Below are 57671 nucleotides of genomic sequence, written 5' to 3'. Positions count from 1 at the left end.
GAATCGGCGCCATCGGTGGTGGAGGCCGCCCTGGGATGCGCACTGCCGACGTCGCCGACTCGGCGGATTGCCCGGCCGATGCCGGAGCCGCTCGTCGCCTCGCCCGCCCTGCCGGCCGAGGAGCGTGTCGGGTCGGGTACCCCGTCAGCGCTCGAGCCGGTCGCCGAGGTGTCCGGCGCGCCGCGACCAGCTGCGCCGGACCAGCCGTCGGGGACCCCGGCGATCGACCTTTCCCCACCGCCCCCACCAGCTCCGATCCAGATACCGACCGAGTCGTCGATCGACGTACCCGATCCGGGTGTCGGGCCTGCTGGCGTTGACGGGTCCGATGGTGTTGACGGGCCTGCCGGTGTTGACGGGTCCGTACGGGCACCGGATGCCGCCCGGGTGGACTCACCCGTCACCACCGCGGTGCGGCTGGCCGACGCGGAGGAATCCGCCCCGGTGTCGGCGCCCCCCGTTATCCGGCTGCAACCCGTGGCGGGGGCGGACTCTGCGGCTTTGCTGCCCCGGCGCGGCATCGCCGAGGAACGGGCCTGGCTGCGTCGTTCGTTGAGCCGGGACTTCGACGTCATGGCCAGCTCGGTCTCGCGCATCATGTCGGAGCATCCCGGTATGAAGTCCGGTGGCGCCGGCACCCCGGACGACGTTCTCGTCGACTCCGTCGCGGCCCGGCTGTTTCTCGCTGCCCGGGGGGCGGGCGTCGACGCCGGCCTGCGTACCGGCGCGAACGGTCCGCACGTGCCGTTCGCCCGCTGCGCCGTCTCCGGGCTGTCCCGGTTGCCGTCCTTCCGCGGCAGCACCATCGCCCGGTTGAGCCCGCTCGCCGAGGAATGGGCGATGTACCGCGAGCGGAACATCGTCAGTGACTGGAGCTTCGTCACGATGCTGACCGCGCCCTGCGCCGGGCAGAACGGCGACACCGATTTGCTGATCTGGTCGATGACCGCCCGCCGTACCGCGTTGTTGGAGCCGGAGGGCGACGACCACGTCGACGACCGGGTCGTCTTCCTGCCCGGCAGCCACTTCAGGATTCTTGAGCTGAGGGAGCCGGGTGGGGGGCATCGCGGCAGCATCCTGCTGCGTGAGCTCGGTACCAACGAGGTCGACGAGAACGGCCGCGTCGACCCGAACCGGATGTCGCTCGACGAACTTGCCGTCACGTCGATGCGCCGCAGCCTCGAGCGATGGAACAGCACCGACGGCCGCAGACGAGTCGGCCAGGCGTCGACCGGTCGCTTCGGCACCCTGCCCGGTCTCCTGCGGCCACCGTCCGAAGAGGGGAGGTGACCTGGCGATGAGTCGACAGGTCCTGACGGTCGGGGGCAGCCGGCCCGGCGCGCTCCCGACGATCGGCGCGGCTATTGCCCGCGCCGAGCCGGGTGCCACCATCATGGTGCACGCCGGGCGGTACGTCGAGAAGCTGGTCGTCGGCAACCGGATCACGATCGTCGCCGAACAGGGCGGCCGGGTCGAGGTCGCGGTGGAGGAGGGTAGCGTTCTCGCGATCCATGGTGAAGGGGCCCATCTACGCGGCATCTCACTGTCGAGCGGCGACCCCAAGCTGGCTGCGGTCGACGTCTACTCCGGAGAGGCGGCGTTGGACGACTGCCGTATCGACGGAGCTGCCTGGGTGACCCTGCTGGCCCGGCTGGAAGGTTCGCTGGCGCTTCGCCACTGCGAGATCACCTCCGCCGCAGGGGCCGGGATCGTGGTCACCTCGCCGCGCCCCAGCACGGTCGAGGACACCGTGGTCCGGGACGTTGCCACCTCCGGCATCGTGGTCAGCGACCAGGGTTCGGTGACCCTGCGCCGTTGCCGTGCGGAGCGCACGGGGGCGAACAGCGTCTGTGTCAACGGCGACGGACGGATCATCGTCGAGCGGTTCGACATCGTCGGGGCCGGAAAACCCGCGCTGGTTGTGGAGCAGCGGGGCCAGGCTCGGATCAGCGGACTCCGCGTCGAGCGGAGCAGCAACGTCGACGTTTTCATCCGCGGCGAGGTCGACGTGCTCGTCACCCACTCCCATTTCACCGGCGCGGCCCTGCAGGCCGTGCACATAGCCGGTGGCGCCGCACCGAGGTTCGAGCACTGTTCGTTCGGCCCGGCGGGACGAAGCGCCGCGCATGTCACCGGCGAGGCCAGACCGGTGTTCAAGGACTGCATCTTCGCCGAGTCCCCGGTCGGCGTGACCGTCGAGTCGAACAGCGCACCGAGCTTCGAGACGATGACGGTGCGGGGCAGCAGCGAGCACGCCGTGGTCGTCGCGGACGGAGCGTCGATGACCGTGCGCCGGCTACGCGCCACCGTTGCCGCTGGCGTCGGACTGCTGGTGCGCGACGGAGCCGAGGTCAACGGCGTGGACCTTACGATCGACGCCAGCGGTGCCAACGCCCTCGAGCTTCGCGAGTCGGCTCGGGCGACGATCCGCGAGGCACGGTTCACCGGTACGGCGTCCAGCGCTGTGGCGGTCGGTTCCTCGTGCGTTCTCTCCCTGCAGTCGGCCGAGCTGCGTGGCGCGGGACTCCAAGTGACCGGCAGCGGGGATCTGCGGCTGCGCGACACCGAGCTGGTAGGCGCCAGCGGCGATGGTCTGTGGGTGGGTGCGGCCGGCACGGTGACCGCGAGCCAGGTCCGGGTGCGCGGTGCCCGTCGGGCGGGTATCCGGCTCGAACGCGGCTCTGAAGGCAGCTTCACTGATTGCGAGGTGCTGGGCAGCGGTGCGGCCGGGATCGAGGTGGAGACCGCCGACCCGGTGTCGATCACCCGGTGTGTGGTTCGGGGCAGCGGCGACGAGGATCTCCGCCGGGTCGCCGATGCGCAGGTGGCCGTGATGTCGCTGACCACGGACGGGGCGGCCAGGGACATGGCTGGCGTCTCGCCGTCGGCGCCCCCAGCCGGGAACGCCGCCGAGCGGTCGGCCGACCCGGCCGGGCAGGAGCCGGCGATGGCGGGAGAGCTGAGCGGACCGCTCCGCGAGCTCAACGGGTTGATCGGCCTGCGCGGGGTGAAGCAGGAGGTCAACGCGCTGATCAATCTGATCCGGATGGCGCAGGTCCGGCAACAGATGGGCCTGCCGATGCCGCCGATGAGTCGGCATCTGGTCTTCGCCGGCCCACCCGGCACCGGCAAGACCACGGTCGCCCGACTCTACGGTTCGGTCCTGGCGGAGCTGGGCATCCTCGCCAAGGGGCACATGATCGAGGCGGCCAGGGCGGATCTGGTCGGCCAGTACATCGGCTCGACGGCGATCAAGACCACCGAGCTGGTGACCAAGGCGATCGGCGGAGTGCTCTTCATCGACGAGGCGTACACCTTGTCGGCCGGCTCCGGCGGCTCCGGCCCGGACTTCGGCCAGGAGGCCATCGACGCTCTGATGAAGATCATGGAGGACCACCGTGACGACTTGGTGGTGATCGTCGCGGGGTACTCGGAACTCATGGAGAGCTTCCTCGCCTCGAACCCTGGGCTCGCCTCCCGGTTCACCCGGACGATCGAGTTCCCGAACTACTCGGTCGAGGAACTGGTCACCATCACCTCGAACCTGTGCCGCAAGCACTACTACGAACTGACCGACGACGCGATCGACGCCCTGACAACGTACTTCGAGCGGGTGCCGAGGAACGCCACGTTCGGCAACGGCCGAGTCGCCCGCAAACTCTTCGAGGCGATGATCAACAATCAGGCGTCCCGGCTCGCCATGACGCCGCCGACGAAGGACACCGAACTCAACCGGCTGGTCGCCGACGACCTCGCCGCCGAGCTGCAACTGTTGGAGGAGCTGCCGGTCGAGCAGCGCGAGCCGGCCGACGCGAGCAGCGACCCGGCCGGTGCCGTCGACAGATCACAGACCTGGCGGCGGATCTGCGGGCTGGTCGGCGCCTCCGAGGTCCGCGACGCGGTCGGTGCGACCCTGCTGCGTCTCTGCGAACTGCGCAACCGTCGCCGGGCACCGGGGCGGCACGGCAACGTCCTGCTCGCCGGCCCGTCCGGCAGCGGTCGCGGCGAGATCGCCCGCCACTACGCCGCCGGGCTGTCCGAGTTGGGTCTGGTACCGGTCGGACACCTGGTACGGGTGTCCACCGCCGACCAGCTGGCACCGCAATGGCCCGGACAGGCGATGAGTCTGGCTCAGGCCGCGCTGCACGACGCCGCCGGGGGCACGCTGGTGGTCGACTATTTCGACGACGGCCAGGAGACCGTCGAGTCGCTGGTCGCGCAGCTGCGGTCCAGCCTCGGCGACCCCGTGGTGGTCCTGCTCGGTGAACCGTCGGCGCTAGCCCGCCTCGGCGCGGCGCTGCCCGGCCTCGCCGACGTGTTCGGTGAACGGTGGACGATCCCCGAGTACGACGTCGCCGAACTCGCCGAGATCGTCGTACGGCACCTCGTGCGACACGGACACCACGTCCCCGAGGACGTACGGGCCGCGCTGACCGGGCTCGTCGAACGACTTCCGGACCGTACGGTCCACGCCGCCCACCAGCTCTCGCGAGCACTGACCCGGGCCACCGGGTCCCGTACCCTCGCGCTGGCCGACCTGCACGGACTGGCCGCCCGCCACCACCCGGACGCCCTGAGCGCCCGCCGTTCCGGCGGCCTCGCGGCGGTCGGCTGAGAGGAGTCATCATGTCGGAACCGCAGCAGCAGCGGCCCACCCTCGAGGACATGGTCGCGGCGGGCCGGGCGTTCGAGCAGCGGATGCGCGCCGCGCAGGCCGAGCTCGGGCAGGCCCTCGTGACCGGTCGTTCCGTCGACGGCACGGTCGTGGTGCTGGCCAGCGGCCTCGGCCAGGTCAAAGCGGTCCGGGTCAGCCCAGCGGTCTTCGACAGGCGTGACCTGACCGGTCTGCAGGATGCGATCGTCCAGTCGATCAGGGCCGCCGGAGCGAACGCCGCCGCGCTCGCGGGGGAAAAGATGGGCGCGATCGAGATCAACGTGCACTGACCGGGTGGGGCCTTGCCGGCCCGCCGGTCCCGATCATCGCAGCCGGCTGGTCGCCGCGCGCTGCGAGGAAGAGGCAGCCGAGTGGACGTCGTTGGCTCTCTGCGCGGGCAGCCGTCGGTCACGGTCTTCCGGCACACCGTCGGAAACGCTCTGGTTCTGCATGCCCGGGAACGGATCAGTTCGTCGGCTCGGGCGGTGGCGATGGCAATCGCCGACGATCCCGACAACGAGATCGTCGTCCTCGACCTGCACGACGATCTTCCGGTGGGAATCTGGAAGTCGGTGGCCGCGACGCTGCGGTGGCGTCGACGCGGTATCCGGCTCGTGGTCTGCGGCACGAACCAGGACACCGCCGCTCTCGCCGCCCAGTGGCTTTGCGACCGGCTGCGCCGTACGGTCGTCACCCCGCACGGGCGTGTGTTCCGGGGGTCGGACGGTACCCTTTTCGCCCATTCGGGGCAGGCCAGCGGTTGGGTGCGCTACCGACCCGGACGTCCACCGATGAGGCAGTCAAAGCGGTATCCCGCCCCGCCCTGGGACGACGGTGCCGCCGAGTTCTCGACGACCAGCGCGGTCGGCGCGGCCGAGCCCATCCCCGCCGGGGTGTGGCTTCGGGACACCCGGGACGCGCTCGTGGTCAGCGAGCGCTGGCGATGGCTGGTCGCCTCGGTGCCCTGTCAGCGGCAGGCGATGACAGTGGTCCTGGGCTGTCCCGGCACGCCGCCCCTGGCCCTCGACGACATTGCCCGCTTCTGGCGCGGGCTCGCGCCCACGCACCGACCGTACGCGCGGTTCGTCCAGTACGGCCCGGTCCAGGTCCCCGTCGGCGAGTCGATCGGCCAACGGCTGGCCGACCTGCTGGAGACACCGGTCGCGTGCTTCACCGGCATACCTGTGGGCCGACCGGAACGGCGTCAGATGCACACCGTGACCCGGGACGGCCGGCTCGGTTGGCGACTGCTCGTCCACGAACTCGGCTACCGTCCACGGAGCCGACCGGCCGGGCCGGCCGCGCCGGCGCGCATCATGTACCACGAGGCGCCAGCACTGCTCGGCACCCCCGTCGGTCCCCGCACGTTCCGGTACGCGGACGACGCGGTCGTGGAGGTCGTCCAGTCCGGGCTCTGGGTCCGCGCCACCGACGAGCCACGGCACGCCGGCCGGATCCGTGCCCGCCCAGCCGACCCGGCGAGCCACGCCCTGATCGTCGACGACGCCGATCCGTCCCGGGTCGCCCGCCTACGCGAACTCGCCGAGGACCTGGCCGCCCGGCTGGATCCGGCCACCCGCGCCCGCAGTGCGCTTCAACTCGCCTCGGCCGTAGCGGTGAGCGGGCGCGGCCCCTCCGCCGCCGTGGTCGATGAGGACGGGCTCACCTACCGCTTCACCACGGCGGATCTCGCCTTGAACGAGACCGAAACCGCTGCACTACCGGTCGAGACGACCGCTCCGACGACCCTCGGTGCCACCCTGCTCGGTTCCGGGTCGGCTCGTCCGGCCGGTGGACGGCTGAGTCCGACCGCCCCGGCCAGCGGCCGGACCGCGCCGGAGCCGGCGGGTGCGGCGGGTGCGGCGGGTGCGGCGGGGCCGATGGTCGCCCGCAACAGCCCGCGACCCGCCGCCAGCGGTGCTGCGGGCGGCGAGCCGGGCGTCACCGTCGACACGCCGCTCTGGACCCAGACCAGCTCCGGCGATGCTCCCACCCGGACCATCGTCGCGGCACCCGTGCTCCGCCTGCCACCCCCGGTTCCCGTCGAATCCGCCGCCGACGGCAGTTCCCTGGCGGCCACGGAAGCGGCACCCACGGAGGCGCGACCAGGCGGTGGCACCGCTGGTGCGCCGCCTGGGCCGGGTGATAGCGGTGCGGCGCCGTCCGGGATAGCCGGTACCGACGCTGTCGCGCCAATCGGGACGGCCACCCTCGCCCGGCCCGCCGTGCTCTTCCAGACACCCCCGGCGCCGCAGGCATCGGGCCTGCCCACCTCGCGTGGCCTCGACGTCGAGCGGACCTGGCTCCGCGAACGCTTCGGCCCGCAGTTCGACGCCGCCGCCAGCACGGTCGCCCGGATCTTGTCCGAACACCCCCGGCTGCACCCGTACGACGACGCGCTGACCGACGCGGTCGCCGTTCGTCTGTATCTGTCCGGGTACGGGATTGACGTGGATGACGCCCTGCGGAAGGGAGACAGTGGCGGGGCGGTCTCGTTCGCACGCTGCGTCGCCGCTGGAGTCAGCCGGTTGCCGTCGCACCGGGGAGCGACCTGCGCCACGGCCACACTCACCGGGGACGCCTTCGCCGAGATACGGGCCAGGAGTGTGCTGACGAACTGGGCGTTCACGCACGCGTTGGTCGAGCCGCCGGTGTCCCTGCCCGGCGCGGTGGACGTGCTGGTCTGGTCGATGACGGCCCGCCGTACCCAACTGTTGGAGCCGGCGGACGACCAGCGGGTCGAGGCCCGGGTGCTCTTCCTGCCCGGCACCCGCTTCAAGGTGCTGGAGGCGACGGAGCCGATCGATGCCGAACCCGGCCGCGTACTGCTGCGGGAACTGTCTGCCGACGAGCCGACCCGCGGGCGCGGACCGTTCGACGATCTCGCGCTGAACTCCCTGTACCGCAGCGTCGAGCAGTGGGCGACCGCCGGTCGCCGGACACCTCTCGGCGCTGCGGGCACCCGGTTCGCCATCCTGCCGGGAACGATCTGATCCCGGCCAGATGATCCGATCAGGACGGTGCCCGGTCAGGTCGGCCGGGCAGCTGTGGGCGCACGGCGCGCGGCGAAGGCGCGCCGTGAGTCCACCTACGGCCGCCGCCCGACGCGGTGCAGGCCGCGGTTCGGCAGGATTGGCTGAATACCTGATATACCGGAGGTAGACGACATTGTCCGGTCGCGCACGGTCGCGACCAGGTTGAAAGAGGCGTTGTGGACACTGCGTACCGCGTGAGCCCGCTGAGCTCGACCGATCCCGAGCGGTTGGACAACTACCTGCTCGTCGGTCGACTCGGCGTGGGCGGAATGGGCGTCGTGTACCTTGCTGAGCGTGACGACGGCACCTACGTGGCGGTGAAGTTGATCCACGCCGCCCTCGCGTCCGATCTGGAATTCATCGGCCGGTTCCGCAGCGAAGTCGAACGGGCACGGCAGGTGCCTCCGTTCTGCACCGCGGAGTTCGTCGACGCCAACCTCGACCACGACCCGCCGTACCTGGTCGTCGAATACGTCGACGGGCCGAGCCTGGAGGAAGTGGTCCTCGAGCGCGGGCCGATGCAGGGCGGAGCCCTGCACTCGCTGGCGGTGGGGGTCGCGACCGCGCTGGCTGGCATCCACGGCGCTGGCGTCGTCCACCGCGACCTCAAACCGGACAACGTCCTGCTGCCGCCAGGCAGCCCCAAGGTGATCGACTTCGGCATCGCCCGGCCGGCCGACGCGACCAGCGCGCACACTCGACCGGACGTCATGGTCGGCACGGTGGCGTACATGGCACCCGAACGATTCTCCGGGGAACCGGGCACCCCGGTGACCGCTGCGGCGGACATCTTCGCGTGGGGCTGCGTGATCGCCTACGCCGGCACGGGACGTACACCGTTCCACGGCGACTCCCCATCCGCGACAGCGGGGCGCATCCTGACCCAGCCGCCGGACCTCGACGGGATACCCGCCTCGTTGCGGGAGCCGTTGTCACGCGCGCTGTCGAAGGAACCGGTCGACCGGCCGACAGCCCAGGAACTCATCGCCATGCTGCTGGACCGGTCGCTTGAACCGGAGCCACCGGCCGCCGGCGAGCGCGACACCGCGCCGGAAACCTCCCCGGTGCCGGCGCGCCGGCCGACCGGCCGCCGACGAGTGAGGGTCGGTGCGTTGGTAGCCGCGGCGGCGGTCGCGATGGCGGTGGCGGTGGCGAACTACGCGGCGGAAGGTACCGACGCCCGCCGGCAGACAGCTACCACACCACAGACCAGCCACGCGGCGCCCCCCGCCCCGGCCTCCGCAGCCAGCGGGGCCAGCGCGGCGGCGACGACAGGTGCCCCGTACCCCTCAGCCGTTTCCAGCCAACAGCCCGCGCCGCCCGACCGGACGCCCGACGCCCGGCCCCAGGGCGGCCAGGCCGCGGCCTCGGAGAAGCCACCGTCGACCGGCGCCGCCGTACCGGCCGCCGCGAACCCGACCGGCCGTAACCTGGCTCTCGGTCGACCGGTCAGCGCCTCCAGCGCCGAGGGCGCGGTGCAGGCGGCGGCCAACGCCGTCGACGGTGACCTCGCCACCCGGTGGGGCAGCGCCTTCAGCGACGTCCAGTGGTTGACGGTGGACCTGGGTGGCCAGTGGCAGATTCACGAGATCGTCCTCCGTTGGGAGAGGTCGTACGCCGTCAGCTACCGCGTCGAGGTGTCCCTCGACGGAGACAGCTGGACGACGGTGTACAGCACAGCCAGCGGCCAGGGCGGTGACGCCGTCATCGCTGCCGGAGGGACGCCCGGTCGTTTCGTCCGGATGTACGCGACCCGACGCTCCGGTGACTACGGCTACTCGTTGTATGAAGTGGAGGTACGCTGAACGGCCGCGTCACATCATGTCGAGCTGGCCGTCCGGGGCTCGTCCCGGGCTCGGCTCGACGCCGTACCCGGCGAGCCGGCGCTCGACACGACCAAGATCCCAGCGGGCACCCAGCGCTGTGTACAGCCGTACAGCCGCACCGCCGGTCGTCGCCGCTTCGTAGGGGCGCCGGTTCGCCGCCAGCAGCACGGCGGCGTCCTCCAGGCTCGCGGCCTGCTCCGTCACCAAGCCCAACTCGCCGTAGCGGCTCGCGGCGGCCAGGGCGGGCTCCGGATTGTTCGTGATCATCGCCCGGCAGCGTTCGGCGGCCCGGTGAGCCCGGGCCGGTCGCACCTCGCGGAGCGCCTCGTCGGCGCAGATCGCCGCCGCCCCCTCCGCGATGTCCCGACGGTCCAACTCCAGCGCGAGCCGGGTCAGCTCGGGCAGCCACTGGTGCCGCATCGCCAGCGACGCGTGGTCCGGCGACAATAGCGGACTCAGCATTCGTAGCGCCTCGTCCGGCCGGCCCTGCGTCTCGGCGACACATCCCCGGGCGACGAGTAGGAAACCACCGGTTGCTCGGTCAGCGGCGCCGGTGGTCAGGGCATCGGCCGCGTCGAGGTGGCCGGCGGCGAGCACCGCGTCGCCACGATGGGCAGCGATGAGCGCGGCTAGGCCGTGCAACAACGTGGCCGCCGATCGCGGGTCTCGCATGCCCAGCAAGGTGTAGCGAGGAACGTCGTCGGTGACCGCGCTGATCTCGGCCAGCGCGTCGTCCCAGCGACCTGTCCAGAAACGCAGCACCGCCGAGGCCGTGTGCAGGCCGGTGGGCAACCGGTGCCGGTAGGCGAAGAGACGACCCTCCCGCAGCGTCCGCTCGGCCTCCGGTAGTCGGTCCAGGTTGTGCAGGGTGAAGGCACGATTGTCGAGCAGGTCGAGATACAGCCCGCCGAAGGACGGATTGTCGCGCATGATGTCCAACGCCCGGTCGGCGAACTCCAGCGCCCGTTCGTGGTCACGGCGCACGGAGTTCGTCAGCCACCCGGTCTGCAGCGCCGCAGCCGCGTCGTACGGCCGCCCGGCGGCGAGCGCTGCGGCGTGCGCCGCCCCGGCTCGCCGATCGGCCTGGTGCAGGTCGTCCAGACCGCCCCTGCGAAGCTCGACCAGCAGCGCCCAGTGCCGGGTACGCCAGAACTCGGGCACCGTACGGTCGGACAGCGTCTTCCGGACGATGCCGATCGCCGACGACATACCACCCCGCCGGTGGACCATCGTGGCGAGGAGGTGACGCATCTCGGCGCGCTCCGCCGGATCGGTTGCCAGACCGGCCGCTTCCCGGGCCTCGTCGACCGGCCAGCGGTCCTCGGCGAACTCCAGCCGCACCAGAGCGATCAGCAGCGGCGTCCGGTGTATCGGGTCGGTGGCACCGGTGTCCAGTGCCCGCCGGATCAGCTCGCCGGCGAGTCGGGGAGCGCGGTGGGCCAGTTCGGCGCAGTGGTCGACCAGCCAGGACACCGTCCACTCGTCGGCCGCCGACGGCACCGCCGCGAGCTGTGCGGCCACCCGCGTCGCCGGACCCGCGCCCCGGCCCAGAACCTCGGCGATGTGTCGGTGCAGCATCGCCCGCGCCGGTGCCGGGATGCTGCCGTACAACACCCGACGCAGAGCGGAGTATCGGAAGGCCAGAGTCGTGTCGTCGCTGACGACGACGTTCGCGGCGATGGCCTCTTCCAGACTGGGGACAAGGTCGACCGCAGACTCCCCGCTCACCTCGGCCAGGTCGTCCACCGAGAAACGGGTACCGAGCATGGCGGCCGTCCGCAGGACGTCCTGAGCACGCGGTGACAGGAGATCAACCGAACTCCGTACCACGGCGAGCAGGGGCCGCGGCAGGTCGATGGGAGCGGAATCGGGGATGTCGGCCACCCCGTCGGCCACCTGGACCACACCCCGCCGGAGCAACGCGCTGGTCATCTCGCGGGCGTAGAAGGGATTACCGGCTGAGGTCGAGATCGCCTCGGCCAGGTTCGGCCCGAGCGGAGCACCCACCAGACGTACCGCGAGCTGCTCGACCACCCCGGGTGGTAGGGCATCCAGCCGGAGCACCTGCCCCCGCCGGGAGCCCACCGTGCGGCGCAGCCGGGCCAGGGCCGCACCGCCGGGCTCCAGCCGTGCCACGGCCACCAACAGCAACGGTAACCGTCGGGTGGCGGCGACCAATCGGTTCCAGAACGGCTCGCCGACCGAGTCGGCCGACTGGAGGTCGTCAACGACCAGCACGACGGGCGCGACGGCGCAGGCGGTGCGTACCTGCGCCAACACCCAATCGGACGAGACGGGGGCATCGTCGACGGCATTGTCGTCGTCGGCCACATCGAGGTGTGGTCCGTCGGGCCGGGCGGCCCGGAGGTGCCCGGTGGTCAGCGGCCGTAACGCCCGGGCCACCGCCTGCACCGGCGCATCCCGGTCCAGCTCCCGGATGCCGCCCCAGGCGACCTGACAGCCCCGATCGTCAAGATTGGCCGTCGCGGCTCTGACCAGCGCGGTCTTGCCCACGCCCGGTTCACCTTCGACCCAGAGCACGTCGCCCTGACCGTCGGCGAGCGCGTCGAACAGGGCCCGCAGCTGGTCGAGCTCGTCGGCTCGGCCGACGAGCGACCCCGCCTGGGTGTGGCCGATGGTAAACCCCGCCTGCGGTCCGGCCCCGGACGCTTCCACGAATCCCCACTGGGCGAGGCGAGGCGTCGACCAGGTCGGTGAGCGCGGCGCGACGGGCGACGCCGATCGAGAGGCCGCGGTCGCGTGGGATCGCCGCGTCCACACCGGGTCGTTCCGACGCATCGGAGCCGCCGGAGCGCGCCGCACCTGACCATACAGTCCGTTCAGGGCACTGCCCGGCTCGACTCCCAGCTCGGTACGGAGGATGTGCCGGGCTACCTGATAGGCCTCGATCGCTTCGGCCCGCCGGCCGCCGCGATGCAGAGCGAGCACCAGCAGTTCGTGCAGGGGTTCATGCAGCGGGTGGTCGCGAACCAGCCCGGTCAACTCGGCCAACACCCGGTCGTCGCGCAGCTCGATCAGCATCCGGGCACGCCGACCGATGGCGTCGAGCCGCTGCCGCACGAGTCGGACCCGCTCGAGGTCCAGCCGGTGACCGGTGAGCCCCTCGTACGGCTCGCCGTGCCACAGCGCCAACGCCTCGTCGAGGGCGGCCACGGCGGCGGCGAAATCCCCTGCCGAATGCCGCCGCGCCGACTCGGCACACGCCGCCGCGAACCGTTCACTGTCCAGATCCGCCCGGCGCAGAGCGAGCGCGTACCCCGCCGATCCGAGCGTCAGGGCGTCGCGCCCCAGACTGCGACGAAGACCGGACACATACGTGTAGACGTTGCCGGTCGCGGTCGTCGGCGGCGTCTCGTCCCAGACCGTGGCGACCAGCTCGTCCCGCCCGACCGCGCGTCCAGCGACGACGAGTGCCGCGAAGACCTGCCGCTGCCGGGTCGGTCCGAGGTGCAGTTCGTGTCCGCCGCGCCAGGCCCGGACCGGGCCGAGGACCGACACCCGCAGCCGGTCGTCCGGTGTTGTCTGCACGAACCCTCCATCGTGAGAGGTCAGAGGTTACCTCCGGTCGACCCGCCGGCGTCTGTCAGCTAGGGGAGTCCCCACCGTCGAGCGCCGTCGAGCGGGGGAGGTGCGGCTCGGTCGCCTGTCCCGGCAGGTGCGGACGTACCCGGGCGAGCAACACCCGTAGCCGGTGCATCCACTCCGGCGTGATCCGGCGTTCCCGCAACGCGGTGTGGGCAATCTCCGCAGCGGACTCGAACTCGCCCCGCCGTTCGTGGGTGTGCGCCGCAACCCAGTGCATCTCGCCACGCAGGTCCGGATCGGATGTCCGGGCGGCGACCCAGCCGGCCTCCGCCGTGGCGACCTGCTGCTGACGCAGCAGCATCCGGGCCAGCCAGGAGGTGAGACGCAGCCGCTGAGCCGGGTCGAGAGCATGCTGGGCGTGGGCCTGGCGCAACACGGCGATCGCAGTCGCCGGGGCACGGTCCACGAGCGCCTCGACGTTCTCGACCAGCCAGGCGCCCGCCCGGCCGACCAGCGGCACCTCACCGACGAGCAATTGCGCCACGACCTGCTCGACCGGCGCGCGGGCCGCGACGAGCCGCTCCGCGTAGGAGCGGTGCAGGGTGATCCGCAAGGCCACCGGGGTGGCCTCGTGCAGGGTCCGGGCCACGATTCGGTGCCGGAAGACGAGCCGGTCGCCCTCGACTGCGAGGACCTCGTCGGCCAGCGCCGGCGCGAGCGCCCGGTCGAGATCGTCGGGGGTACGGCCGGTGACCGCGCCGAGCTCGGCCGGGGTGGCGCCCGCTGGTTGGGCGCCGGGTGCCCGCAACTCGTACGCGCTCAGGAAGGCGATCGCCCGCAACGACCGCAGGGTCTCCTCGGTGAACGGGGCGAGATGTGCCTCGATCATGGCTGACAGCGCGACGGACGACGACGTGGCGGCGGTACCCGCAGCGAGTTGCCGCAGGTAGCCGGGGTGGCCACCGGCCTCGGCGAGGATCCATGCCAGCTGCTCGGCCTCGGGCGGTTGCGGTGCCGAGGCACGGACGACGGCGGTTGCCGCCGTGACGTCCAACGGTGTCAGCCGTACGACCTCGTCGACGGACGGCACGGTCCGGTCCGACGCACCGGGCCGGACCGTCGCCACCAACAGCAGCGGCAGCTCGGCGACGCGTCCGCTGAGCTCGGCCCACACCCGCAGCGTCACAGGATCGGCCCAGTGCAGGTCGTCGAGGACGAGCCCGAGTGGCGTCGCCCGCGCGGCCCGGCATACCAGGTCCACCACGTCGGCGACGGCCTGGGCGGGAACCTGGTCCGCGCTGGCGGGGAAACGGTCGATCAGGCGGCGGGCGGAGTCCTCGCCCAGCGCGGATTCAAGGCATTCGGCTAAGGTACCTAGTGGACTGGACTGGGTGACCTCGTCGCCGACCGCCCATCCGACACGGTAGTGCCCCGGTGCGGCAGCGGACATGGCCGTCGCGAGCAGTGCCGATTTGCCCAGACCAGGTGCGCCGCTGACCAGGACGCTGCGTCCGCGTCCCAGGGCCGCCTCCGCCGTGGCCCGGCGCAGGTTACACAGCTCGGCATCCCGGCCGACGAGGGCTGCCCCGCCGGACCTGGCTGTCGTCGCTGTTCCGTCAGCTGTCCCGGCGACGGGCCGCGAGCCGGCGGGCGCTCCGGCGTCCAGGCCCTGCCCCGGGCCGTGGCTGCTCGTTTGCCGTACGTCGGCCAGCATGACCCGAAGGTGCGCCCGGTCGGGGTACGCCTCGACGAGGCGTCGCAGGACTGCCGCCGCCTCCTCGCGCCGGCCTTGCCCGACCAACAGGGCGGCGTACCGTTCGGTGGTGGCGAACCGCAGTTCGGCCAGCCGCACCCGCTGGGCCTCGGCGAACGGCCCGGGTACCCCGGTCAGGGCGTCGCCGTGCCACAGGTCGAGCGCGGACTCCACAGCAGCCAACTCGGCGACGGTGTTCCCGTCGGCCCGATACCGCCGGGCCGCATCGCGCAGCGACTCGAAGCGGATCACGTCGACCGCCTCCGGCGGCAGATGCAACTGGTAGGTACCGCTGCCCGAGCTGAGAATCTGCCCACCGGACCACCGGCCCCGGTCCGGCTCCAGCATGTGCCGCAACGCCGAGACGTAGGTGTAGATGTTGCCGATCGCGCTGGCCGGTGCGTCTTCACCCCACAGTGCGGCGACGAGCTGATCCCGGGAAACGCGGTGCCCGGTCCGCAGGGCGAGTACGCACAGCACCGCCGCCCGCCGCGCCGACCCCAGGGGCAGGTCGGTCCCGTCGCGCTCGACCCGTACGGGGCCTAGCAGGTGAAGACGCACGTTCGTGTTTCCGATCGACACCGCTGCCCTCATCCACCGTTGCGAGGGACGGTCCCCGCCTCCGACGTGTCCGCTCCCGGCGTCGGTGACCCGGATCGGAGCAGCTCTGCCCCGCGGCATCCGGCCCGCCTGAGGGAACCACCCGGGTCAAGTCTGCCTCGCGGCGCCGTCGGCGTTCGGGCGGGGCTGCCGGTGGCGGACTCGGCGGGCGCTGTCCGTCGGTGGACCGGCGCCACGGACGGCAGTCCGGGCAGATCGCACCGGAGTCCGGGGCAGCCGCCCGTTCGGGGCCTTCCCCTGCCGCCGTCGCGTTGATGGACTCGACCGGTGCCGGCCCGTCCCCCTGCCACGCCGAACCCGTTCGTGGGTGAACTGCTGCTCATACTCGCCGGTGAAGGGCGGCTCGTGCTGGACCCGGCGCGGGCCGACGAGGCGATAGCCGGACTGGAACGCACCCTCTCCGAGGTTCGGGCGCGGCTTCGTCTCATCCGTATCTGGCAGCGTGCCCCTCTCGGACAGGTCGACGATCTCCCCGATGACGTGGCCCGAGATGTCGTCGAGGCCGTATTCGCCGATCAACTCGCGCCCGGTCGGTTGGAGCTCGCCGTAATCGAGATCCCCAAGTACATCGAGGCACTTCGCCGGGCTCGGGGGGAACCGCCGCCGACGGCGGCGGGCGACACCGCGTCCGCCTAGCTGAGCCGATTACGGCGAGTGAATCTTCACATCGACGCGTCTCGCTGTAGATCCGACTGGAGATTCTCTGAAGACGCGCCGCGCAGACTCCGTGCTGACCGACGACGACGGGAGGCAACGGTGGAATGTGTCAAGCTGATCCTGCAGGCATCCGAACCGCTCAGTCATGCGGGACTCGCCAGCTTCCTGCGCTGCTGCCCGGAGGTCGAGCTGCTACCGGCCGACGAGTGGGCCGGGGCACAGGTTCTCGTGTTCGGCTGCGAGCAGCTCACGGTGGACGTGGTGGCGATGCTGCGCCGCACGGCTGCGGCGACGCGTCTGCCGGTGGTTCTCGTGCTCCGCGAGATCACCGAAAGTGAGTTGCTGATAGCAGTGGAGTGCCGGGTGGTCTCTATCCTGCCCAGAGCGGCGGTCACCCGGGAGCGTCTGGTGAACAGTGTGCTGACGGCGGCCAACGGTGGCGGGGTCATGCCGTCGAACCTGGTCGGCGAACTGCTCAAGCACATCGAGCGACTGCAACGCGAGGTCCTCGCCCCGAACGGGCTCAACGCAGCTGGCCTGACGCCACGCGAGGTTGACGTGTTGCGGTTGATGGCTGACGGGCTCGACACCAACGAGATCGCCGGAAAGCTCTGTTACTCCGAGCGGACGGTCAAGAACGTGATCTACGGCGTCACGCACCGGCTCAAACTGCGGAACCGTTCGCACGCCGTCGCCTACGCGCTGCGGGCCGGGCTGATCTGAGTCCATGCGCCAGCGGTGGACACCGGCACGAGTGGACACGTCGTGGGACAGGGCGCGATGGCCGAGTTTGTTCACGGCGCTACGTTTCGGACTGCGACAGCCCGGAAGCCTGGGTACGCACGGTCGGCGTACCGGATCGCGGTGAGTTCCTGGCGTAAGGCGGTGAATCGGCTGCGTGCCCACCGACGCGACGTCAACGACCACCAGGTCGACGAGGTGTCCGCCCACCACATCGCGATCGTCGCCGCGTTGCGCCGGCTCGGTGTCGACCAGCGGCGGGCCGTCGTGCTGCACCACCTGGTCGGCCTGAGCGTCGCCGAGATCGCCGCGGAGACCGGCACCAGCCCGAACACGATCAAGACCTGGCTGGCCCGGGGCCGCAAGGCGCTGGCCGTGCACCTGACCACCAGCGGCGACGAAGGGCGGAGCCGTGCCGTCTGACGACCGATTCGACGAGACGCTACGCGACGTGGCCCGGCGGGCCGGGCAGACCGGCCGGCCCGATGGTGAGCGTGCCGTCAGGATCGCCGTCCGGCACCCCGACCGGATCACCGACTGGGGCGCCGACTGGGGCGCCGGCCTCCGTCGGGGACGATCCGCTGCTGCCGGGGACCGCTAGGTCGCGATCGTGCGTACCGACGCGTTCGAGCCGGCGGTGTCGCTGCTCGACGACGGCCCGCTGGGCGAGGTCGACGGGACCGAGGGCCGACGGCTGTTCGTCATCGAACCGGCCGGGGCAGAGACTCTTCGGATCCGCGCCGCCGAACCGAATCCGGACGACTCCGACGCATGCTGGCAGGTCAGAGCATCCGGAGCGGACCCGCTGACCGTTGTCGCGGCGGACTGCGTGCCATCTGAGCTGCGGCAGCGCTTCTCGATCGGCATCGTGGAACGGGCCGGTGGGGAACCGTCGTACGCGATCAGCAGCGCGTCGGCGTACCTGCAGCACTCCGCCACCCGGGGGGCTGATCCTCGAAGAGCTGGGCGACGCGACGCTCACGACGTACTTCCGGTTCGCCGACATTGGTCCTTCGCCGGGGCGACCCGCCCGGTTCGGCGGTGCCGACGGTACGGCTGACTGTCGTGCTTGTACATACCACTCCCGCCGTCGGGCTTCGTGGTCGAATACCGTCGAGTTGCCAAACGATTCGTTGGCATCCGATGGTCTGACGACAAGCCTTCCGGGTCAGGTGGTCGTGGTGAACACAAATTTTGCCGGTGCGACGGCGAAGTCCTTCGAGTTCGTCCACAAGAATCTCGACGGGTTCAAGATCAAGGAAAAAGTCGACTCGATGGGGATCAACGGTTACATCAACTACTGTGCTGGTCTGGCCGCCGGCGCCGGGCTCGACGGCGGCGTGACGCTGGCGCTGGGCATCCCCGCCGATCTTGCCAACACCATCGCCCAGCAGTTCCGGGCACCCTCGCGGTGATCTACCACCGGACCGGGCGGTACGTGGTCAGCTTCCCCGAGTCCATGAAGATCGCTCGACGCTGCTCGCGCTCGAGGACCAGATTTCAACGACGTTGCCGAGCGAACGGCGATCGGCGGTTGATCTCCGGTTGATCGGCGGGACGGCGGAATGTCGGCCGCCCCGCTGCGGTTGTTACCCGGTGCGTCCCGCTGGCGTACGCGTCGTTGTGATATCCGCACGCGGGGCGTTCCGCGCGGTCGGGAATGGGCGTCGCATCAGCCCTGACCGCCGTGCTGGGCACCGACTGACCGTATGTCCCGTTCGCGGGGTCCGGGCCTCTGCCAAACGATCAATGCCCGGATCTTCCGCGCCCTCCCGGAACGGAGATCCGCAGATGACCACCGTTCTTCACAGATCCGCACTGTCCGTCGCCGGTCTGCTGGTAGCCGGCGGTGTGGTGGCCGGTCCGGCTGCCGCAGACCAGGCCGCCCCGGCCTCGGACACCGCGAGGTTCACCACCACTTCCGCCAGCTCCGACCAGGGCGGGTGGTCCAGCGAGGGCCGGCTGCTGGACACTCGCTACGAGCGGCAGCTGAACTTCTACTACTGCGGGCCGGCCGCGACCCGGATCGCGCTGACCGCGCAGGGCCACGAACTGTCGCAGGACGAGGTGGCCAGCAGGCTGGGCACCACGGTCGCCGGCACTGATTCGGCCGAGGACACCACCCGGGTGCTCAACGAGCTCACCGGAGACAACAAGTACCAGACCACCGCAATCGAGGCTGCCAAGGCGAGCCAGGCGCAAATCGATCAGCTGCGCGACGACGTGCGGGCGACCGTGGACGACGGCCGGGCCGTGGTGGCCAACATCATCGGTACGGCGAGCGACGTCGACGGCCGTACCCACTCGTACCCGGGCGGGCACTACGTGACCGTGGTCGGCTACGGCGAGGGCGGCGACGCCGTCAAGATCGCCGACCCGGCCTTTCTGGGCGCCGAACACTACTGGGTGAGCACCGAGACCCTGGCGCACTGGATCGCCACGCGCGGCTACTCGCACTGACGTCCTACCTCGTCCTGACCATGTGGGCCGGGTCTGCTGCGTACGCGGCAGACCCGGCCCACGGTCGTCACCGGCTAACCTTGATCCGCTGCGGTTGGTCGACCCGACCCGCTGCGGGGCAGGCCGATGAGCCGAAGCGGATCACTGCTGCGGGGGCGGGCTGAGCCTGCGCCGGACGTGACCCATGCCCATCGCGGTCCGGTCCCCGAAACCGGCGTGGCTAGCGAACGCCGCCAGGGCGTCGACCGCCCGCCGCGCGTCGCCGGGCACCCCCGACGCCTCCGCCAACTGGAAGGTCACCGAGCCGACCGTGCCCCGGCGGAACCGGTGCTCCGGGTTACGCTGCCCCGGCTCCACCAGGTGCGTGGCCATCCGCAGTTGGGCGTCGACCACCTCCAGATGGTCGACGACCGCCGGCTCCGCCGACGTCGGCAACGCCACCTCCCCGGCGAACGCGTCCCAGCGCCGGGTCAGGTTGGTGAACACCCGCTCCGCGTCCGGCCAGGGGCGCTGGCGGCGGGCACCGTCCCCGCGTCCGGTGGCGAACCCGACCGGGGTCAGCAGGTCGTACGCCCAGGTGGTGGCGGCCGGGTCGGCGCCGGTGGCCAGCTCGGCGTACGACACCGCGTGCACGGCGACGTCGACGGTGCGGTACCGGGTCTGTGCGATCTGATGCCCGGCGGCGTGGTGCAGCGCGGCGAGCACCGGGGCGGCGTACGCGTCGATCAGCAGGCCGGCCACGATCCGGGCCGGCTGCCCCGGTGCCGACGGTGGCCGGCCCTGCTCGTCGAGGACCGGGCTGAGGGTGAACGGCTTGTACCGGGGGCTGTCGTGCATGATCGCGGACAGCTCCGGGTCGACGGCGCGGACCGCTTTGAGGAACGCGGCGTAGACGGCCGGGCCGGTGTGCGGCGGCGGGACCGCCGTGGCGGCGGTCGGCACCAGGGAGACGACGATCTGGGTGGGCATCGGGCCGGCGTACCCTCTCGGTCTGGTGTGGTCGGTGAGTGCACCCCACTCAATCAGACCGGCGCCAGCGGGCCGGGGGGATCCGCTGCCCGACCCGGTCGGGGTCGGGCAGCGGATCGGGTCCGGATTCGGTCCGAATTCGGGTTGCTCAGGACGCGGTGCAGCTCAGGTCGGTCGGTGTGGTGCCGGGACCGGAGCCGACGAAGCCGACCGTGGTGGCGGCGTCCGGCGCGAGGGCCCCGTTGTACGGCTCGTTGCGTACCGTGTTCACCTCGCCGGACGTGGTCAACCGGCCGTTCCACAGCGACCCGATCGACGTACCGCTCGGGTTGGTCCAGGTGAGCGTCCAGCCGGAGATCGCCGAGGTGCCGGTGTTGCGCACCTCGATGCCGCCCTGGAAGCCGCCCTGCCAGCTGCTGGTCACCGTGTAGGTGGCGGTGCAGCCGTCGTCGCCGGGGCCGCCGTCGTCGGCCGCGGTGGTGACCGTCCGCGCCGGTGAGGCCGGCGAGACGTTGCCGGCGGCGTCGCGGGCCCGCACTGTGAACGTGTAGCTGGTCTCGGCGGTCAGTCCGGAGACGGTGTACGTGGTGCCGGAGACCGTGGCGACCAGGGTGGCCGGCGCACCGCCGGTCGACCGCAGCACCTGGTACGAGGTGACGCCGACGTTGTCGGTCGACGCCGCCCAGGTCAACGTCACCGTCTCGGCGGTGACGTCGCTGGCGGTCGGCTGGCCGGGGGCGGTCGGCGCGGTCACGTCGTCGTCCCCGCCGCCGTCGCTGTACCGCTGCGCGAGGCTGATCCCGGTGGTGGAACCGGCACCGCCGAGCGGCACCTGGTGGTCGAGGCTGACGAACTTGCCGTCGTGCTGCCACAGCGCCGGCTTGAGCACCTGGTTGTACTTGACCTCGTCCCAGCTGGTCCAGTCGTCGAGCAGCAGGCCACCGGTGTCACCGGAGTTGGGGTTCAGCGACCAGAACGTGTGGTGGATGCCGTAGTCGATCATCAGGTCGCGCAGGGCGTGCAGCCACTTGTCCTGCCGGGCGTCCTGGCCGTACCGGCCGCCCCATTCGCCGATCAGCAGCGGCGCGGTGTCGTCCTCGTGGATGTAGAGCCAGTTGGGCCGCCACACGTCCTCGGTCAGCGACGCCTTGTCGAATTCGCCCTGGAACCACGGCTGCTCGTAGACCAGCGGGCCGTAGTCGTGCGGGGAGTAGACCAGCTGGTCCTGGTTGGCGCCCAGGTCGACCGGGTGCTCGGCGACGCCCCGCAGGTTGCCGCCCCACCAGTTGTAGAAGTAGTTCGGGCTGCGGTCCGGGTTGGTGTTGGGGGAGTCCCAGTCGGCGTGCGGGCGCGGGTAGACCTCGATGCCTTCGCAGAGGATCAGCAGGTCGGGGTTGATCGCCAGGATCCGCCGACCGGCGGTTTCGCAGGCGTGCTTGAAGTTGTCCTGGTCAATCGAGGAGTCCCACTTGGCCCGCTGCGGATCGTTCGGGGTGCCGTGCGGCTCGTTCTCGATGTCCATCGCGACGATCGTGTCGTTGTCGCGGTAGCGCTCGGCCACCCACTCCCAGCCCTGGTAGAACAGCTCCGGCGTGATCGAACCCTTGAACCACATCGGGTACGTGTGCCCGGAGTTGTCCGCTTCGGCGCTGTGCACGTCCAGCATGACCTTCAGGCCGTACTCTTCGCACAGGTCCAGCCAGTAGTCGAAGATCTGCAGGTTGTTCAGCCCGTCCAGCTCGGGGTTGACGTACGCGTTGATGTTGGGCCGGGCCAGCGGCTGGCCGGCCTTCCACTCCAGCAGCAGCTGGGTCGAGATCGGCACCCGGACGATGTTGATGCCACGCTCGGACATCGCGCGGGTGACCGCCTCGATGTTGGCCGACCACAGGCCGTGGAAGACCCGCTCGGTGGCGTTGTAGCCGAACCAGTTGGCCCCGGTGAGCCACACCTGGTTGCCGGCCTCGTCGACGATCGTGTTCCCATCGGTGTGCAGCCAGTCGTTCGCCGGTACGGCCTGAGCGGCTGCGGCTGATTCGGTGGCTGATGTGCCGGTGAGGGCAGCCGGTGGGGCGGCGGCTGCCGTGGCGGGGATGGTCGGGACGGCGGCGGCCGCCCCGAGTAGCAGGCCGGCCGCCGCTGTGGCGGCCCACCGTGTCCGTATCGACGGCATGTAGAGGTTCTCCTGTCGTGGGTTGGGCAGTCGTGGGAGCGCTTCCATCGACAGAGGTTACGACGTACCAAGGTCGAAATGGAAGGACGTGATCCCGGCGGGCGTGCCGCCGGGGCATGTCTGGCTGCGACAGATCCATTGACTTCCATTTTGTGGCTCCCATAGGGTCGCAACGACGGCCTTCGATGGCGACGCGGTGACCTGGAGCCGGCATCGTGTTTCGCTCCGGGCGAAGGTGAGCAGGGCCGCCCTGGCGGGCCCGCCCGTGGTGCGCGTGTGGCTCGAGCATCGCCAGCCAGCGTCCCCGCTCCAGTCGATCCCCTGCGGCGTGATTCGGCGCACGCCTGTCCGCACCTGTCACGACAGAAAGCGAGCTCCCGAATCATGTTCCGAAGATTGGCCCTCTGCCTGGTCATGGTGCTGGCCACGATCAGCTTCAGCGCCGCGCCGGCCCAGGCCCAGGCGGACTTCACCGTCCTGGTCTTCAGCAAGACCGCCGGGTTCCGGCACGACTCGATCCCGGCCGGCATCGCCGCCATCGAGCAGCTCGGCGCGCAGCACAACTTCACCGTCGAGACCACCGAGGACGCCGGCCAGTTCACCACCGCCAACCTGTCCCGGTTCCAGGCGGTCATCTGGCTGTCGACCACCGGGGACGTCCTCAACGCCAGCCAGCAGTCGGCGTTCGAGAGCTTCATCCGAGGCGGCGGTGGCTACGCCGGGATCCACGCCGCGGCCGACACCGAATACGACTGGCCGTGGTACGGCGACCTGGTCGGCGCGTACTTCGCCAGCCATCCGGCGAACCAGAACGCCACCGTACGGATCGAGGACAACTCGCACCCCTCGACCGCCGGGCTGCCGACCGCGTGGAACCGCTACGACGAGTGGTACAACTACCGGACCAACCCACGCTCGGACAACCACATCCTGGCCACCGTGGACGAGAGTACGTACACCGGCGGTACGATGGGCAGCGACCACCCGATCGCGTGGTGCCGAGGCTACGACGGTGGCCGCTCCTGGTACACCGGCATGGGCCACACCAACGAGAGCTTCAGCGACGCGAACTTCCGCAGCCACGTGCTGGGCGGCATCCAGTACGCCGCGCAGGGCACCGGCAACTGCTCGACCGGCCAGACACCCCCCGGTTACAGCGAGGTCACCCTGGCCAAGGGCGTCGCCGAGGTCGGCGAGCCGATGGGCATGACGGTGCTGCCGAACCGGGGCGTGCTGCACACCTCCCGCGAAGGCACCATCCGCTACACCGACGCGGCCGGCAACACCAAGGTGGCGCTGACCATCCCGGTGTACACCCACGACGAGGAAGGGCTGCAGAGCATCGAGGCGGACCCCAACTTCGCCACCAACCGATGGGTGTACGTGTACTACTCGCCGCCGCTGAACACTCCGGGCGGCGACGCGCCGTCGACCGGCTCGGCGTCGCAGTTCGCACCGTTCAACGGCTATAACCGGCTGTCCCGCTTCACGGTCAACGCCGACCACACCCTGGACCGGTCGTCGGAGGTGACGGTCCTGCAGGTCCCGACCAGCCGGGGCATGTGCTGCCACGTCGGCGGTGACATCGACTTCGACGCGGACGGCAACCTCTACCTGTCGACCGGAGACGACACGAACCCGTTCGACTCCAGCGGCTACACGCCGATCGACGAACGGTCCAACCGCAACCCGGCGTACGACGCGCAGCGTACCGCCGGCGACAGCAACGACCTGCGGGGCAAGGTGCTGCGGATTCGGCCGAGCGCCAACGGTGGGTACACCATCCCGGCCGGCAACATGTTCCCGGCCGGCACGGCGAACACCAAGCCGGAGATCTACGCGATGGGCTTCCGCAACCCGTTCCGGATGTCGGTGGACAAGGCGACCGGAGTCGTCTACCTCGGCGAGTACGGGCCGGACGCCAGCACCGCCGACCCCAACCGCGGGCCGGCAAACCACGTCGCGTTCGAACGCATCGCCCAGCCCGGCTTCTACGGCTGGCCGTACTGCTCGAACTACAACACGCCGTACATCGACTTCACGTTCCCGTCCGGCCCCTCCGGCGCACCGTTCAACTGCTCCGGCGGGCCGGTGAACAACTCCCCGAACAACTCCGGCATCACCCAGCTGCCGCCGTCGCAGCGGGCCTGGCTGCCGTACGGTGGCGAGCAGAACCCGCCGGAGCTGTGCTGCGGCAGCCTGTCACCGATGGACGCCGTGGTCTACAACTACGACGCCTCGCTCGCCTCCGACGTGAAGTTCCCGGCGTCGATGGACGGCAAGGTGTTCATCGGCGAGTTCGGCCGGCGGTGGATCAAGACGGTCACGGTCACCGGCTCCGGCGGGGTGGGCTCGATCGACCCGTTCCCGGACTACACCGGCACCCAGGTGATGGACCTGGAGTTCGGCCCGGACGGCGCCCTCTACGTGCTCGACTACGGCACCGGCTGGGGCAGCGGTGACGCCAGCTCGGCGGTGTACCGCATCGAGTACAGCTCCGGCGGCGGCCGATCGCCGATCGCCGCCGCGTCCGCCGACCCGACCGCCGGCAACGCGCCCCTGACCGTGCAGTTCAGCTCGGCCGGGACCAGCGACCCGGACGGTGACGCCATCACGTACGCGTGGGACTTCACCACGGACGGCAGCACCGATTCGACGCAGCCGAACCCGTCGTACACGTACACCAGCAACGGCGAGTTCACGGCGACGCTCACGGTGCGCGACAGCACCGGCCGCAGCGCCACCGCGAGCGTGGTGATCGGGGTGGGCCGGCCGACGGTCACCCTCGACCTACCGCGCAACGGCCGGTTGTTCGAGTTCGGTGACGCCATCCCGTTCGAGGTGACGGTCACCGACCCGGACGCGTCGACCATCGACTGCAGCCGGGTGAAGGTCAACTATCTGCTCGGGCACGACAGCCACGCCCATGGCATCTCCAGCGCCACCGGCTGCTCGGGCACCCTGCAGACCACCGAGGACGGCGAACACGACCCGAACGCGAACATCTTCGGAGTCGTGATCGCCGAGTACACCCCGGTGGGCGAGACCATCCCGGTGACCTCGGCGCAGACGGTGCTGCAGCCCCGGACCCGCCAGGCCGAGCACTATGGCGACCAGCAGGGCACCACCCTGGTGGAGAAGGCCTCCGCCCACGGCGGCAGCGCGGTCGGCTACATCGAGAACGGCGACTGGATCTCGTTCACCCCGTACAACCTGGCCGGGGCCACGTCGTTCACCGCCCGGGTCGCCTCCGCCGGCTCCGGCGGCACCATCTCGCTGCGGACCGGCTCGGCGTCGGGACCCGTCATCGGTACGGCCACCGTGAGCCCGACCGGAGACTGGGATACCTGGACCACCGTCACCGGCACGCTCACCCCACCCAGCGGTACGCAGAACCTGTTCCTCGTCTTCACCGGCGGCTCCAGCTACCTGTTCGACGTCGACGAGTTCACCTTCCGCAGTAGTGGCACGACACCGCCGCCGACAACCGCTCCGCCCACCACGGCACCGCCCACCACCGCACCGCCTACCACTGCACCACCGACGACCGCACCACCGACGACGGCGCCGCCTACCACTGCACCGCCGACGACGGCACCACCGACCACGCCACCGCCCACCGGGTCGTCGTGTTCGGCGGCGTACTCGGTGATCGGGCAGTGGCAAGGTGGCTTCCAGGGTGAGGTACGGGTCACCGCCGGATCGGCCTCGATCAGCGGCTGGACGGTCACCTGGACGTTCACCGGCGGACAGACCGTCAGCCAGTCCTGGAGCGCAACCGTCACGTCCAGTGGTGCCAACGTGACCGCACGCAATGTCTCCTACAACGGGTCGCTCGGCGCCGGAGCCAGCACGACGTTCGGCTTCATCGGCTCGGGCAACAACGGAACCAATGTGTCGTCGCTGAGCTGCACCGCCAGCTGATCAACGAGGCTGCGCGGCGCCCACCAGCTAGTGGGCGCCGCGCGGCTTTCGCCTGTCGGCCGGCAGCGTCACTTCTTCGGATCAGGGTGCCGCGAGGTGCCGGATTGGCATCACTTTGATGCCAAGGTGGCTTGTTGATGGTGCCATCCTGTGCCATGATGGCGACATGGACCTGACGTCGTACGTGAGCAACCTCGGGCGGGAGTTCGCCACCCTCGCCGAAAGCGGCGGAGACGAGGCGCGGGCACTGGTCGAGCGCCTGACCGGGTCGCTCGAGTCGGCGATCCGGATGACACTGCTGGACGCGCTGTCGGCCGCCGCCGACGAGATCACCCGCGACCTGGCGCCCGGCTCGGTGGAGTTGCGGCTACGCGGCCGCGACCCGCACTTCGTCGTCACCACGCCACCGGTCGAACCGACCGGACCCACCACCACCGGTGACGCCGCGGCGACGGTCGATGGTCCACCCGACAACGACCTGCTGATCACCGAGGACGGCCCGGTGACGCGGATCAACGTACGCCTGCCCGAGCAGCTCAAGGCCGCAGTCGAGGAGGCCGCCGCCAAGGAGGGGCGCTCGGTCAACGCCTGGCTGGTCCGGGCGGCAGCCGCCGGTCTGCAGCGGTCCGACCGGGACCGGCGCCGCGACGAACGCGGCACCGGGAAACGCAGCACGCAAGCCTTCACCGGCTGGGTGCGCTAGCCACACCGCCCCTCCCGGTCCACCGTCCACCTTCCACACCTCACGTCCCCGACCTGCGGGGACGGCCCACCAACCCATGATGCGGGGAAAACCATGCCTACTTTCGACACGCCCGAACCGATCTCCGTCACCCTCGAACTCGGCAGCGGCAACGTACAGATCGCCGCGACCGAGCGCACCGACACCGTCGTCGAGGTCCGCCCGAGCGACACAGCCGACGACTCCGACGTGGCTGCCGCCGCCCGGGTACGCGTCGACTACGCCAACGGCACCCTGCGGGTCACCGCCCCGAAGTCACCCGCCTTCGACTTCTCCCGCCGGACCCGGTCCGTCGAGGTGTCCATCCAACTGCCCAGCGGTTCCCAGGTCTCCGCCGAGACGCAGTTGGGCGACGTCCGGTGCACCGGACGGCTCGGGCAGTGCTGGGTCAGGACCGCCGCCGGACATGCCTGGCTGGAACTGACCGGCCCGCTGCGGGTGGACACCTCGGCCGGCCACGTCACCGTCGACGGCGTCACCGGCGACGCCCGGATCACCACCGGCTCCGGCACGATCCAGATCGGCGAGATCGACGGCACCGCCGTGGTCAAGAACTCCAACGGCGAGACCACCATCGACGCGGTCACCGGCGACGTACGGGTGCGCGGGGCCAACGGCGACATCCGCGTCGAACGGGCCGGCGCCGGCGTCGACGCGAAGACGTCCAACGGCAGCATCCGCCTCGGCGAGGTGGCGCGCGGCTCGGTCGTGCTCGGCACCGCCATGGGCAACCTGGACGTCGGCATCGCCGAGGGCACCGCCGCCTGGCTGGAAGTGAAAACCGACTTCGGGAAGGTCCACAACCTGCTGAAGACCGCCACCCAACCCGACGACGCCGACGAGACCGTCGAGGTGCGCGGCCGCGTCTCCTACGGCGACATCACCATCCGCCGCTCCTGACCCACTCCTGGCTCCAAGAGAGGGACACCATGACCTCCACGCAGCCCCGGCCGGCGATCGCCGCCACCGGGCTCCGCAAGGCGTACGGCGATCACGTCGTGCTCGACGGCATCGACCTGCACGTACCGGCGGGAACGGTCTTCTCGCTGCTCGGCGCGAACGGCGCAGGGAAGACCACCACGGTCAAGATCCTGTCCACGTTGATCCGACCGGACGCCGGGGACGCCCGGGTCGCCGGGCACGACCTCACCCGCGACCCCGACGCGGTCCGCGCCGCGATCGGCGTCACCGGCCAGTTCTCGGCGGTGGACAACCTGCTCACCGGCAAGGAGAACCTGCGACTGATGGCCGACCTGCACCACCTCGGCCGGGCCGACCGCCGCCGGCGCGTCGCCGGACTGCTCGACCAGTTCGACCTGACCGGGGCGGCCGGCAAACCGGCGTCGACCTACTCCGGCGGTATGCGGCGGCGGCTCGACCTGGCGATGACCCTGGTCGGCAACCCGCGAGTGATCTTCCTCGACGAGCCGACCACCGGGCTCGACCCGCGCAGCCGGCGCACCATGTGGCAGATCATCCGGGACCTGGTCGCCGACGGCGTCACCATCTTCCTGACCACCCAGTACCTCGCCGAAGCCGACGAACTGGCCGACCGGATCGCGCTGCTCGACCACGGGCGGGTGGTCGCCGAGGGCACCGCCGAGGACCTCAAACGCCGCATCCCCGGCGGACACATCCGGCTGCGCTTCGCCGACCAGCGACGCCTCGACACGGCCACCTGTGTCCTCGGCCAGACACCCGGACGCTCGGCCAGGCATCCCACTCACTCGGTCAGGTCACCCGCGACCCCGACCCGCTCGCTCTGCGGGTGCCCAGCGACGGCAGCCTGCAGGCGCTGAAGACCCTGATCGGTCGGCTCGACGACCACGCTGTCGAAGTCGACGAACTGTCCGTACACACCCCCGACCTCGACGACGTCTTCCTCGCCCTGACCGGCGACCCCACCGACAACGACAAGGTGACCACCCGATGAGCGCCCACGCCCTGACCGGCCCGACCACCGCCGCCGGCCTGCGTACCCACCCGCTGCGCGACTCGGTGACGATGCTGCGTCGCAACCTCAGACGCATGCTGCGCTACCCGTCGATGACCGTGACCCTCGTCGGGATGCCCGTCGTTTTCCTGCTGCTGTTCGTCTACGTGTTCGGCGGCACCCTCGGCGCCGGGCTCGGCGAACTCGGTGCGACGATGTCCGGCGGGACGCTCCCCGGCGGCGGGGCCGGCGGGCGCGCCGCGTACGTCAACTACGTGGCACCGGCGATCATCCTGATGACCGTGACGACCACCGTCCAGGGGACGGCGATCTCGATCGCGATGGACATGACCGAAGGCATCATCGGCCGATTCCGTACGATGCACATCGCCCGCGTCTCGGTGCTGACCGGACACGTCCTGGGCAGCATGGTCCAGGCGGCGGTCAGCCTGGCGGTCGTCATCGGCGTCGCGCTGCTGGTCGGCTTCCGGCCCACCGCCGGGCCGGTCGGGTGGCTGGCCGCCGCCGGATTCCTGCTGGTGGTGACCTTCGCGCTCGTCTGGCTGTCCGTCGCGCTCGGCCAGGTGAGCCGCAGCGTCGAGACCGCCAGCAACCTGCCGATGCCGCTGATCCTGCTGCCCTTGCTCGGCAGCGGGTTCGTCCCCACCGACTCGATGCCGGCCGGGCTGCGCTGGTTCGCCGAGTACCAGCCGTTCACCCCGATCATCGAAACCCTGCGCGGCCTGCTGATGGCCGAGTCGGTCGGCAGCAACGGGTGGATCGCGCTCGCCTGGTGCGCGGCCATCGCGCTCGGCGGCTACCTCTGGTCGAAACGGCTGTTCAACCGCGAGCCCTGAACCCTGACTGTGGCTGATGCCTGCTGCGGCACAACTATGCCGCAGCAGGATCAGACCCTTCTGCGGTACGGCGCGCTCGGCCCGGCGTCCGGGCGGCCGCTGGCGTTCGCGTCGGTGGCACAGCGGCGACGAGGACCGCGGTGACGGTGAGCAGCCCGGCCAGCCAGGCCATCGGGCGCAGGCCGACCATCGTGAAGCCGAGCCACGGCGGCGCCCACGGGTCGCCGCCGGTGATCGCTGCGTGGCTGGTGGCCAGCCCACCCACCGCCAGAGCGGGCAGGCTCAAGACGGCGGCAGCTCCGAGCAAGGAGACGGCGACGACCCGGACCCAGGCACGTCCGCTGGTGTGCGCATCGAGCTGCCGAAGGGCAAGCAACGTGGTGATCAGGGCGACGAGGAATCCGGTGACCGCCAGCGGCCAGACCCACCACGGCCGCGCGCGGCCAACGTCGATCACGAAGCTCGTGGCGTCCCGCGCAGACAGACGCACGGCGACACCGTCCCGGGTCGCCGTGAATGCGTCGTAGTCACCTCGGGCGCGGAATCGCTCGGCATCCCAACCGGCAGCCGTGAGCCGGTCGACCGCCTCGCTGACCAGACGGCCGTCGGAGGTCGACGCCGGACCGAACGGCAACGGCACCCTGACGGTCCCGGCGACGTAGCCGTCACCTCCGACGAGCAGGGTCCAGGCACTGTCGACAGCCGGCGGAAACCCGTGCCGGTCACCGTTTCGGGTCGGCTCACCCACCTCGACGTCGGGAAACGCGACAGCGGCCATCTGTCGAGCTGCCGCCGTGTCGGTGGTCGGCCCTGCCGTCTGCCAGCCCAGCCACGAGCCGAACACGGCACCGACAAGACCAGCCGACGTCGCAAGAATCAGATAAGCGATCTTCACCTTGTGTCCAGCAGGTAGAGGTGCAGGCCGATCCCGGCTGTGCCGGGGTTGTCGCAAGGGGCATTTCCGGACATGAACTCCCGTTGATCTCGGCGGTGACGTCGATGCCACCGATTCTATCGGAGTTCGTCCGTCCGATCTCGGCATGAATACCTCTCCTTCCCGGCTGTTGGGTCGGTTGTCTGACCTGCCGACGTTGTGGGCCGAGTGGTCGCGGGTCGCCGCCGGCACCGCACTTGCCGGAGCGGACGGCGTGACCGTCGCCGAGTTCGCCCACCACCTCGGGCCACGACCGGAGTCGCTGTCCGCGCTGCTGCGCAGCGGCGAATACACCCCGCAGCCCCTTCGACTGATGACCGTCACCCGTGGTGGCGAGCGCCGCGACCGGGGCATTCCGACCGTCGCCGACCGGGTCGCCCAGCGCGCTTTCCTGCACGTCGCCGGCGACCGGTGGGAGACCCGCCGCGCCGAGGTCAGTTTCGCGTACCAGCGGGGTCGTTCCTGGGTGGACGCGCTGACGATGGCTCTCGCGTACCGGGACAAGGGGTTGCGCTACGTGGTCCACGCGGACATCGCGGATTTTTCGCCAGCGTCGACCACCAGCTCCTGCACGAGATGGTCAGCGGCAGTCACGCCGACCCGGCGGTTAGCCGGTTCGTACGCGGCTGGTTCACCGCGCCGATACGGACCGCCACCGGTCTGCGTACCCGGGTCCGGGGTGTTCCCGAAGGCGCGCCGATCAGCCCGACCCTGGCCAGTCTCGTCTGCGGCTGCACTCGGACAAGACGCAGATCACCGCGTTCGACGCCGGATTCAGCATGCTCGGCCGGGTGTTCAACGGCGAGTACGGCCAGCCCGAGCAGCCCAACGCGGACTGGACCCACCCGCTGCTCAACACGCCGCAGCGGGGCAAGCTGTCGGCCAGCAACGGGAGCCGGCGATGATCGGCAAGGCGTTCCACGTGATCGGCCCGGACTGCGTCCTCGGCCGGCGCGAGTCATCCCCACCAAGATCGCCAACCAGGCGACGCTGCTGCGCCGCCGCGCGAAACGCAGCAGTGACCCGGAGACGGTGTGGGCGGCGGTCACCCGGCTCGCCGAGTCCGCGCTGATCTCGCGGTATCAGGCCCGGCTGGCCATGCCGGCCCGCGAATGGCCGGCCCCCGCCGACCAGCCGACCTACCACCAACTGGTACGCCGCCAGGCGCTGCGGCTTCGCGGCTGGCTGCTCGACGAGCAGGCGCAGTTCCGGCCGTTCCGCTGGAGGTGACCGTCATGCAGCCCAGCTGGTGGACCGTCACCTTCGACCTGCCCGACGACCGCGATCGCCGGCAGCTGACGACGTTGCTGCGCCGCCACGGCGTACGAGTGCTGTACAGCGTCTTCACCATCCGCATGGGTGACGCGCACCTGGACCGGCTGCTCGTCGCCAGCGCCGAACAGTTCACCGGCGGCGGGCACCTGCTGGCCCTGCCGTCCTGCCCGGACTGCGAAACCGCCGGGTACGGCATACCGCTGGAAGTCCTCCCCGAGCAGGGCTGGGCCGGCTGGTGAACCGGCCGGTGCTCGTCGTCTACGACATCGTGAACGACCGCCGCCGCGCCGAGGTACGCGCCCGGCTCGGCCCGATCGCCGACCGCTTCCAGTACAGCGGGTGGCTGCCGGCCCGCCAGCCACACCGCCTCACCCGTCAATCCGGCTGGACCGCCCACTGAACGGGGCCGCCGATCTACAGGGGTCGCCAACGTGGCTGGCAAGGCACCGCGCGGTACGGTTCCCGTGTGGAGCGGATCACGCTGCATGACCACCGCGATGACGCGGGCAGGGCGCTGGAGTCGGTCGAGCGCACCGGTGAGCCGGTCGTCATCACCACGCACGAGCGGCCTGTGGCCGTGCTGGTCGGGATCGACGAGTGGGAAGAACTCGAAGCGTTCCGGGACAGCAGGGACGCTGCGGTGATCGCCCGCTCCCGCGCCGAAGGGCAGTTCGTGCCGCTGCCTGCGGCGCTGGAATCGCTCGGCGTCGAACCTCGTGCAGTTCAAGCTGTGGCTGGGGCGGGTCGGTGAGGAGAATCGAGGCCATGAGCAGCTTTCCAGCCACAGGTCGGCGCAAGTCCACGCGGTCCGGCGGCGACGACAACTGCGTTGAGGTGAACGTGACGGGTGATCGGGTGGGCGTGCGGGACAGTAGGGCCGGCCCGGCGGGTCCGATTCTCAACTTCAGCCGTACGTCGTTCGCCTCGTTGCTCCACAGCCTGCCGGCCAGGCAGGGGTACCCCCAACGGTCGTGATCCGCGTTTCCGGTTGCTGGCCGCGCGTGGGGTGGCGGCGGCACCTGCCGATCGGTCGGCTGATGTGGCTGCTCGGGTACGCCGACGACCAGCGCGGCTGGCGCGACGAGACGGTCGGGCTGGCCGAGGAGACCGACCTGGTGCCGGCCATGGCGGTCGCCTTCACCACCGCCTGCTCGGCCGCGTTCGCGGCCGGGTTGCTGCAGGGCTACCAGGTACGCGAGGAGGCGTTGCCGGTGCTGCGGGGCCGGATCCGGGAGGCGTGGGCAAGCCCGGTGAGGCCGCCGGGCCGGGCCGGCCGCCGAACAGCGACGTCTACCAGATGCTGGCGTACTGCACGACGTACGGGCTGACCCGGGGCCACCTGGTGTACGCCGCCGGTGGCCCGACGTCCGGCAGTTATCAGCTGACCGGTGCCGGGATTCGGGTTGACGTGCACCCGGTCGACCTGTCCGTGCCGAACGGATATCCGGTTGCCGGCGGCTGAGACGATCATGCGGTGCCGAACCCCACCGCCGAACTGCTCGCCGCCCTCGACCCGCTGACCCACCACGCCGGGACGTCCGCCCTGGCCGGGCACACCCGCCGACTGGCCGCCGCCGGGCACCTGCCCGCCGTGCTCGCCGAGCTGGCACGCGGTGACGCCTACCAGCGGTTCCTCGGCCTCACCATGGCGGTGATCGTCGGCGACCAGGCGACGGTGCGGGCCGGGTTCGTCGACCCGGACCGCCGGCTGTGGGCGGTCGCGGTCACCGCGTACCTGCGCTCCGGCTGGGCCGACCCCGACGAGGTGGCGGCGCTGCTGCACGATGCCCCGGCCGACCTGCGGCGCACCGCGTACCGGACGCTGCGGGCCGCCCGCCGCGCCGACCTCGCCGACGCGCTGATCGACCCGGTTCGCGTCCGGTTCGGCGACACCGAGGCCGCCGTCCTGCTGCCGGCCTGCGGCCCGGAGACCGTCGCCCGGCTGCTGCCAGACCTGTCGTACGCCGTCGTCAGCGGCGTCGCGCTGGCCCGCCGGCACCCCACCGTGCTGCTCGACTTCGCGCAGGCGCAGCTCGCCGCCCGGTCCCGCGCCGCCCGCGACACCTGGTGGTCCGAGTGGGGCCGCGCGGTGCTGCACACCGCGCAGCAGCATCCGACGCGGGTGTTCGACCTGCTGGAGCGGTACGCCCCGACGACCTGCCTGCCCGGCGCGACGACCGCGTACGGCGTACTGGCCGGCGCGGATCCGGCGCGGACCCTGCGGCTGCTCACCGCCCCGGCGCGGGCCGGCTGGCTGCGCCGCCAGCAGCTGCCGTCCGGGCTGCTGGACCGGCTGCGCGACGCCGACCTGGCCGACCTGACGCCGCTCGGGGTACGGCTGCGCGGCACCGACCACGCCTTCGCCCGGCTGCTCGCCGCGCTGGCACCGGCTCGCCGCGGCGAGCTGTACGACGCGGTGACGGCCGATGTGGACACCGCCGACCTGCTGCTGTCGGAGCAACTGCTGACCGTGCTGCCGCACCGCTGGCAGCACCGGGAGGCCCGCCGGGTGCTCGGCCTCGACCGGGTCCGGGCCAGCGAGGAGTCGACGCTGACGTACACCGCGTTCCTGCCCTGGGCCGAGGCGGAGTCGGCGCTGGTCGCGGCGGCTCGGCGGCCGGATGCGACCGCCCGGGGCACCGGCTACGCGCTGCTGCTGGCCGCCGCCGGGCGCAGCGGTGATCCGGCGGCCGTCGTCGCCGCCGTCGAGCAGCTGCGCCGGCTGCGCAACGACCAGGACCCGGTACGGGCCCGCGCGTTCACCGCGTTGTCGCAGGTCGTCGGCCTGCTCACCCCGGCGACGGTGCCGGCGCTGACCGACGTCGTCACCCAGGCGGTGGCCGCCCGGGACACCTCGTCGGCCAGCCTGACGGCGCTGGGCGGGCTGGCCGGGCAGGTGCTGCGCCGGCACACAGCCGACCCGGCGCTGGTCGGCTGGGCGATGCAGACCTTCGAGACGCTGTACGACGGCCGGCAGTTGCCGTTCCTCGGCCGACTCGACCAGGTGCTGCGCCGGGGTCAGGAGCACGACCTGTTCACCCGGATCGCGCCGTGGATCGAGGGCGCGGCGGCCCGGGACCGGTACGAGCCGCTGTTCGCCGTCGCCTGGTCGCTCGGCCGGCGCGCCTGGCGGCTGCCGCACCTGCAGCGGCTGCTGCGCCGGGCGATCCGCCCCGGCGTGGTGTCGTCGGTGTTCCGCCGGGCGGTGACGTTGTGGCTGGCCGACCCGGCGACCCGGGCCGACCGGGTCGGCGAGGTGCTCGCCGTCGATGCGTCCACGGTGGAGATCCACGAGGTGTGGCAGGCGATCTGCACCCGCCGCACCGACCTGCTCGACGAGGTGTTCACCACGCCGCCCGGTAAGCGGACCGGCAAGTTCCTCTCCGCCGGTGCCCGCTGGGTGCCCGGCCCGGCGCACCGGGTCGCCCGGTGGCTGCCCCGCCACCAGCGGGCGTACGCCGACCTGCTGGCGTCGATCGCCGCCGACCGGAGCATGGCCAAACACCATCGGGTACGGGCGATCAGCTGCGCCGCCCCGGTACCCGGTGCCGGCTGGGCGGTCGTCGCCCGGCACCTCGACGCGGCGGACGTCACCCTGGCCGAGGCGGCGCTGGCCGCGCTGGCCTGGACCGACCGGCCGGACGAGGCGCTGCCGGTGCTGCTGCGGCACGTCGACGACGACCGGGCCCGGGTCGCCGTCTACGCGGCCGGCCGTACCGCCCGGCTCGTCGCACCGTCCACACTGGTTGCCACCCTCACCGACGTGGCCCTCGGCGCCGGCAAGGTGACCAGCCGCAAGCAGGCGCTGCGGCTGCTCGCCCGGTACGGCCCACCGGAGGCGTTCGACGTGGTCACCGCGGCGTACCAGCGGGAGGACCAGCACCCCGACGTGCGGGCCGCTGCGGTCGCCGCCGCCCGGCAGCGGCCCGACGTGCCGGCCAGCTGGGCGATCCTGGCCGGGGCGGCTGGTGTCGGCCGGCCCGATTCGGCGGCCGACGGGTCCGACTCGCCGGTGTCGTCGCGGGCCGAGGTGTCGGCGCTGCTGGACGCACCGCCGTCGACCATCGCCGAGCCGGACCGCCCCCGGTACGCCGCACTGGTCGTGGCCGCCACCAGCAACCCGGATCCGGAAGCGGCCCGGCTGGCCTGGATGGCGTTGCCGGCCTGGGCCCGCTGGGCACCCGAGTTGACCGGGTTGACCGTCGCCGCCCTGACCGACCTGGACGACCCGCACCGGTGGGCGTCGGCGATGCGGGTGGTGACCCGGCTGCTCGACGAACCGGCGGCGGCAGCGGCAGCGGATGGATCGCCGTCGGCAGCTGACGGGTCGCCGCCGGCGGTCGATCGGTCGCCGTTGGTGGTCGCGGTGGACGCGCTGGCCCGGCTGGACCGGTCCGACGACCGGCCGGGTGACCCGGCGGGGGACCGGCCGGCCCGGCGCCGCCTCGACCGGCTCGTCGACGCGGCGGTGCGCTGGTGCCGCGACGCCGACCCGGACACCGACCGGACGGCGGTGCGGGCCGCCGCGCGTACCCTCGTCGGGTTTGCCGATCTGATCCCGCAGGCGGCGCGGCTGCTCACCCACCTGGTGCCGCTGGCCGCACCGACCGCGCCCCCGGTCGTGGCCGAGCTGGCCGCGCTCGCCGACCTGGTCGCCGACCGGCCGGTGCTGGCCGGCCGGCTCGCCGAGACGCTGACCGACCAGGTACGCCGGGCCGAGAGCAGCTGGGACCCGGCGGTGCTGACGGCCGTCGTCGGGACGCTCGCCGAGCGGGGTGACCTGGCGGCCGGGTTGTTCGCGGTGGCGCTGGTCCGGGCCGGTGACCGGTACGGCTGGTCGCCGCCGTGGCGGTCGCCGCTGCACCGGCTGCGCCGCCATCCGGTGCCCGACGTCCGGTCGGCGGCCCTCGACCTCGCGATGGCGTCCGGCTGAGTCCGACCGGGCGTTGGCCTTGCCCGGCTGCCGCACCATGATCGGCAACCGGCAGGTCGGTGCCGGTCAGGCGTTCGGGAGACGAGGGGTAAGCGTGCAGCGAACGGGGCGGTCGCGGCCGTACGGAGGTATCGGGTCGGGCCGGTGGGTCCGGGCGGTGGCCGGTCTCGTCGCGGCCGCCGTCACGGTGACGGCCGTCACCGGCTGCTGCGACGACGAACGGATGGCCGCCTTCGAGGAGGCGATCATGCCGATCGTCGTCGAGATCGCCAAGGAATCTGTGGCGGCGCTGCCGGCGCCGTACCGGATCGTCGCCGAGGTCGGCATCTACGCCACCGAGGAGGCGGCCCGCGAGCAGGCTACCGACCAGGACGCCACCTATCTGATGATCAACCAGACGAGCGACGGTACGCAGCGGGTAAGTGTCTTCCGGATCGACACCACCCGCAAGTTGCGGTGACCGGCTCGTCTTCGACGGTGACGACCTGCACTACGACCTGGACACCGGGCGGTTCGGCGACCCGGAGCAGGATCCGGAGTTCGCTGCGGCGGTGGATCTGGTGGAGCCCCGGTCCGCCGGCACCTGGAGCTCGCTGACCGGCGGCCAGGCCGCCCTGCGTAACGGCGCACAGGCCGCAGACTGGGACGAAGGTACGCCGACCCTCGGCGGCTGCGCGTCACTGCCCGACTCGGCCTGGAACGACGAGGAGGTCGTCCAGGGCATGTTCAGCGGCAACCGGTGGCGACGGCTGTTTCCGGTCTACTGCATCCGGACCAGCGACGGGCGGTACGGCACCCTCACCCAGCGCACGTCGGTCGACGGCGAGGAAGGCCCGCTGCAACTGGAGTACGTGCTGTGGAAGAAGCCGGGCGACTGATCATGGTCGGCGGCGTCCCGTTTGCGCGGTTAGGCCCGTCTGCGCGGTTCGGTGCGGCGCGGCGGGCGGGTGGCGAGGCATCCGGGCTCTGGTGGAACATCGGCCGGCCGGGCGGCGTTGGATCCTGGCGTTGGACCGAGTAGGCGAGCGGCCCGGCTGATCTGCCGGGCCTGATCCGCCTGATCCGCCTGGTCTGTCGCCCGGCGTGGGTACGGCCGGATCTGCGGCCCCGCCCGGTGCGGAATGCCGGGCACCCCCGGATGGTTGTATCCGGTGCGCCGGTGAGACCGCCCCCCCGCCTGGACCGGCGGGTGTGCGCAGGTCGGAGCGCATCATTTGAGTTCGACTTTTTTGTGCGTGTTCTGTTCTGTCCCGTTCGTGACCGGTTATCGACCCGGTGGGTCCGGTGTCCGGTTCATCCCCCTCGGAACGGAGATTCTGCTATGAACACGATCTTCCGTAAGTCTGCTCTGTCGGTTGCTGGTCTGCTGACCGCTGGTGGTGTGGTGGTGGCTCCTGCCATGGCGGCGCAGGCCGCTGGTCCGGGTGCCGCCGATGGTGGTGCGCGTGAGGTGGCGGTGGAGTACGAGGCGCAGCCGAATTTCTACTACTGCGGTCCGGCGGCGACGCGGATCGCGTTGACGGCGCAGGGTCATGCTCCGTCGCAGGACGAGGTGGCGGGCAAGCTGGGGACGACCGAGGCCGGTACCGATTCGGCTGAGGAGACGACCCGGGTGCTCAACGAGATGATCGGTGAGGCCGAGTACGAGACGACCGCGATCGGCACGGACGCCGCCAAGCCGGAGCACGTGGAGAAGCTGCGGGCCGATGTGCGGGAGGCCGTGGACGACGACCGGGCCGTGGTCGCGAACATCATGGGTACGGCGACCGACGTCGACGGGGTGGCGCACTCGTACGAAGGTGGGCACTACCTGACGGTGACGGGTTACCGCGACGGTGGCGACACGGTGAAGATCGCCGACCCGTACTTCGAGGGCCAGGAGTACTGGATGGACCTTGACGCGCTGGCTGACTGGGTCGCCGCACGCGGCTACTCCGCCTGAGTCGTCCCTGAGTCACGTCCCTGAGCTCTGCCCAGGTCGAACCCGATGAGGTTGCTTGACCGGTCCGCTGGCCGGGTCCCGTACGCCGGGATCCGGCCAGCGGCGTTTGGCGTGCCTGACGTTGCATTTTCGTCGGTGGCAGGGTGTACTGTGAAGCAGAGGTTAGAACGGGTGTTCGATAACAGGTAGCTCTGCTGGTTGGGTCCGCCGGTCAGCAACGGCACCACCGGAGTCGACACCCGTCCTGGCCGCCGGGAGGAGCGATTCGCGGCGCGAGTCCCGGCAGTGCGGCGCCGCGAGCCGCACGCCCCGGCACTGGACTTTCGCGGGTCCAGCGCCACCAGGCAGGACCGCTGCCCGCCGCCCCCGACCCCCGGGCGGCGGGCAGCGGACCCCCGCCAGCATCGTCGGTGCGGATGCGGTGTGGGGAAGCATCCGCATCCGCACCGACGACGCCCCGCCGACGTCTTCCTCCGTGGGCGGGCACCCGAACAGGTGAAACGCGCGGAGGAGGATCCATGCCGACCACTTCGGCACCGGCCCAGGCACCCACGGTGCCGGCGCACCTGCTGCCCAACCGCACCCCGGCCCAGTTGCTCGTCCTCGCCCGGCACGGGCTGACTGAAGCGGGCAACACCCGCCCCGACGGGCTGCGGTACGCGGCAGCCCACCTGGCCGCCCTGCGCGCCGCCGCCGCGATGCTCGCCGCCCGCGCCCGGCCCGCCCCCACCCGCCGCAACCGGGTCACCAGTGTCTGGGCCCTGCTGATGATGGTCGCCCCCGAGATGGCCGAGTGGGCCACCTTCTTCGCCGCCGGCGCCAGCAAACGGGCCGCCGCCGAAGCCGGCATCCCCCGGGTGGTCACCGGCCGGGAAGCCGATGACCTGCTGCGCTCCGCCGGGCAGTTCGTCTCCCTGGTCGAGGACACCCTCGGGCTGGCCCACCAACCAGCTCTCGACGGCCTGGCCGCTGCCTGACCGACCAACCCACGCAGGCGTGACTTCTGTTGCCGCTGGCACTCGTGGTGCCGGCGGCGATCACGCGCACACCACCACCAACACAACACCGTGTAAGCGGAACACCCGGGGGAGAGAAGCAGGATGGCAGGGCGAATGGTGGCCGGCACGGCGGCGTTGTCCGCCGTCGCCGCCGGCCTGGTCCGCCCGGCCAGTGCGCTCGCTGGCGGCGCCGGATCAGCGGCGACGGCCGGTACGCCGGACCCGACCGGCCTGCCCGGGGCGGGCGGCATCGACCGGGTGCTTCCCGTCCCGACCATGCTCACCGGCCTGCTACCCGGACGAGGGCTGCGCCGCGGCTCCACCGTCAACGTGCTGCCCCACCGGTCGGCCCGGCTCGGCGCGACCTCGCTGCTGTTGGCCCTGCTCGCCGAGGCGTCCCGGGCCGGGCTGTGGTGCGCCGTCGTCGGAGTGCCGGCGCTGGGTGTGACCGCCGCCGCCGAGCTGGGCATCGCCCTGGACCGGCTGGCCCTGGTGCCCAACCCCGGACCGGACTGGCCGGCGGTGGTCGCCGCGCTGATCGACGGGGTGGACGTGGTGGTGGTCGCCGCCCCCGCCGCCGTGACAGCGCAGGTGACTGGCCGGCTCGCCGCCCGGGCCCGGCAGCGGGGCTGCGTGCTGGTGCCCTGCGGCCGGTGGGACGCCCCCGACGTAACCCTGCAGGTGGTGAACGGCCGCTGGGAAGGGCTCGGGCCGGGCCGGGGCCGGCTCCGCCGTCGGGAGATGGTCGTCTCCGCCCGGGGCCGGGGAGCGCTGACCCGGCCCCGGGAGATCCGGATCTGGCTGCCCGGTGGCCCACCCACCCCGGCAGCCGCCGCGCCGGCCGGCGGCATCACCCGCCGGACCCGCCGTGCCGAGCTGACCCTGGTGCAGCGGCGATGAGCCGCACTGAGCTGACCCTGGTGCGGCGCGGATGAACATGGCCACCCCGGCCGGCCGGCCCACCCGGGCGCTGGTCGTCTGGTGCCCCGACTGGCCGGTGACGGCCGCCGAGATCATCGACGGCGTGCCGGCCACCGGGCCGGTGGCCGTCCTGCACGCCAACCGGGTGGTCGCCTGCACCGCGGCTGCCCGCGCCGACGGCGTACACCCCGGGTTGCGCCGGCGGGAGGCGCAGAGCCGCTGCCCCGGGCTCACCGTGCTCGACCACGACCCGGCCCGCGACGCCCGGGCGTTCGAGCCGGTCGTCGCCGCGATCGAACAGGTCGTCGCCGGGGTCGAGGTGCACCGCCCCGGAGCGTGCGCCGTCGCCGCCCGAGGCCCGGCCCGTTACTTCGGCGGCGAGGAGCCCGCCGCCGAGCAGATCATCGAACACGTCGCGCAGGTCTGCGAAGTCGAAAGCCAGGTGGGTGTCGCCGACGGGTTCTTCGCCGCCGGGCTGGCCGCCCGTACCGGCCGGATCGTCCCGCCCGGCGACAGCCGCACGTTCCTGGCCGGGCTGCCGCTGCGGGTGCTCGGCCGACCCGATCTGGCCGGCCTGCTGCGCCGGCTCGGTCTGCGTACCCTCGGGGATTTCGCCGCGCTGCCGGCCCGCGACGTGCTCGCCCGGTTCGGCCCCGACGCGGCGCTGGCCCACCGGCTGGCCGGCGGGCGCGACGAACAGCCGTTCACCCCCCGACAGCCGCCGCCCGAACTGTCCGTCACCGCCGACTACGACGAACCGCTCGACCGGGTCGACGCGGCCGCGTTTGCCGCCCGCGCCCTGGCCGAGCAGCTGCACGACCAGCTCAGCAGGCACGGACTGGCCTGCACCCGGGTCGGCATCGAAGCGGTGACCGCGCACGGCCAGGAACTGCACCGCGTCTGGCGGCACGACGGAATGCTCACCGCCGCGGCGATCACCGACCGACTGCGTTGGCAGCTCGACGGCTGGCTCACCGGCGCCGCCGCCCGTCGGCCGGGTGCCGGCAGCACCGCGTCACCGCCGGCACCCACCGCCGGGATCGTCCGGCTGCGGCTCGTCCCGGACGGGGTGCTCGCCCGGGTCGCCCTGCAACCCGGCCTGTGGGGGGAGATCGGCGCGGAGGACGCCCGGGCCCGTCGGGCGTTGACCCGGGTGCAGGGGCTGCTCGGGCCGGACGCGGTGGTCACCGCCGTGCTCGGTGGCGGCCGGTCCCCGGTCGACCAGGTCCGACTGGTGCCGTGGGGCAACGAACGGGCGCCGGCCCGGTCCGGTCAGCCGCCGTGGCCCGGCCGGCTGCCGCCGCCGGCACCGGCGGTCGTGCTGCCCGCCCCGCTGCCGGCCGAGGTGTACGACGCGGCAGGCGAACCGGTCACCGTCAGCGCCCGGCTGGTGGTCAGCGCCGCGCCGGCCCGGCTCGCCGTCGGTACGGGCCCTGCGGTCGACGTCACCGGCTGGACCGGCCCGTGGCCGCTCGACGAACGCTGGTGGGCGCCGGCCGAGGCGCGCCGCCGGGCCCGGTTCCAGGTCGCGCTCGCCGACGGCAGCGCCCTGCTGATCGCCCGCGCCGACGGGCGCTGGGTGGTGGAGGCCGTCTATGACTGACGACCCGATGGTGGTCGACCCGCTCGCGGTTGACGGCGACGGCGGCGACGCGCCGGGCTGGACCCGCAAACGGGCACCGTACACACCGCCGCCGGGGCTGGCCGCGCCGTCGGCCGCGCCGCTGGTCACCGCCGGGGGCGGGCCGGCCGCCGCCGGGGGCGGGCCGGTCACGCCGTACGCCGAACTGCACTGCCACAGCAACTTCAGTTTCCTCGACGGGGCCAGCCACCCGGAGGAGCTGGTCGAGGAGGCGGTCCGGCTGGGGTTGACCGCGCTGGCCGTCACCGACCACGACGGCTGCTACGGGGTGGTGCGGTTCGCCGAGGCGGCCGCCGCGTACGGGCTGCCGACCGTGTTCGGCGCCGAACTGTCCCTCACCGAGGACAGCACCGGCGCGGGCCGGGGCGGTGCGGACCGGGGCAGGGTAGGCGACCGGCGGGCGGCACCGCGCACCGGGGAGCCGGACCCGGCCGGGCGGCACCTGCTGACGCTGGCCCGTGGCCCGGCCGGGTACGCCCGGTTGGCCCGGGTCATCTCCCGGGCGCAGCTGCGCGGCGGGGAGAAGGGCCGACCCGACTACGGCAGCCTGGAGCAGGTCGCCGCCGCGCTGCGCGACCACGTACTGGTGCTCACCGGCTGCCGCAAAGGGCCGGTGCCGGCGGCGCTGCGTACCGGCGGGGTGGCCGCCGCCGACGCGGAGCTGGACCGGCTGGTGGCGCTGTTCGGCGCGGACGGCGTCGCGGTCGAGCTGACCGACCACGGGCATCCGGACGACGGCGACCGCAACGACGCCCTCGCCGAGCTGGCCGGCGCCCGCAGGCTGCCGACGGTGGCCAGCGGCAACGTGCACTACGCCACGCCGGCCCGGCACCGGATGGCCAGCGTGCTGGCCGCGATCCGGGCCCGCCGTGGCCTGGACGACATCGACGGCTGGCTGCCCGCCGCCGGCGCCGCCCACCTGCGCTCCGGCGCCGAGATGGCGGCCCGGTTCGCCGACTACCCGGGTGCGGTGGCCCGGGCCGCCGGCTACGGCGCCGAACTGGCGTTCGACCTGCAGCTGGTCGCCCCCCGGCTGCCGGACCACCCGGTGCCGGCCGGACACACCGAGATGAGCTGGCTGCGGGAGCTGACCTGGCGGGGCGCGCTGGAGCGGTACGGCCCGCGCGAGGCGCACCCGGAGGCGTACCGGCAGCTCGACCACGAACTCGACATGATCGAACGGCTGGACTTCCCCGGCTACTTCCTGGTCGTGCACGACATCGTGGCGTTCTGCCGGGAACAGGACATCTACTGCCAGGGACGGGGGTCGGCGGCCAACTCGGCGGTCTGCTACGCGCTGCGGATCACCAACGTCGACGCGGTCCGCCACCAGCTGCTGTTCGAACGGTTCCTCGCTCCGGAACGCGACGGCCCGCCGGACATCGACGTCGACATCGAGTCCGGCCGCCGCGAGGAGGTCATCCAGTACGTGTACCGCCGCTACGGCCGGGAACACACCGCCCAGGTGGCCAACGTGATCTCGTACCGGCCCCGGTCGGCGGTGCGCGACGTGGCCCGCGCGTTCGGGTTCTCGCCCGGCCAGCAGGACGCCTGGAGCAAACAGATCGACCACTACGGCGCGGTCGCGGCGGCCGGGGAGGACATTCCGGCGCAGGTGGTGGCGTACGCCGACGAACTGCAGACCTTCCCCCGGCATCTGGGCGTCCACTCCGGCGGGATGGTGATCTGCGACCGGCCGGTGATCGAGGTGTGCCCGGTGGAGTGGGCCCGGATGCCGGGGCGCACCGTGCTGCAGTGGGACAAGGACGACTGCGCCAGCGTCGGCCTGGTCAAGTTCGACCTGCTCGGGCTCGGCATGCTCACCGCGCTGCACGACGCACACGACCTGATCGGCTCCGAACTGGACCTGAGTGCCATGTCGCTGGACGACCCCGAGGTGTACGCGATGCTGTGCCGGGCCGACTCGGTCGGGGTGTTCCAGGTGGAGAGCCGCGCCCAGATGGCCACCCTGCCCCGGCTGAAACCGACCTGCTTCTACGACCTGGTCGTCGAGGTGGCGCTGATCCGTCCCGGCCCGATCCAGGGCGGCTCGGTGCACCCGTACATCCGCCGGCGCAACGGCCAGGACCCGGTGACCTACCCGCATCCGCTGATGCGCAACGCGCTGGAGAAGACCCTCGGCGTGCCGCTGTTCCAGGAGCAGCTGATGCAGCTGGCGATCGACCTGGCCGGCTTCGACGCCGCCGGCGCCGACCAGCTGCGCCGGGCGATGGGGTCGAAACGGTCGGCGTCTCGGATGGCCGCCATCCGCGACCGGCTGTACGCCGGGATGGCCGGCCGGGGCATCACCGGTGAGCTGGCCGACGACCTGTACGTGAAGCTGAGCGCGTTCGCCAGCTTCGGGTTCCCGGAGAGCCACGCGATGAGCTTCGCCTACCTGGTGTACGCCAGCGCCTGGCTCAAGCGCTACCACCCGGCGCCGTTCCTGGCCGCGCTGCTCAACGCCCAGCCGATGGGGTTCTACTCGCCGCAGACCCTGGTCGACGACGCCCGCCGGCACGGGGTACGGGTGCACCGGCCGGACGTCAACGCCAGCGGTGCGGCGGCCACCCTGGTCGTCGACGCCCGTACCCGGTGGGGTGGCGCGTCGGGGGAGCCGCCGCACCGGTGGGGGGTCGGCGGCCCGCAGGTGCGCCTCGGCCTGTCGGCGGTCCGCGGCATCGGCGACGAGCTGGCCGAACGGATCGAGGCCGAGCGGGCCGCGCACGGGCCGTACCGGGACATGCCGGACCTGGCCCGCCGGGTCGGGCTGACCGCCGCCCAACTGGAGGCGCTGGCCACCGCCGACGCGTTCGCCTGTTTCGGGCTGACCCGTCGGCAGGCGCTGTGGGGGGCCGGGGCGGCCGCGCAGGAACGCGCCGACCGGCTGCCCGGGGTCGCCGTCGGGGTCGCCGCGCCGACCCTGCCCGGTCTGGACGAGGTGGACGCGTTGATGGCCGACGTGTGGGCCACCGGGCTGTCACCGGACACCCACCCGGTGCGGTTCGTCCGGGACCGGCTGGCCGCCGCCGGGGCGGTGCCGATCGCCGCTCTGGGTCGGGTCGTCGCCGGCACCCGGGTCCGGGTCGGTGGCATCGTCACCCACCGGCAGCGCCCAGCGACCGCCAGCGGGGTGACGTTCGTGAACCTGGAGGACGAGACCGGGATGCTCAACGTGACCTGCTCACCCGGGCTGTGGCAGCGCTACCGGACAGTGGCCCGGTCCAGCGCGGCCCTGCTGGTGCGGGGCCGGCTGGAGAAGGCCGAAGGGGTGATCAACCTGGTCGCCGACCGGCTGGACGCGGTGACCACCCCGGTCAGCCCGACGTCCCGGGACTTCCGCTGACCGCCGGATCCGCCGCGCGCAGGTCAGCTCGGCGACGGGCCGGGTACCGACGGGCTGGGTGCCGGGGTGGTGTCGGGGCTCGGGGGCAGCGCCGGCAGCTCGAACGGGTTCCGCTCAGGACAGAACGGGTAGGTGTACTGCACGTTCGAGTCGCGCAAGGTGATTCGGCCGCCCATACGCGAGAGGCTCTGCCCGACCCGCAGCTGCTCCAGGCCTGGCAACTCACACCAGTTCGGGAAGCCGAGGAGGATCGGCTCGCCGTTCTCGTCGAACAGCCGGGCGCCCTCGATCAGCCGGCCCTGGCTGTCGTAGACGTAAACATCCAGTGGAGACGCTGAAGACGGCAACGGGGGACTGAGGTAGGCCGCACCACCGTTCGACTCCATCACGACGACCGGACCTTCTTCCGCCGGCGGGAAGAGTACGAACGCGGCTGAGCACAGCACCACCAGGGCGCTGGCCACCACAGTCGCCCGCCGGGGCCACCGGGACAGTCGCTGTCCCCGGCGGCCGAGCCAGACGGAGCCGATCGTCATGCCGGTGAGCACCAGCACCCCGGCCGCGATGCTGCCGCCGGGCGCGGGCAGCGGTCCGACCAGCTCGCCGGCGGCGAGGTACGCGAACAGCGTCGCCGCCAGGTAGCCGCGCAGCACCCACCAGCTGGGGCGCAGCGACCGCAGGAACTCGCTGGCGGTGCCGTAGCCGAGGACCGGCCCGATCCGGCGGTCGATCCGGCCCAGCCGGTCGCGGGTGACATGCCAGGCGACGGCCGCCCGGTGGCCGACCCCCGGCGTCGCCGCCGGGGCGTCCAGCGCGGCACTGGTACGCAGTTCGGCGGCGTACTCCGTCGGGTCGCCGAGCCGGTCGACCAGCGTGCCGTCGCCTTCGGCGAGCACCTCGGCGAGGTGCTCGGGCAGATCCTCGAGCAGTTCGCCGCGGACCTGGTCCGGCAGGTCGGCCAGCGCGGACCGGACCTGCTCGACGTAGTGCGTGATCTCAGCCTGCGTCGCGGCGTTCACGCCGCCACCCCCCGATCGTCAAGTAGGTTGTCCATCGTCGTGGCGAAGCTGCGCCAGGTCTTGCCGGAGCGGGTCAACTGGTCACGCCCGGCGCCGTTGAGCGAGTAGTACTTGCGGTGCGGGCCCTCCTCGGACGGGACCACGTAGGTGGTGAGCAGACCGGCCTGGAACAGCCGGCGCAGCGTGCCGTACACCGAGGCGTCGCCGACCTCGGTCAGCCCGGCGGTGCGTAGTCGCCGCAGGATGTCGTAGCCGTAGCCGTCCTCGTGCTGCAGCACAGCGAGGACGGCCAGGTCGAGCACCCCTTTGAGAAGCTGGGTGGTATCCACGCCTCACAGACTACTTCGCAGTGCGATGTACCGTCAATCGCGGAGTACCGCCCCGGCGACCACCGGCGCGCCCGGATCTGGCCGCACCGCACCGGGGTGGGCCGCACCGGACCGAGTGGGACCGGGTCGGGCCGATAGGCTCGCGCGAGTGGAACTGACACACATCCCGGCCGCCCAGGCGGCCGGCCCGCGAACCGCCGTGGTCTGGTCCGTACTGCGTCACGAACTGGACCGGCAGCCCGGCCGCAGGCTCACCGTGGTCGACGTCGGCGGCGGCACCGGTGGCTTCGCGGTGCCGCTGGCCGAGGCCGGACACCAGGTGACCGTGGTCGACGCCAGCCCCGACGCGCTGGCCGCGCTCACCCGCCGGGCCGCCGACGCCGGGGTCGCCGACCGGATCACCGCCGCCCAAGGCGACGGCGACGCGCTCGGCGAGCTGATCGCGCCGGCCAGCGTCGACCTGGTGCTCTGCCACGCGGTGCTGGAGGTGGTCGACGAGCCGGCCCGGGTGGTGGAGTCGCTGGCCACGGTGCTGCGGCCGGGCGGGGCGGCCAGCGTACTGGTCGCCGGCCGCGCCGCGGCGGTGCTGGCCCGCGCGGTCAACGGACATCTCGACCTCGCCGCCGCACTGCTCGCCGACTCACAGGGCGCCGCCGGCGCGCGGGACACGCTACGGCGCCGCTACGACGCCGACCGCGCCGTCGATCTGCTCGCCGCCGCCGGGCTGCGGGTCGAGCAGATCCACGGGGTACGGGTGCTGTCCGACCTGCTGCCGGCGGCCGTCGCCGAGGGCGACCCGCAGGCCCTGCTCGCCCTGGAGCTCGCCGTCGCCGCCCAGCCGCCGTACCGGGACCTCGCCACCCAGCTGCACCTGTTCGCCCGGCGTCCGCTGTGACAGCGGCGGACCCGCCGGCTGCGGAGCTGCTGCGCCCGGTGCGTCCGGAGTACGGCGCGGCCAGCCTCGCCGACGTGCTGCCCAGTGTGCTGGCGGTGCTCGGGGTGCCCGGCGCGAGTGACGTACTCGGCCTCACCGGGCCGCTCACCGGGGTGCGGCGCGTCGTCGTGCTGCTGGTCGACGGGCTCGGCTGGCACCAACTGCCGGCAGCTGGCGAGCACGCCCCGACGCTGGCCGCGCTCGTCGCCGGTCGGTACGCGCGGCGGCTCACCACCGGCTTTCCGTCCACCACGCCGACCAGCCTGGTCAGCTTCGGCACCGGCGCCGCGCCGGGGGCGCACGGGGTGCTGGGCTTCCGCAGCCTGGTGCCCGGCACCGACCGGGTGCTCAACCACGTCGACTGGCGGGACGACCCGGACCCGCGGCGGTGGCAGCCGGTGCCGACCCAGCTGGAACGGGCAGCGGCCGCCGGGGTGGCGGTCACCGTGGTCAGCCGGCCCGAGTTCGCCGGCAGCGGGCTGACGGTCGCCGCCAACCGGGGCGGTGCGTACCGGGGCGCGGCCGACACCGACGCCCTCGCCGCCGGGCTGCTCGACGCGGTCACCGCCGGCGACGCTCCGGTGCTGGTCTCCGGCTACCATCCCGACCTGGACCGGCACGGCCACCTGTCCGGGGTCGGTTCCCCGCCCTGGCGGGCCGCCGCCGCCGACCTGGACCGGCTGCTGGACCGGGTGCTGGCCGATCTGCCCCGGGACGCGGCGCTGCTGGTGACCGCCGACCACGGCCAGCTGGATGTGCCGGCCGACCCGCGACACCGGTTCGACCTGGACACCGACCCCCGGCTGCGGGCCGGCGTGCGGGTGGTCGCCGGGGAGCCCCGCGCCCGCTACCTGCACCCGGTGCCGGGCGCGGTGGGCGACGTCATCGCCGGGTGGCGGGCCGTCCTCGGCCCGGCGGCCCGGGTGGCCGAGCGGGACGAGCTGATCGCCGAAGGCTGGTTCGGCCCGGTGCCACCGGATCATTTGGGCCGGATCGGTGACGTCGTGGTGATCTGTCGGGACCGGTCCGTCGTGGTGGCCACCCGGACCGACCCGGTCGGCTCCGCGCTGGTCGGCTTCCACGGTGGAGTGACCGAGGTCGAGATGGCCGTTCCACTGCTGATCGCCACCGGTGCGGGTCCCGAGTGATTTGCCCGGTTGGGTGTGCTATGGGAGTGAAACTCGCGGTGCGGCAGGCGAGAAAGATCGAGTTCCTGGTGTGACGAGGGCCGGGCAGCGGTGCACTGTCCGGTCGGGCGGCTACTCTGTTACCAGGTGATGACGTCCGCCGGACGGAAAATCAACCTAGGCGGTCCGTCGTCCGGCTTTCCGACCCGCGACCCCCCTCGTAGACTTGCGGGTAAGCAGCCGGTTGGCTGCCACGGTCTGTCGGTCCGACCGGGCTGACCAACGTGACCGGGGAGGAGTGCCGTGCCGCTCTCGGAGCACGAGCAGCGGCTGTTCGAGCAGATCGAGCGGTCGCTTGCCGAGGACCCCAAATTCGCCTCGGCCGTGCGCGCCAGCGACCCGCGTTTCCACACGCGGCGTCGCCTGCTCGTCGCTGCCGGTGTGATCATCATTGGCCTTGCCCTGGTCGTTTACGGCACAGTGAGCAAAGTGCCACTGCTCGGTGTGGCCGGCTTCGTGGTCATGCTCGGGGCAGCGGCGTTCGCCATGCAGTCCCAGCGCAAGTCGAACTCGCCCGACCTGCGGGTGGTCGGCGGGACCACGCGCCGGAAGACCCGCAGCGGGCGACGGTCATCGCTGATCGACCGGCTGGACGAACGCTGGCGCCAGCGGCCGGAGGGCCACCGCTGACCTAGCCGGCGGGCATCAGCCGCCCGGTCCGGCGTGACCGGGCGGTCGTGTCGTGCCCACCTACCGGCCCGCCACGCCGGGCAGCGGCGGTCGGCCACGGATCTCGTCGACTGACCGTGCTGCTTGACTGACCGCGCTGCGATCGAGCGTCCCGGCACGTGGGCGATTATGCCCGGTACGCCGACCCGAGGTGGCGGTTTCGCGAAACCCAGTCGGTGTGACTCGACAGACCGGCCGGTCCGCACACCCGAGACGGGTCAACGACCCGCCCGGTTGGCCAACAGCCGGCGCGGACTCAACCGCGCCGCCGCGTCGCGCCACCGGCCGACGACCGAGAACACCCGGCTGTACGCCTCGACAACTGCGTCCCGCCAGCGCAGCAGTACCGACAGCGGCAGGAGCCGGGCCGCCAGCCGGGTACGCCGACCCACCCCGGCCGCCACCGCCGCCCGTACCCGCCCCAACGCCTCGACCAGCGGCTCGCCCGGCACCGGCTGACGGGCGTACCGGGCCCGCTCCTCCGCCTGGCTGAGCAGATGGACCGCGTCGGCCGCCGCACCGTGGACCGACTCCAGAGCAGCCAGCCGCGCCGCGGTCGCCCGTGGCGTCTCCGACCGGTCGACCGGCATCCGCAGGTCGACCAGGGTGTCGACCAGTTCGCTCCAGACGGCGTGCGCGTGCTGCCGGGCGGCCCCGGCGTCGGCGCCGGTGACCGTCATCAGCGGAGCAGCACCGGCGGCGGCCCCGCTCGCGGCGGGGGAGTCGGTGTCCCGAGCGTCCGTCGGGTCGGTGCCCGCCGGGGTCACCGGAGCCAGGACACGGACCAGCCGCCGACGGCGTACCGTCGCGCGTCGGGCCGCCGGCAGGGCCGCCAACACGAGCACCGCGACCACACCGGCGAGGGTCCACCACGGCCAACGGGGACCGGCGGTGGAATCGGCGGCGGATCCGGCACCCAGCGCACCCGGGTCGAGCTGGCCGGGTCCGGTCTCTGGCAGCGCCGTCGTCGACGGCGCGGCGGACGGGGCCGCGCTCGGTCCGGCGCTCGGGCCGGCGTCCGGCGGGGCGTCCACGTCCGGCGCCCACTCGGAGCGCACCGAGCCGGGGATGCTCGCCGCCGGGGTCGGGTCGAACGGCACCCAGCCGAGCCCGGCGAAGTAGACCTCGGTCCACGCGTGCAGGTTGAGGTTGGTCAGTGTGTACGTGTTCTCCAGCCGCTGGGAGCCGTTGGTGAAACCGAACGCCACCCGGGCCGGCACGTCCGCGGCGCGGACCAGCCACGCCATCGCGGCGGCGTACTGCTGGCAGAAACCGACCTTGTTGTCCAGGAAGTTGACGATGTCCTGGCTGGCCGTGCCGCCCTCGGTAGCCAGGCTGTAGGTGAAACCGTTGTCCCGGGAGAAGTGCTCGTAGATGGCCAGCACGCGGTCGTAGTCGCTGCGCGCGCCGGCGGTCAGCTCCCCGACCAGCTCGGTCACCTGCGGCACCTGCGGCACTGCGGTGAACGCCTGCCGCAGGTCGTCGTCGGCCGGCAGCGGTTGGGACCGGCGTAGTGCCCCCGGGGTGTAGCTGGTGCGGACGTACTCGAATCCGTAGGTCATGTTGCGGGCCCGCGACCGGCCGGAGAAGACGATCTGCGCGGTGAGGTCGTAGGCCCAGCTGCCATCCACGTCGCGCATCTGCACCGGCACCGCGTAGGTCGGCAGCAGCGCCATGTTGAAGTTTCCGGTGACCTCGACGGTCGCCTCGTACGCCTGGTGGCTGACCCCGGTGTTGCGGATGTCCGGGTCGGTCCGCGGGTCGGGCAGCGACCGGGCCGAGTCCGGCCGCCCGCGTGGCGGGCGACTGGCGAAACCGTCTTCTCGCAGCTCATCGGCGATGCCGATTCGCAGGTACGCCGGGTCCGGGTCGTTTGTCGTCACCCGGATCATCTCGGTGACCTCGCTCTGGTTGAGCTGGCCGCTCAACGCCGCGAACAGGTTCACCTGGCCGGGTCCGTTGCCCAGCCCGTTGCCCCCGGTCCCGCCGCCGCTGAGGTTGGTCAGCAGCCCGGACGTCATGCCGGGGATGGTCAGCGGGATCAGCACCGCGATGACCACCCCGAGCACGGCGAGCCGGCGACCGGCGGCGGCCAGCGGCGACGGCTCCCAGACGTCAACGTCCCGGCCGTCGCCGGTGAATCGGCGGCCGAACCGACGGACCCGGTCGACGTTGTCGGCCATCAGCAGCCACAGGTAGCCGACCGCGCCGACCACGAACGGTGCCGCCGGAACGCTGTCGACGTAGATCGCCACCGGCACCGAGTAGATCGCCAGCATCGGCAGGCCGGCCAGCGCCGGCCGGCGCAGGGTCACCGTGAGCACGTCGACGACGACCGCGACCGAACCGATCCCCAGCGCGGTGATGAACAGCAGCGCGTCGCCGTCGGGCACCGGTACGCCGTACGCGTGCACGTCTTGCGCCGACTGGGCCAGCAGCGCGCCGAAATGGCCGATCGTCGCCGGCGACGGCAGCACCGCGAGCAACTCGTCGCCGCTGGGGAACAGCCAGGTCAGGGCGAGGAGCAGCGCGCCGATCATGGCCACCGGGTGCAGCCATCCGGGAGCCCGCAACGAGCGGACCAGCATCCCGGCGCCACCGATCATGGTCACGGTGATCGCGCACTGCACCAGCCAGGTCCAGTCCTGGAAGATGGTGGCCATCGGCGCGGCCGCCATCAGGGTGGCTGCCGCCGCGACCAGACCGAGGTGTCTACGGGTGGTCAATTCACTCCTCCGGCTATCGTCTCGGCCAGCGCGGCCCGCCAGGCGAAGCCCTGGGAACCCCGGGCGAGCTGCGGCCACAGCGACGGAAACTGGTCACCGTGGTTCACGCCGATCACCCGCCAGCCGCTCTGCAGCAGCGACAGCGCGGCGGCACCGTGCGCCCGGTCGGCCTCGGTCCGCTCGTCCGGGCTCAGATTCATCCAGGTCGAGCTGTCGATCAGCAGGCCGACGCAGGTCGACCGGTTGCCCCGCAACCCGGCCAGCAGCTCCGCCTCGGGCGGGGTGAGCGCCCCGAACAACGCCACCACCAGCGAACTGTCCGAACGGCGGCGTACCTGTTCGACCAGGGTGGCGATGTCGCTGCGCTGGCTGGCGGTGACGTCGGCCAGCCGGTCGAGCAGCATGCCGTCCCCGTCGGCCTCGGTGGCGTCGGCGTCGATGCCGGTGTCGGTGACCAGCCGCAGCCGGTAGCCGTTCGACCGGAAGTGCACGGCGATGCTCGCCGCCGCCGCCACCGCCCACTCGAAGCTCGCCGTCGGGCCCTCGCCACGGTGCGCGTACGCCCGGGTGTCGAGCACCACGGTCGCCCGGGTCTCCCACGGCTGCTCCTCCCGGCGCACCATCAGTTCACCGGTGCGGGCGGTCGACTTCCAGTGCACTCGGCGCAGGTCGTCACCGCGGCGGTACTCGCGGGTGGCGGAGTCGTCGTCGCCGTGCACCGCCACCGACCGGGCCCGGCTGTCACCGGATCCGGCGTACTCGCTGGCGAGTCGGACCGACGGCAGCGCGGTGACCTGCGGGATGACCGTGAGCCGGTCGACGCTGGGGAAGGCCCGGGTCAGCTCGCACAGGCCGAACGGGTCGGTGAGCCGGACCACCAGCGGCCCGACCTCGTAGCGGCCGCGGACCTCGGCCCGCACCGTGTACGCCACCGAACTGGCCTGCTGGGCACCGAGCCGTTCCAGCACCACCCGGGGCCGGCTGCCCAGGGCGTACGGCAGCCGGTCCTCCAGCAGCAGGGTGCCGGTGGGCAGCCGGGACAGGTTCTGCAGTCGCAGCACCACCCGGGCGTTGGAGCCGACCGGGACCCGGTGCGGCTCCAACGCCCGGGTGCAGGCCAGCTTGTACCGGCTACGGCCCACGTACAGGGCGGCCAGCAGCGGCAGGACGGCCAGCAGGATGGCGACCCGCAGCAGGTCCTTCTCGCCGAGGATCAGCGCCGAGACGACCGCCGCCGCACCGGCGGCCAGGAACGACCGGCCGCGGGTGGTGAGGCCGCGCAGCGCCGCCCGCATCGGTCACCGCCCTCGCGGCTCGAAGGGGACCGCCATCGTGCCGTCCGCCGGGCCGAACTGGCGACCGTCGTACGCCGCAGCGGCCGGCCGTTGCCGTTCGTGGGGTAACGGCATCCGGTGCACCAGCTCGGCGATGATCGCGTCGGTGGTCCGCCGGGCGAGTTGGGCCTCGGCGGTCGGGATCAGCCGGTGGGCCAGCACCGGAACGGCGAGCGCCTGCAGGTCGTCCGGGAGCACGTAGTCGCGGCCCTCCAGCGCGGCGACCGCGCGGGCGGTACGCAGCAGCTGCAGCGTCGACCGGGGCGAGGCACCGAGCCGCAGCTCCGGGGACTCACGGGTGGCGGTCACCAGGTCCACCGCGTACTGCTTGACCGGGTCGGCGACGTGTACCTCCCGGACGGTGGCGATCAGCCGCCGTACCCCCGCCGCGTCGGAGACCGGCTGCAGCTGGTGCACCGGACCTGCCGCGCCGTGCCCGTCGAGCATGGCCAGCTCGGCGCTCGGGTCGGGGTAGCCCATCGCGATCCGGGCGGTGAACCGGTCCCGCTGCGCCTCCGGCAGCGGGTAGGTGCCCTCCATCTCGATCGGGTTCTGGGTGGCGATCACCATGAACGGCGTCCGCAGCTCGTAGGTGGTGCCGTCGACGGTGACCTGTCGCTCCTCCATGCATTCGAGTAGCGCGGCCTGGGTCTTCGGGGACGCCCGGTTGATCTCGTCGCCGACCACCAGGTTGGCGAAGACCGCGCCCGGTTTGAACTCGAAGTCGTGGTTGTCCTGGTTGTAGACGCTGACTCCGGTCACGTCGCTGGGCAGCAGGTCCGGGGTGAACTGGATCCGGCGTACGGAGCAGTCGATCGACTTGGCCAGCGTCTTGGCGAGTTTGGTCTTGCCGACTCCGGGAACGTCCTCGATCAGGAGGTGTCCCTCCGCGAGCAGGACGGCGAGTGCCAGCCGAACCGTGGCGGTCTTGCCCTCTATGACCTGATCTATGTTGGCCACGATGGCGTCGGACACGGCGCGGAACTCGTCATGGGGCATCGGAGCACCCAGATCGTCCCAGCTGTCTTGGGTCACGATCCTCCTCCTCGTCGTACGGCGTCACGCGGGTCGGTCGCTCCGGCCGCCCGCCGTCGGTCAGGTGGGGGACCGTCGTCTCCCGCCGCAGGGACCCCACATGCCTCTCAGGCTATCCATCTTTCGCAGGTCCGCCATCCACGGGACGGCGTGGTCTGCTCACCCGCCCCTGCTCACCGTGGGCGACCCGGTCGTGGACGGACGGTCCGGGCATCGCGCGGGAGCGGACCGGGCGGCACCCGCTCCCACCGGGAGTACGGGCCGGTGACCGGTCCGGTTCAAGTGCCCACCCGGACCACTCGCCCCGCCCCGACCGACACCACCCGCCGGTGTGAACTCGCCGGGCGGCCGGGTAGGACCGGCATTTCCCGGGTAGTCGGCGACGCCAGCGGTGACCAGGCCAGATAGTCGGGCCGGGCCGACCGGTACGTGCAACCGGAGGGAGCTGGATGTCCACAGCCGGCTACATCGTGACCGTCGTCGCCGTCTGGGTGCTCTCCGGGATCGTAGCGGTGGCGGTGTTCATCACCCGGCACGGCCAACGCGCCTGGTACTGGTATCCGTTGGGCGCCGTGCTCGGACTGCTCTTCGTCCCGATCGCGGTGGAGCGCGGATCGCGACCGACGGGGCGGTTGGAGACCCGCCCGGCATCGGCCGACACCGGGCCGAGTGCACCCGGCACCGGGCCCCGGGTGCTGGTCGGCCTGGACGGCTCCGCCGACTCCGAGCACGCCCTGCGTACGGCGCACCGGGTGCTCGCCGGTCGCGCCAGCGAGCTGATCCTGACCACCGTGGTCGACGTCGCCGCGGTCGAGCGGGGCGAACGCACCGCCGAAGAGGTCGACCAGCTGGACCGGGCGCGGGACCTGCTCACCGATCGGGCGGCCCGACTGCGCCGCGCCGACGGGCCGCCCCTGCCGAGCAGCATCGAGATAGTCACCGGCCGGCCCGCCCGGGCCCTGCTGGATGTCGCGCGGGCTCGCGACGTGGACATGATCGTGGTCGGGCGGCGGGGCAGTGGACTGTCCAACCGGCTGCTCGGCAGCGTCGCCGACCAGGTGCTCCGGGACGCCACCCGGCCGGTGCTGCTGGCCGCCAGCGAGGACGGTTGAGGTGCGACCGGCGACCGTCGACCGGTGCCGGGCCGGTCCGTACGCCCGGACCACCGCCGCGGCGAGGGGTGCCCGTTGACGATGGTCGCGGTGCTGGCCCTGTTGATCGGGCTCGCCGCCGCCGTACCACTGCTCACCCGCTCGCTCGGCCGCGACGCCGGCTACCCGCTCGCGGTCGGCTACCTGTTGGGTTGCGGGCTGCTCGCCTCCCGGCTGCCGGTGGTGCTGGACAACGGCGCGGTCGGGGTCTCCGCGCGCTGGCTGCCGTCGCTGGACATCGCGTTCGCGCTGCGGCTCGACGGCCTGGCGATGGTCTTCGGGCTGCTGGTGCTCGGGGTCGGCGCGCTGATCATGATGTACTGCCCGCGCTACCTCGCCCCGCACCGCCCGTGCGCCGCGCTCTACACGCTGCTGACCCTGTTCACCGTGGCGATGCTCGGCCTGGTCTTCGCCGCCGACACCGTACTGCTGTTCCTGTTCTGGGAGCTGACCACGGTCTGCTCATTCTTTCTGATCGGTCTGGCCAGTCCGGCGGCGGCCCGCCCCGCAACCCGGGCGTTGCTGGTCACCGCCGGTGGCGGCTTGGCGCTGCTGGCGGCGGTCGTGGTGATGGTGGTCGCGCTGGGCACCAGCGACCTGACCACCATCCTGGCCTACCCCGACCGGCTGCTCGGCTCGCCGGTCGCCTGGGTGGTCGGTGGGCTGCTGATCGTCGCGGCGTTCACCAAGTCCGCGCAGTTCCCGTTTCACTTCTGGCTGCCCAGCGCGATGGTGGCGATCACCCCGGTCAGCGCCTACCTGCACGCCGCGACGATGGTCAAGGCCGGGATCTACCTGCTGATCCGGTTCTCGCCGATCTACGCCGAGCAGGCTGCCTGGACCATCGTGCTGGTCCTCGGCGGGCTCGGCACCGCGCTGGCGGGTGCGTTCCTCGCGCTGCGCCAGCACGACCTGAAGGCCATGCTGGCGTACTCGACGGTCAGCCAGCTCGGGCTGCTGGTCGGGGTTATCGGGGTCGGCACCCCGGCGGCGCTGGCCGCCGCGGTGCTGCACACCGTCGCGCACGCGTTGTTCAAGGCCACCCTGTTCATGCTCGTCGGCATCATCGACCGGGAAGCCGGCAGCCGGGACATCCGACAGCTCTCCGGCCTGCGCCACGTGATGCCGGTGACCGCCACCCTGACTGGGCTGGCCGCGATGTCGATGGCCGGCCTGCCGCCGTTGCTCGGCTTCGTCAGCAAGGAGGCGATCTTCGATGCGTTGATCAAGACCGGGGTCGATCCGTGGCTCAGCCCGTCGGCCGAGGTACTGGCGGTTTCGGCGTCGGCCCTGACCTTCGCGTACGGCGCCCGGATCGTCTATGAGACCTTCGCCGGACCGCCGCGACAGCCGGAGCTGTACGAGCCAGCGTGGACGTTTCTCACCCCGGCGGCGATCGCCGCGC

Annotated in this window: 47 protein-coding genes and 1 pseudogene (2 of these 48 running past the window's edge); 38 read left to right on the top strand and 10 right to left on the bottom strand. The window is 72.2% G+C overall.

The window, feature by feature from the left end; translation table 11 throughout:
• From ACFHWU_RS01225 to ACFHWU_RS01205, 5 genes are all read left to right on the top strand, one after another.
• On the top strand, positions 1–1290 hold the end of the coding sequence (locus ACFHWU_RS01225; protein ID WP_416589622.1) for a hypothetical protein. It extends 1458 nt beyond the left edge of the window; only the last 1290 of its 2748 coding nucleotides appear in the window; its start codon lies off the left edge, out of view; it ends in the stop codon at positions 1288–1290.
• Between the two features lie 7 nt (positions 1291–1297).
• Positions 1298–4615: a right-handed parallel beta-helix repeat-containing protein gene (locus ACFHWU_RS01220; protein ID WP_416551664.1), complete on the top strand. Its 3318-nt coding sequence runs from the start codon at positions 1298–1300 to the stop codon at positions 4613–4615.
• Positions 4616–4626: 11 nt separating this feature from the next.
• On the top strand, positions 4627–4944 hold the full coding sequence (locus tag ACFHWU_RS01215) for a YbaB/EbfC family nucleoid-associated protein (RefSeq protein WP_416551666.1): 318 nt from the start codon (positions 4627–4629) through the stop codon (positions 4942–4944).
• A gap of 81 nt (positions 4945–5025) precedes the next feature.
• Positions 5026–7647, top strand: coding sequence for a hypothetical protein (locus ACFHWU_RS01210; protein ID WP_416589621.1), 2622 nt, complete (start codon positions 5026–5028; stop codon positions 7645–7647).
• Positions 7648–7883: 236 nt separating this feature from the next.
• A complete protein-coding gene (locus ACFHWU_RS01205; RefSeq protein ID WP_416589620.1) occupies positions 7884–9494 on the top strand; it encodes a protein kinase domain-containing protein in 1611 nt (536 codons plus the stop codon).
• A 9-nt stretch (positions 9495–9503) separates the two neighbouring features.
• Here ACFHWU_RS01205 and ACFHWU_RS01200 read toward each other — a convergent pair whose 3' ends face one another.
• Positions 9504–13064, bottom strand: a complete 3561-nt coding sequence (locus ACFHWU_RS01200) for a BTAD domain-containing putative transcriptional regulator (protein ID WP_416589619.1) — start codon at positions 13062–13064, stop codon at positions 9504–9506.
• A gap of 55 nt (positions 13065–13119) precedes the next feature.
• A complete protein-coding gene (locus ACFHWU_RS01195) occupies positions 13120–15396 on the bottom strand; it encodes an AAA family ATPase (protein ID WP_416589618.1) in 2277 nt (758 codons plus the stop codon).
• A 306-nt stretch (positions 15397–15702) separates the two neighbouring features.
• Here ACFHWU_RS01195 and ACFHWU_RS01190 point away from each other — a divergent pair, with 306 nt between their 5' ends.
• The 7 genes from ACFHWU_RS01190 (at position 15703) to ACFHWU_RS01160 (ending at position 19293) form a co-directional block, all read left to right on the top strand.
• Complete coding sequence (locus ACFHWU_RS01190; RefSeq protein ID WP_416569103.1) at positions 15703–16071, top strand: hypothetical protein; 369 nt, start codon at positions 15703–15705, stop codon at positions 16069–16071.
• A gap of 120 nt (positions 16072–16191) precedes the next feature.
• Positions 16192–16815 (top strand): response regulator transcription factor, encoded by a 624-nt coding sequence (locus ACFHWU_RS01185; protein WP_416551678.1) that lies wholly within the window; start codon positions 16192–16194, stop codon positions 16813–16815.
• A 141-nt stretch (positions 16816–16956) separates the two neighbouring features.
• On the top strand, positions 16957–17256 hold the full coding sequence (locus ACFHWU_RS01180) for an RNA polymerase sigma factor (RefSeq protein WP_416551680.1): 300 nt from the start codon (positions 16957–16959) through the stop codon (positions 17254–17256).
• Positions 17246–17434 carry a hypothetical protein gene (locus ACFHWU_RS01175; protein WP_416589617.1) on the top strand — a complete coding sequence of 63 codons (189 nt, stop codon included), beginning with the start codon at positions 17246–17248 and terminating at the stop codon, positions 17432–17434. Before ACFHWU_RS01180 ends, ACFHWU_RS01175 begins: the two co-directional genes overlap by 11 nt.
• Before the next feature lie 9 nt (positions 17435–17443).
• Positions 17444–17893 carry a hypothetical protein gene (locus tag ACFHWU_RS01170; RefSeq protein ID WP_416551682.1) on the top strand — a complete coding sequence of 150 codons (450 nt, stop codon included), beginning with the start codon at positions 17444–17446 and terminating at the stop codon, positions 17891–17893.
• Between the two features lie 121 nt (positions 17894–18014).
• Complete coding sequence (locus ACFHWU_RS01165; RefSeq protein WP_416589616.1) at positions 18015–18248, top strand: hypothetical protein; 234 nt, start codon at positions 18015–18017, stop codon at positions 18246–18248.
• Between the two features lie 376 nt (positions 18249–18624).
• On the top strand, positions 18625–19293 hold the full coding sequence (locus ACFHWU_RS01160; protein WP_416551685.1) for a C39 family peptidase: 669 nt from the start codon (positions 18625–18627) through the stop codon (positions 19291–19293).
• Positions 19294–19434: 141 nt separating this feature from the next.
• On the opposite strand, the gene cas6 is transcribed toward ACFHWU_RS01160, so the two are convergent.
• Together cas6 and ACFHWU_RS01150 are read right to left on the bottom strand one after the other, a co-directional pair.
• Positions 19435–20262 (bottom strand): CRISPR system precrRNA processing endoribonuclease RAMP protein Cas6, encoded by an 828-nt coding sequence (gene cas6, locus ACFHWU_RS01155; protein ID WP_416589615.1) that lies wholly within the window; start codon positions 20260–20262, stop codon positions 19435–19437.
• 148 nt (positions 20263–20410) lie between these two features.
• A complete protein-coding gene (locus ACFHWU_RS01150) occupies positions 20411–22435 on the bottom strand; it encodes a cellulase family glycosylhydrolase (protein ID WP_416589702.1) in 2025 nt (674 codons plus the stop codon).
• 384 nt (positions 22436–22819) lie between these two features.
• Here ACFHWU_RS01150 and ACFHWU_RS01145 point away from each other — a divergent pair, with 384 nt between their 5' ends.
• The 5 genes and pseudogenes from ACFHWU_RS01145 to ACFHWU_RS01125 all read left to right on the top strand — a co-directional run bounded on the left by ACFHWU_RS01145 (position 22820) and on the right by ACFHWU_RS01125 (position 29891).
• On the top strand, positions 22820–26359 hold the full coding sequence (locus ACFHWU_RS01145; RefSeq protein ID WP_416589614.1) for a ThuA domain-containing protein: 3540 nt from the start codon (positions 22820–22822) through the stop codon (positions 26357–26359).
• Positions 26360–26525: 166 nt separating this feature from the next.
• Positions 26526–27062, top strand: coding sequence for a YlcI/YnfO family protein (locus ACFHWU_RS01140; RefSeq protein ID WP_416551688.1), 537 nt, complete (start codon positions 26526–26528; stop codon positions 27060–27062).
• 93 nt (positions 27063–27155) lie between these two features.
• The gene (locus ACFHWU_RS01135) at positions 27156–28001 is read left to right on the top strand and encodes a DUF4097 family beta strand repeat-containing protein (protein WP_416589613.1); all 846 of its coding nucleotides are present in this window, start codon (positions 27156–27158) and stop codon (positions 27999–28001) included.
• Positions 28002–28030: 29 nt separating this feature from the next.
• Positions 28031–29034, top strand: a pseudogene (locus tag ACFHWU_RS01130) (ATP-binding cassette domain-containing protein).
• Positions 29031–29891, top strand: a complete 861-nt coding sequence (locus ACFHWU_RS01125) for an ABC transporter permease (RefSeq protein WP_416589612.1) — start codon at positions 29031–29033, stop codon at positions 29889–29891. Before ACFHWU_RS01130 ends, ACFHWU_RS01125 begins: the two are co-directional and overlap by 4 nt.
• A 34-nt stretch (positions 29892–29925) precedes the next feature.
• Here ACFHWU_RS01125 and ACFHWU_RS01120 read toward each other — a convergent pair whose 3' ends face one another.
• Entirely contained in the window at positions 29926–30786 is an 861-nt protein-coding gene (locus ACFHWU_RS01120) for a hypothetical protein (protein WP_416551692.1), read from the bottom strand.
• Positions 30787–31604: 818 nt separating this feature from the next.
• Here ACFHWU_RS01120 and ACFHWU_RS01115 point away from each other — a divergent pair.
• From ACFHWU_RS01115 to ACFHWU_RS01040, 16 genes are all read left to right on the top strand, one after another.
• Positions 31605–31730, top strand: a complete 126-nt coding sequence (locus tag ACFHWU_RS01115) for a hypothetical protein (RefSeq protein WP_416589611.1) — start codon at positions 31605–31607, stop codon at positions 31728–31730.
• A 127-nt stretch (positions 31731–31857) separates the two neighbouring features.
• Entirely contained in the window at positions 31858–32055 is a 198-nt protein-coding gene (locus ACFHWU_RS01110; protein ID WP_416589610.1) for a hypothetical protein, read from the top strand.
• 5 nt (positions 32056–32060) lie between these two features.
• Positions 32061–32339 carry a hypothetical protein gene (locus ACFHWU_RS01105; RefSeq protein ID WP_416589609.1) on the top strand — a complete coding sequence of 93 codons (279 nt, stop codon included), beginning with the start codon at positions 32061–32063 and terminating at the stop codon, positions 32337–32339.
• Entirely contained in the window at positions 32336–32500 is a 165-nt protein-coding gene (locus ACFHWU_RS01100; protein WP_416589608.1) for a hypothetical protein, read from the top strand. Before ACFHWU_RS01105 ends, ACFHWU_RS01100 begins: the two co-directional genes overlap by 4 nt.
• Positions 32501–32566: 66 nt before the next feature.
• Positions 32567–32851 (top strand): type II toxin-antitoxin system Phd/YefM family antitoxin, encoded by a 285-nt coding sequence (locus ACFHWU_RS01095; protein ID WP_416589607.1) that lies wholly within the window; start codon positions 32567–32569, stop codon positions 32849–32851.
• A 14-nt stretch (positions 32852–32865) separates the two neighbouring features.
• Complete coding sequence (locus ACFHWU_RS01090; RefSeq protein ID WP_416551696.1) at positions 32866–33075, top strand: DUF397 domain-containing protein; 210 nt, start codon at positions 32866–32868, stop codon at positions 33073–33075.
• Positions 33072–33428, top strand: coding sequence for a hypothetical protein (locus ACFHWU_RS01085; RefSeq protein ID WP_416589606.1), 357 nt, complete (start codon positions 33072–33074; stop codon positions 33426–33428). Before ACFHWU_RS01090 ends, ACFHWU_RS01085 begins: the two co-directional genes overlap by 4 nt.
• The gene (locus tag ACFHWU_RS01080; RefSeq protein WP_416551700.1) at positions 33398–33562 is read left to right on the top strand and encodes a hypothetical protein; all 165 of its coding nucleotides are present in this window, start codon (positions 33398–33400) and stop codon (positions 33560–33562) included. The genes ACFHWU_RS01085 and ACFHWU_RS01080 overlap by 31 nt, the downstream gene beginning before the upstream one ends.
• 12 nt (positions 33563–33574) lie before the next feature.
• On the top strand, positions 33575–37033 hold the full coding sequence (locus ACFHWU_RS01075; RefSeq protein WP_416589605.1) for a hypothetical protein: 3459 nt from the start codon (positions 33575–33577) through the stop codon (positions 37031–37033).
• Between the two features lie 157 nt (positions 37034–37190).
• Entirely contained in the window at positions 37191–37493 is a 303-nt protein-coding gene (locus ACFHWU_RS01070; protein WP_416551704.1) for a hypothetical protein, read from the top strand.
• Complete coding sequence (locus ACFHWU_RS01065; RefSeq protein ID WP_416551706.1) at positions 37456–37911, top strand: hypothetical protein; 456 nt, start codon at positions 37456–37458, stop codon at positions 37909–37911. The genes ACFHWU_RS01070 and ACFHWU_RS01065 overlap by 38 nt, the downstream gene beginning before the upstream one ends.
• Positions 37912–38354: 443 nt before the next feature.
• Positions 38355–38975, top strand: coding sequence for a C39 family peptidase (locus ACFHWU_RS01060; RefSeq protein ID WP_416551708.1), 621 nt, complete (start codon positions 38355–38357; stop codon positions 38973–38975).
• Between the two features lie 518 nt (positions 38976–39493).
• Entirely contained in the window at positions 39494–39952 is a 459-nt protein-coding gene (locus tag ACFHWU_RS01055; RefSeq protein WP_416551710.1) for an SAV_6107 family HEPN domain-containing protein, read from the top strand.
• A gap of 123 nt (positions 39953–40075) precedes the next feature.
• Complete coding sequence (locus ACFHWU_RS01050; RefSeq protein WP_416551712.1) at positions 40076–40873, top strand: hypothetical protein; 798 nt, start codon at positions 40076–40078, stop codon at positions 40871–40873.
• 37 nt (positions 40874–40910) lie between these two features.
• A complete protein-coding gene (locus ACFHWU_RS01045) occupies positions 40911–42497 on the top strand; it encodes a DNA polymerase Y family protein (protein ID WP_416589701.1) in 1587 nt (528 codons plus the stop codon).
• Entirely contained in the window at positions 42490–45882 is a 3393-nt protein-coding gene (locus ACFHWU_RS01040) for an error-prone DNA polymerase (protein ID WP_416589604.1), read from the top strand. The genes ACFHWU_RS01045 and ACFHWU_RS01040 overlap by 8 nt, the downstream gene beginning before the upstream one ends.
• Before the next feature lie 23 nt (positions 45883–45905).
• Here ACFHWU_RS01040 and ACFHWU_RS01035 read toward each other — a convergent pair whose 3' ends face one another.
• Complete coding sequence (locus tag ACFHWU_RS01035; RefSeq protein WP_416589603.1) at positions 45906–46901, bottom strand: HAAS signaling domain-containing protein; 996 nt, start codon at positions 46899–46901, stop codon at positions 45906–45908.
• On the bottom strand, positions 46898–47230 hold the full coding sequence (locus ACFHWU_RS01030) for a PadR family transcriptional regulator (protein WP_123602621.1): 333 nt from the start codon (positions 47228–47230) through the stop codon (positions 46898–46900). Before ACFHWU_RS01030 ends, ACFHWU_RS01035 begins: the two co-directional genes overlap by 4 nt.
• Before the next feature lie 148 nt (positions 47231–47378).
• On the opposite strand from ACFHWU_RS01030, the gene ACFHWU_RS01025 reads away from it, so the two are divergent.
• The 3 genes from ACFHWU_RS01025 (at position 47379) to ACFHWU_RS01015 (ending at position 49981) form a co-directional block, all read left to right on the top strand.
• Complete coding sequence (locus ACFHWU_RS01025) at positions 47379–48125, top strand: methyltransferase domain-containing protein (protein WP_416551716.1); 747 nt, start codon at positions 47379–47381, stop codon at positions 48123–48125.
• Positions 48122–49312, top strand: coding sequence for an alkaline phosphatase family protein (locus ACFHWU_RS01020; protein WP_416589602.1), 1191 nt, complete (start codon positions 48122–48124; stop codon positions 49310–49312). The genes ACFHWU_RS01025 and ACFHWU_RS01020 overlap by 4 nt, the downstream gene beginning before the upstream one ends.
• Positions 49313–49594: 282 nt before the next feature.
• A complete protein-coding gene (locus tag ACFHWU_RS01015; RefSeq protein WP_416551719.1) occupies positions 49595–49981 on the top strand; it encodes a DUF3040 domain-containing protein in 387 nt (128 codons plus the stop codon).
• A gap of 257 nt (positions 49982–50238) precedes the next feature.
• Here the strand turns inward: ACFHWU_RS01015 and ACFHWU_RS01010 are convergent, their stop codons facing one another.
• Genes ACFHWU_RS01010 through ACFHWU_RS01000 form a run of 3 tightly spaced genes read right to left on the bottom strand, consistent with a single transcriptional unit; the run spans position 50239 to position 55115 of the window.
• Entirely contained in the window at positions 50239–52746 is a 2508-nt protein-coding gene (locus tag ACFHWU_RS01010; protein WP_416551720.1) for a transglutaminaseTgpA domain-containing protein, read from the bottom strand.
• Positions 52743–54041 carry a DUF58 domain-containing protein gene (locus tag ACFHWU_RS01005; protein WP_416551721.1) on the bottom strand — a complete coding sequence of 433 codons (1299 nt, stop codon included), beginning with the start codon at positions 54039–54041 and terminating at the stop codon, positions 52743–52745. The genes ACFHWU_RS01010 and ACFHWU_RS01005 overlap by 4 nt, the downstream gene beginning before the upstream one ends.
• Before the next feature lie 3 nt (positions 54042–54044).
• Positions 54045–55115, bottom strand: coding sequence for an AAA family ATPase (locus ACFHWU_RS01000; protein ID WP_416589601.1), 1071 nt, complete (start codon positions 55113–55115; stop codon positions 54045–54047).
• A gap of 449 nt (positions 55116–55564) precedes the next feature.
• Between ACFHWU_RS01000 and ACFHWU_RS00995 the strand changes: the two genes are divergently transcribed.
• Positions 55565–56227, top strand: coding sequence for a universal stress protein (locus tag ACFHWU_RS00995; protein ID WP_416551725.1), 663 nt, complete (start codon positions 55565–55567; stop codon positions 56225–56227).
• Positions 56228–56302: 75 nt separating this feature from the next.
• Positions 56303–57671, top strand: partial view of a hydrogen gas-evolving membrane-bound hydrogenase subunit E gene (gene mbhE, locus ACFHWU_RS00990; protein ID WP_416551812.1) — the 5' portion only. The gene runs 1475 nt beyond the window's last position; 1369 of the gene's 2844 nt are visible here — the first part of the coding sequence; it begins with the start codon at positions 56303–56305; the stop codon falls past the right edge of the window.

The sequence above is a fragment of the Micromonospora sp. LOL_015 genome (genome assembly GCF_048060275.1).
Classification (GTDB): Bacteria; Actinomycetota; Actinomycetes; order Mycobacteriales; family Micromonosporaceae; genus Micromonospora_E.
This window is presented reverse-complemented; position numbering and strand designations above follow the sequence as displayed.

Excerpts from the sequence above, each read along its gene's own strand:
- ACFHWU_RS01050 (WP_416551712.1), top strand. The coding sequence starts at position 40,076 with ATGGCAGGGCGAATGGTGGCCGGCACGGCGGCGTTGTCCGCCGTCGCC.
- ACFHWU_RS01090 (WP_416551696.1), top strand. The coding sequence starts at position 32,866 with ATGAGCAGCTTTCCAGCCACAGGTCGGCGCAAGTCCACGCGGTCCGGC.
- ACFHWU_RS01150 (WP_416589702.1), bottom strand. The coding sequence starts at position 22,435 with ATGCCGTCGATACGGACACGGTGGGCCGCCACAGCGGCGGCCGGCCTG.
- ACFHWU_RS01140 (WP_416551688.1), top strand. The coding sequence starts at position 26,526 with ATGGACCTGACGTCGTACGTGAGCAACCTCGGGCGGGAGTTCGCCACC.
- ACFHWU_RS01220 (WP_416551664.1), top strand. The coding sequence starts at position 1,298 with ATGAGTCGACAGGTCCTGACGGTCGGGGGCAGCCGGCCCGGCGCGCTC.
- ACFHWU_RS01045 (WP_416589701.1), top strand. The coding sequence starts at position 40,911 with ATGGCCACCCCGGCCGGCCGGCCCACCCGGGCGCTGGTCGTCTGGTGC.
- ACFHWU_RS01005 (WP_416551721.1), bottom strand. The coding sequence starts at position 54,041 with ATGCGGGCGGCGCTGCGCGGCCTCACCACCCGCGGCCGGTCGTTCCTG.
- ACFHWU_RS01115 (WP_416589611.1), top strand. The coding sequence starts at position 31,605 with ATGCTCGGCCGGGTGTTCAACGGCGAGTACGGCCAGCCCGAGCAGCCC.
- ACFHWU_RS01145 (WP_416589614.1), top strand. The coding sequence starts at position 22,820 with ATGTTCCGAAGATTGGCCCTCTGCCTGGTCATGGTGCTGGCCACGATC.
- ACFHWU_RS01055 (WP_416551710.1), top strand. The coding sequence starts at position 39,494 with ATGCCGACCACTTCGGCACCGGCCCAGGCACCCACGGTGCCGGCGCAC.
- ACFHWU_RS01125 (WP_416589612.1), top strand. The coding sequence starts at position 29,031 with ATGAGCGCCCACGCCCTGACCGGCCCGACCACCGCCGCCGGCCTGCGT.
- ACFHWU_RS01215 (WP_416551666.1), top strand. The coding sequence starts at position 4,627 with ATGTCGGAACCGCAGCAGCAGCGGCCCACCCTCGAGGACATGGTCGCG.
- cas6 (WP_416589615.1), bottom strand. The coding sequence starts at position 20,262 with ATGCCCACCCAGATCGTCGTCTCCCTGGTGCCGACCGCCGCCACGGCG.
- ACFHWU_RS01135 (WP_416589613.1), top strand. The coding sequence starts at position 27,156 with ATGCCTACTTTCGACACGCCCGAACCGATCTCCGTCACCCTCGAACTC.
- ACFHWU_RS01060 (WP_416551708.1), top strand. The coding sequence starts at position 38,355 with ATGAACACGATCTTCCGTAAGTCTGCTCTGTCGGTTGCTGGTCTGCTG.
- ACFHWU_RS01160 (WP_416551685.1), top strand. The coding sequence starts at position 18,625 with ATGACCACCGTTCTTCACAGATCCGCACTGTCCGTCGCCGGTCTGCTG.
- ACFHWU_RS01040 (WP_416589604.1), top strand. The coding sequence starts at position 42,490 with ATGACTGACGACCCGATGGTGGTCGACCCGCTCGCGGTTGACGGCGAC.
- ACFHWU_RS00995 (WP_416551725.1), top strand. The coding sequence starts at position 55,565 with ATGTCCACAGCCGGCTACATCGTGACCGTCGTCGCCGTCTGGGTGCTC.
- ACFHWU_RS01080 (WP_416551700.1), top strand. The coding sequence starts at position 33,398 with ATGCTGGCGTACTGCACGACGTACGGGCTGACCCGGGGCCACCTGGTG.
- ACFHWU_RS01105 (WP_416589609.1), top strand. The coding sequence starts at position 32,061 with ATGCAGCCCAGCTGGTGGACCGTCACCTTCGACCTGCCCGACGACCGC.